This window comes from Nocardiopsis codii, from assembly GCF_036327455.1.
GTDB lineage: Bacteria > Actinomycetota > Actinomycetes > Streptosporangiales > Streptosporangiaceae > Nocardiopsis > Nocardiopsis codii.
On sequence record NZ_JAUZMY010000006.1, the window covers coordinates 1 to 56,806 of the forward strand.

The 56,806-nt window shown below is 73.4% G+C and carries 48 protein-coding genes, 1 other RNA gene and 1 pseudogene (1 of these 50 cut by a window edge); 27 read left to right on the plus strand and 23 right to left on the minus strand.

The annotated features are described in order from the left end of the window. Nucleotides 1–176, plus strand: a pseudogene (locus Q8791_RS07865) (ATP-dependent Clp protease ATP-binding subunit ClpX); the annotation flags it as partial. Nucleotides 177–296: 120 nt separating this feature from the next. After that, nucleotides 297–1,514: a PP2C family protein-serine/threonine phosphatase gene (locus tag Q8791_RS07870; protein WP_330090940.1), complete on the plus strand. Its 1,218-nt coding sequence runs from the start codon at nt 297–299 to the stop codon at nt 1,512–1,514. 102 nt (nt 1,515–1,616) lie between these two features. Here Q8791_RS07870 and Q8791_RS07875 read toward each other — a convergent pair whose 3' ends face one another. From Q8791_RS07875 to Q8791_RS07895, 5 genes are all read right to left on the minus strand, one after another. Next, complete coding sequence (locus Q8791_RS07875) at nt 1,617–2,423, minus strand: cyclase family protein (protein ID WP_330090941.1); 807 nt, start codon at nt 2,421–2,423, stop codon at nt 1,617–1,619. Nucleotides 2,424–2,605: 182 nt separating this feature from the next. Further along, the gene (locus tag Q8791_RS07880; RefSeq protein WP_330090942.1) at nt 2,606–3,628 is read right to left on the minus strand and encodes an ABC transporter substrate-binding protein; all 1,023 of its coding nucleotides are present in this window, start codon (nt 3,626–3,628) and stop codon (nt 2,606–2,608) included. Beyond that, nucleotides 3,625–4,491, minus strand: coding sequence for an ABC transporter permease (locus tag Q8791_RS07885; RefSeq protein WP_330090943.1), 867 nt, complete (start codon nt 4,489–4,491; stop codon nt 3,625–3,627). Before Q8791_RS07885 ends, Q8791_RS07880 begins: the two co-directional genes overlap by 4 nt. Beyond that, the gene (locus Q8791_RS07890) at nt 4,475–5,257 is read right to left on the minus strand and encodes an ABC transporter ATP-binding protein (RefSeq protein ID WP_330090944.1); all 783 of its coding nucleotides are present in this window, start codon (nt 5,255–5,257) and stop codon (nt 4,475–4,477) included. The genes Q8791_RS07885 and Q8791_RS07890 overlap by 17 nt, the downstream gene beginning before the upstream one ends. 224 nt (nt 5,258–5,481) lie before the next feature. After that, a complete protein-coding gene (locus Q8791_RS07895) occupies nt 5,482–6,738 on the minus strand; it encodes an MFS transporter (RefSeq protein ID WP_330090945.1) in 1,257 nt (418 codons plus the stop codon). A 170-nt stretch (nt 6,739–6,908) separates the two neighbouring features. Here Q8791_RS07895 and Q8791_RS07900 point away from each other — a divergent pair, with 170 nt between their 5' ends. The 5 genes from Q8791_RS07900 to Q8791_RS07920 all read left to right on the plus strand — a co-directional run bounded on the left by Q8791_RS07900 (nt 6,909) and on the right by Q8791_RS07920 (nt 12,796). Then, nucleotides 6,909–8,585: a glycoside hydrolase family 13 protein gene (locus tag Q8791_RS07900; RefSeq protein ID WP_330090946.1), complete on the plus strand. Its 1,677-nt coding sequence runs from the start codon at nt 6,909–6,911 to the stop codon at nt 8,583–8,585. A 290-nt stretch (nt 8,586–8,875) separates the two neighbouring features. After that, nucleotides 8,876–9,907, plus strand: coding sequence for an iron-siderophore ABC transporter substrate-binding protein (locus Q8791_RS07905; protein WP_330091118.1), 1,032 nt, complete (start codon nt 8,876–8,878; stop codon nt 9,905–9,907). A 71-nt stretch (nt 9,908–9,978) separates the two neighbouring features. Continuing rightward, nucleotides 9,979–10,944, plus strand: a complete 966-nt coding sequence (locus Q8791_RS07910; RefSeq protein ID WP_330091119.1) for a FecCD family ABC transporter permease — start codon at nt 9,979–9,981, stop codon at nt 10,942–10,944. Further along, entirely contained in the window at nt 10,941–12,017 is a 1,077-nt protein-coding gene (locus Q8791_RS07915; protein ID WP_330090947.1) for a FecCD family ABC transporter permease, read from the plus strand. Before Q8791_RS07910 ends, Q8791_RS07915 begins: the two co-directional genes overlap by 4 nt. Beyond that, nucleotides 12,014–12,796 carry an ABC transporter ATP-binding protein gene (locus Q8791_RS07920; protein ID WP_330090948.1) on the plus strand — a complete coding sequence of 261 codons (783 nt, stop codon included), beginning with the start codon at nt 12,014–12,016 and terminating at the stop codon, nt 12,794–12,796. Before Q8791_RS07915 ends, Q8791_RS07920 begins: the two co-directional genes overlap by 4 nt. Before the next feature lie 11 nt (nt 12,797–12,807). On the opposite strand, the gene Q8791_RS07925 is transcribed toward Q8791_RS07920, so the two are convergent. Together Q8791_RS07925 and Q8791_RS07930 are read right to left on the minus strand one after the other, a co-directional pair. Next, on the minus strand, nt 12,808–13,338 hold the full coding sequence (locus Q8791_RS07925; protein WP_330090949.1) for a GbsR/MarR family transcriptional regulator: 531 nt from the start codon (nt 13,336–13,338) through the stop codon (nt 12,808–12,810). A gap of 53 nt (nt 13,339–13,391) precedes the next feature. Next, on the minus strand, nt 13,392–13,988 hold the full coding sequence (locus tag Q8791_RS07930; RefSeq protein WP_330090950.1) for a TetR/AcrR family transcriptional regulator: 597 nt from the start codon (nt 13,986–13,988) through the stop codon (nt 13,392–13,394). Between the two features lie 79 nt (nt 13,989–14,067). On the opposite strand from Q8791_RS07930, the gene Q8791_RS07935 reads away from it, so the two are divergent. The 3 genes from Q8791_RS07935 to Q8791_RS07945 all read left to right on the plus strand — a co-directional run bounded on the left by Q8791_RS07935 (nt 14,068) and on the right by Q8791_RS07945 (nt 16,172). Continuing rightward, nucleotides 14,068–14,484, plus strand: a complete 417-nt coding sequence (locus tag Q8791_RS07935) for a VOC family protein (RefSeq protein ID WP_330090951.1) — start codon at nt 14,068–14,070, stop codon at nt 14,482–14,484. A gap of 123 nt (nt 14,485–14,607) precedes the next feature. Continuing rightward, nucleotides 14,608–15,444, plus strand: coding sequence for a VOC family protein (locus Q8791_RS07940; protein ID WP_330090952.1), 837 nt, complete (start codon nt 14,608–14,610; stop codon nt 15,442–15,444). A 113-nt stretch (nt 15,445–15,557) separates the two neighbouring features. Continuing rightward, the gene (locus Q8791_RS07945) at nt 15,558–16,172 is read left to right on the plus strand and encodes a TetR/AcrR family transcriptional regulator (RefSeq protein WP_330090953.1); all 615 of its coding nucleotides are present in this window, start codon (nt 15,558–15,560) and stop codon (nt 16,170–16,172) included. 109 nt (nt 16,173–16,281) lie between these two features. Here Q8791_RS07945 and Q8791_RS07950 read toward each other — a convergent pair whose 3' ends face one another. Genes Q8791_RS07950 through Q8791_RS07965 form a run of 4 tightly spaced genes read right to left on the minus strand, consistent with a single transcriptional unit; the run spans nt 16,282 to nt 20,048 of the window. Then, nucleotides 16,282–17,493 carry an acyl-CoA dehydrogenase family protein gene (locus Q8791_RS07950; protein WP_330090954.1) on the minus strand — a complete coding sequence of 404 codons (1,212 nt, stop codon included), beginning with the start codon at nt 17,491–17,493 and terminating at the stop codon, nt 16,282–16,284. Next, on the minus strand, nt 17,493–18,515 hold the full coding sequence (locus tag Q8791_RS07955; RefSeq protein WP_330090955.1) for a phosphotransferase family protein: 1,023 nt from the start codon (nt 18,513–18,515) through the stop codon (nt 17,493–17,495). The genes Q8791_RS07950 and Q8791_RS07955 overlap by 1 nt, the downstream gene beginning before the upstream one ends. Next, on the minus strand, nt 18,512–19,291 hold the full coding sequence (locus Q8791_RS07960) for an SDR family oxidoreductase (protein WP_330090956.1): 780 nt from the start codon (nt 19,289–19,291) through the stop codon (nt 18,512–18,514). The genes Q8791_RS07955 and Q8791_RS07960 overlap by 4 nt, the downstream gene beginning before the upstream one ends. A gap of 1 nt (nt 19,292) precedes the next feature. Next, complete coding sequence (locus Q8791_RS07965; protein ID WP_330090957.1) at nt 19,293–20,048, minus strand: SDR family oxidoreductase; 756 nt, start codon at nt 20,046–20,048, stop codon at nt 19,293–19,295. A 152-nt stretch (nt 20,049–20,200) separates the two neighbouring features. Here Q8791_RS07965 and Q8791_RS07970 point away from each other — a divergent pair, with 152 nt between their 5' ends. Together Q8791_RS07970 and Q8791_RS07975 are read left to right on the plus strand one after the other, a co-directional pair. Next, nucleotides 20,201–20,494 (plus strand): GNAT family N-acetyltransferase, encoded by a 294-nt coding sequence (locus Q8791_RS07970; protein ID WP_330090958.1) that lies wholly within the window; start codon nt 20,201–20,203, stop codon nt 20,492–20,494. 20 nt (nt 20,495–20,514) lie between these two features. Next, entirely contained in the window at nt 20,515–21,417 is a 903-nt protein-coding gene (locus Q8791_RS07975) for an LLM class flavin-dependent oxidoreductase (protein ID WP_330090959.1), read from the plus strand. A 76-nt stretch (nt 21,418–21,493) separates the two neighbouring features. Here the strand turns inward: Q8791_RS07975 and Q8791_RS07980 are convergent, their stop codons facing one another. Then, nucleotides 21,494–22,450, minus strand: a complete 957-nt coding sequence (locus tag Q8791_RS07980) for a quinone oxidoreductase family protein (protein WP_330090960.1) — start codon at nt 22,448–22,450, stop codon at nt 21,494–21,496. 205 nt (nt 22,451–22,655) lie between these two features. On the opposite strand from Q8791_RS07980, the gene Q8791_RS07985 reads away from it, so the two are divergent. Then, nucleotides 22,656–24,161, plus strand: a complete 1,506-nt coding sequence (locus tag Q8791_RS07985) for a carboxylesterase/lipase family protein (RefSeq protein WP_330090961.1) — start codon at nt 22,656–22,658, stop codon at nt 24,159–24,161. A 73-nt stretch (nt 24,162–24,234) separates the two neighbouring features. Further along, entirely contained in the window at nt 24,235–24,978 is a 744-nt protein-coding gene (locus Q8791_RS07990) for a GTP pyrophosphokinase (protein WP_330090962.1), read from the plus strand. 198 nt (nt 24,979–25,176) lie between these two features. Here the strand turns inward: Q8791_RS07990 and Q8791_RS07995 are convergent, their stop codons facing one another. Both Q8791_RS07995 and Q8791_RS08000 read right to left on the minus strand, forming a co-directional pair. After that, nucleotides 25,177–26,145: an SRPBCC family protein gene (locus tag Q8791_RS07995; protein WP_330090963.1), complete on the minus strand. Its 969-nt coding sequence runs from the start codon at nt 26,143–26,145 to the stop codon at nt 25,177–25,179. Continuing rightward, a complete protein-coding gene (locus tag Q8791_RS08000) occupies nt 26,138–26,707 on the minus strand; it encodes a hypothetical protein (protein ID WP_330090964.1) in 570 nt (189 codons plus the stop codon). Before Q8791_RS08000 ends, Q8791_RS07995 begins: the two co-directional genes overlap by 8 nt. Nucleotides 26,708–27,007: 300 nt before the next feature. Here Q8791_RS08000 and Q8791_RS08005 point away from each other — a divergent pair, with 300 nt between their 5' ends. Next, entirely contained in the window at nt 27,008–28,159 is a 1,152-nt protein-coding gene (locus Q8791_RS08005; protein WP_330090965.1) for an IS4 family transposase, read from the plus strand. 318 nt (nt 28,160–28,477) lie between these two features. Here the strand turns inward: Q8791_RS08005 and Q8791_RS08010 are convergent, their stop codons facing one another. Further along, nucleotides 28,478–30,886, minus strand: a complete 2,409-nt coding sequence (locus tag Q8791_RS08010) for a Tex family protein (RefSeq protein ID WP_330090966.1) — start codon at nt 30,884–30,886, stop codon at nt 28,478–28,480. Between the two features lie 441 nt (nt 30,887–31,327). After that, nucleotides 31,328–31,678: a hypothetical protein gene (locus Q8791_RS08015; RefSeq protein WP_330090967.1), complete on the minus strand. Its 351-nt coding sequence runs from the start codon at nt 31,676–31,678 to the stop codon at nt 31,328–31,330. A 220-nt stretch (nt 31,679–31,898) separates the two neighbouring features. On the opposite strand from Q8791_RS08015, the gene Q8791_RS08020 reads away from it, so the two are divergent. After that, complete coding sequence (locus Q8791_RS08020) at nt 31,899–33,206, plus strand: MFS transporter (protein WP_330090968.1); 1,308 nt, start codon at nt 31,899–31,901, stop codon at nt 33,204–33,206. A gap of 111 nt (nt 33,207–33,317) precedes the next feature. Beyond that, a complete protein-coding gene (locus Q8791_RS08025) occupies nt 33,318–34,022 on the plus strand; it encodes a helix-turn-helix domain-containing protein (RefSeq protein ID WP_330090969.1) in 705 nt (234 codons plus the stop codon). 206 nt (nt 34,023–34,228) lie between these two features. On the opposite strand, the gene Q8791_RS08030 is transcribed toward Q8791_RS08025, so the two are convergent. Together Q8791_RS08030 and Q8791_RS08035 are read right to left on the minus strand one after the other, a co-directional pair. Further along, on the minus strand, nt 34,229–35,095 hold the full coding sequence (locus tag Q8791_RS08030) for a deoxyribonuclease IV (protein WP_330090970.1): 867 nt from the start codon (nt 35,093–35,095) through the stop codon (nt 34,229–34,231). 117 nt (nt 35,096–35,212) lie between these two features. Then, a complete protein-coding gene (locus Q8791_RS08035; RefSeq protein ID WP_407941972.1) occupies nt 35,213–36,742 on the minus strand; it encodes an FAD-binding oxidoreductase in 1,530 nt (509 codons plus the stop codon). 88 nt (nt 36,743–36,830) lie between these two features. On the opposite strand from Q8791_RS08035, the gene Q8791_RS08040 reads away from it, so the two are divergent. The 7 genes from Q8791_RS08040 to Q8791_RS08070 all read left to right on the plus strand — a co-directional run bounded on the left by Q8791_RS08040 (nt 36,831) and on the right by Q8791_RS08070 (nt 42,424). Beyond that, nucleotides 36,831–37,829 carry a helix-turn-helix transcriptional regulator gene (locus Q8791_RS08040; RefSeq protein ID WP_330090972.1) on the plus strand — a complete coding sequence of 333 codons (999 nt, stop codon included), beginning with the start codon at nt 36,831–36,833 and terminating at the stop codon, nt 37,827–37,829. Between the two features lie 10 nt (nt 37,830–37,839). Beyond that, nucleotides 37,840–38,703, plus strand: coding sequence for a Nif3-like dinuclear metal center hexameric protein (locus Q8791_RS08045; RefSeq protein ID WP_330090973.1), 864 nt, complete (start codon nt 37,840–37,842; stop codon nt 38,701–38,703). Between the two features lie 111 nt (nt 38,704–38,814). Then, a complete protein-coding gene (locus Q8791_RS08050; RefSeq protein ID WP_330090974.1) occupies nt 38,815–39,576 on the plus strand; it encodes a zinc ribbon domain-containing protein in 762 nt (253 codons plus the stop codon). Continuing rightward, a complete protein-coding gene (locus Q8791_RS08055; RefSeq protein WP_330090975.1) occupies nt 39,573–40,211 on the plus strand; it encodes a histidine phosphatase family protein in 639 nt (212 codons plus the stop codon). The genes Q8791_RS08050 and Q8791_RS08055 overlap by 4 nt, the downstream gene beginning before the upstream one ends. Before the next feature lie 57 nt (nt 40,212–40,268). Then, an RNA gene (gene rnpB / locus Q8791_RS08060) (RNase P RNA component class A) lies at nt 40,269–40,656 on the plus strand. A gap of 555 nt (nt 40,657–41,211) precedes the next feature. Next, nucleotides 41,212–41,952 (plus strand): S1 family peptidase, encoded by a 741-nt coding sequence (locus tag Q8791_RS08065; protein WP_330090976.1) that lies wholly within the window; start codon nt 41,212–41,214, stop codon nt 41,950–41,952. Between the two features lie 325 nt (nt 41,953–42,277). Further along, nucleotides 42,278–42,424 carry a hypothetical protein gene (locus tag Q8791_RS08070; RefSeq protein ID WP_330090977.1) on the plus strand — a complete coding sequence of 49 codons (147 nt, stop codon included), beginning with the start codon at nt 42,278–42,280 and terminating at the stop codon, nt 42,422–42,424. On the opposite strand, the gene Q8791_RS08075 is transcribed toward Q8791_RS08070, so the two are convergent. From Q8791_RS08075 to Q8791_RS08085, 3 genes are all read right to left on the minus strand, one after another. Continuing rightward, nucleotides 42,376–44,745, minus strand: a complete 2,370-nt coding sequence (locus Q8791_RS08075; RefSeq protein WP_330090978.1) for a bifunctional SulP family inorganic anion transporter/carbonic anhydrase — start codon at nt 44,743–44,745, stop codon at nt 42,376–42,378. The genes Q8791_RS08070 and Q8791_RS08075 overlap by 49 nt on opposite strands. A gap of 347 nt (nt 44,746–45,092) precedes the next feature. After that, a complete protein-coding gene (locus Q8791_RS08080; RefSeq protein WP_330090979.1) occupies nt 45,093–47,414 on the minus strand; it encodes a hypothetical protein in 2,322 nt (773 codons plus the stop codon). 354 nt (nt 47,415–47,768) lie between these two features. Next, nucleotides 47,769–48,398 carry a YbhB/YbcL family Raf kinase inhibitor-like protein gene (locus Q8791_RS08085; RefSeq protein ID WP_330090980.1) on the minus strand — a complete coding sequence of 210 codons (630 nt, stop codon included), beginning with the start codon at nt 48,396–48,398 and terminating at the stop codon, nt 47,769–47,771. Between the two features lie 279 nt (nt 48,399–48,677). Here Q8791_RS08085 and Q8791_RS08090 point away from each other — a divergent pair, with 279 nt between their 5' ends. Further along, nucleotides 48,678–51,959 carry a BTAD domain-containing putative transcriptional regulator gene (locus Q8791_RS08090; RefSeq protein ID WP_330090981.1) on the plus strand — a complete coding sequence of 1,094 codons (3,282 nt, stop codon included), beginning with the start codon at nt 48,678–48,680 and terminating at the stop codon, nt 51,957–51,959. 81 nt (nt 51,960–52,040) lie between these two features. Here Q8791_RS08090 and Q8791_RS08095 read toward each other — a convergent pair whose 3' ends face one another. Next, complete coding sequence (locus Q8791_RS08095) at nt 52,041–52,874, minus strand: ABC transporter permease (RefSeq protein ID WP_330090982.1); 834 nt, start codon at nt 52,872–52,874, stop codon at nt 52,041–52,043. Then, complete coding sequence (locus tag Q8791_RS08100) at nt 52,871–53,848, minus strand: ATP-binding cassette domain-containing protein (protein ID WP_330090983.1); 978 nt, start codon at nt 53,846–53,848, stop codon at nt 52,871–52,873. The genes Q8791_RS08095 and Q8791_RS08100 overlap by 4 nt, the downstream gene beginning before the upstream one ends. A 145-nt stretch (nt 53,849–53,993) precedes the next feature. Between Q8791_RS08100 and Q8791_RS08105 the strand changes: the two genes are divergently transcribed. Together Q8791_RS08105 and Q8791_RS08110 are read left to right on the plus strand one after the other, a co-directional pair. Further along, nucleotides 53,994–54,581, plus strand: coding sequence for a PH domain-containing protein (locus Q8791_RS08105; protein WP_330091120.1), 588 nt, complete (start codon nt 53,994–53,996; stop codon nt 54,579–54,581). Nucleotides 54,582–54,967: 386 nt separating this feature from the next. After that, a protein-coding gene (locus tag Q8791_RS08110; RefSeq protein ID WP_407941973.1) for a PH domain-containing protein crosses the window boundary here: on the plus strand, nt 54,968–56,806 show its 5' portion. It continues 48 nt past the right edge of the window; 1,839 of the gene's 1,887 nt are visible here — the first part of the coding sequence; its start codon is at nt 54,968–54,970; its stop codon lies beyond the right edge, outside the window.

Genomic DNA, 56,806 nt, shown 5'->3' on the forward strand with positions numbered 1-56,806 from the left:
GGTTGCGGGCGATCATCGAGGAGGTGTTGTTGTCGGTGATGTACGAGGTGCCGTCCCGTGAGGATGTGGGGCAGGTGATCATCAGTCGGGAGACGGTGATCGACAACGTGAACCCCACGATCGTGCCGCGCATCCGGACCGGGAAGAACCGGCAGCGCCGCGACCGCTCGGCCTGATCACAGCGGCTCCGCGCCCTCCCGGGCGCACGGGGCGAGGACGGGTCCGTCTCGGGACACGCCGTCCGACACCGCCCGGTGCGCGTCTCCCGGTGTGAGACTGTCCGGGGAGGTGGGCGCATGGGAGGCGGAGCCCCGATCAGTGACAGCGAGCTCCTGTTCGAGGAGCTGGTCAGGTCCGTGCACGGCTGCGGGCCGATGGAGGTCCTGGAGTCCGCCGACCGCTACAGCCGGGCGATCGGGCTCGCGGGGATCACCGTCCACCTGGTCGACCTCCAACAGCACCTCCTCGTCCCCCTCACCGGCGGACCCTCGCTCGACATCGACTCCACCGAGGCCGGGGAGGCCTACCGCTCCGACACGCTGCGGCTGGACGAGGGGAGCGGCGGCGAGCTGAGCCTCTGGCTGCCCCTGCGGGACGGCGCCGACCGCATGGGCGTGCTGCACGTCAGGGCGCCCTCGCTGGACGAGCCGACCCTGCGCCGCTGCCAGACGCTCGCCTCCCTGCTGGCGCTGATCGTCACCTCCAAACGCGCCTACAGCGACACCTACGTCCGCCACACCCGCACCCGTCCGGTGCAGCTGCGCACCGAGATGCTGCGCGCCTTCCTGCCACCCCGCACCCTCGGCACCACGCGGGGGGTGTCCACCGCGGTCCTCGAACCCGCCTACGAACTCGGCGGCGACGCCTTCGACCACTCGATCACCAAGGACACCCTGCACGCCGTCATCCTCGACGCGATGGGCCACGACCTGGCCTCCGGCCTGACGGCGTCGGTGGCCATGGCCGGGGCCCGAGGAGCCAGGCGCAACGGGGCCGACCTCGCCGAGCTGACCGCGAGCGTGGAGAAGGCCCTGGTCACGTGGCTGCCGGAACGGTTCTGCACGGGTGTCTTCGCCACCCTGGAGCTCGCCACCGGCGTGTTCTCCTGGGCCAACTGCGCCCATCCCACGCCCCTGCTCATCCGGGACCGCCGCCTGGTGGCCGGAGCCCTGGAACGCGAGCCGGAGGTGCCCCTCGGCCTCGGCGGGGTCCTGGCGGACACCGGGGCGCGCACCGTGCACCGCGTCCAGCTCGAGCCCGGCGACCAGGTGCTGCTCTACACCGACGGGGTGACCGAGGCGCACGACAGCCACGGGCAGATGTTCGGCCTCGAACAGTTCGCGGACTTCGTCATCCGCGCGGCCTCCGCCGACGAACCCGCCCCCGAGACCCTGCGGCGCCTCATCCACGCCATCCACGCCCACCAGCGGGGCAGTTTCAACGACGACGCCACCATCATGCTGCTGGAGTGGCACCCCGAGGGCACCGGGGTGCCGCGGCCCCGGGGCGGCTGAGGGGTCGGCGCGGAGCCGCGCCGACACGTGCCCGCGTGTGTCAGGGGCGGCGCCCGCGGCGGGCGCGGAGCTCCGTCCCAGGGGCGGCGCCCACCGCCGCCGTCACCACAGGGCCAGCACCCGGCTCGGGCCGCCGGAGGCGTCCAGCCCCGGCATGACCCCGACACTGAGCAGCGCGCCGCTCGGTGGGAGCCGGTCCAGGCCGGTCAGCGACTCCAGCCCCCAGCGGTCGGCGCGCCCCACCACCTCGTGCGCGGCGAAGTCCGTCGAGCACCCCGGGTCGGTGCTCAGGGTGTCGACACCCACCCCGGCGATCCTCCTCCGGGAGACCAGGAACTCGCACACCTCAGGACCGAAGCCGGGGAAGTGCCACGAACCGTCGGCCGCCACCCCGCGCACCGCCTCGTCCCCCCGCTCCCACCGGGTGCTCCACCCCGAGTTCATCAGGACCGCCGCCCCGGCGGGGATCTCTCCGTGCACCCGCTCGAACGCCAGGACGTCGTCGACCGTCACGGTCGTGTCCGGGTCCTCGGCCGCACGGGCCCTGACGTCGATGACCGCGGCGGGTGCGACCAGCTCCTCCGGCCGGATGTCGGGGACCAGACGGCCGCCGCCGATCACGTGCCCGGGCGCGTCCAGGTGCGTGCCCGTGTGCTCGCCGAACGTCCACTGCTGGAGGTAGAGACCGAACTCGCCCTCGGGAGGGGCCTCGGAGACCGTCTCCCTGAGCGGCTTCACGTCGTCCCACCCGGGCATCGTCGGCGAGATCACGTGGCTCAGGTCGGCCACCGTGCGAAAGCCCCGGGGCCACGGGCGGGGGGCGGGAGGCCCGGTCGGCGGACCGGCCGGCGCAGGGCCGGTGAGGCCGTTCCGGGCGCGGACGGTCTCACCGGTTCCGTGGAGGCACATGGGGTCCCTTTCGTTGCGCGTCCCCTGCCGTATGCCCGGCCCCGGGGGCTGAACAACCTACCTCCGAACCCCTGTGGACAGGCCCCCGGCGCACCGCGGACGTGCGCACGCCCGGCGCGGGCACGTCCCCGCACCCGGTCGGCGTGGCCGCGGGCCGGGGGAGGCCCGCCCGGGGCGCCGGGTCAACTGCCGTCCTCGCCCGCGACGGTGTCGAACACCAGGTCGCTCCAGCTCTCCGGGGCGGAGCCGATGGCGCCGATCTCGGCCATGAACGCGCCGATCCTCTCCAACCCCTGCGGCGCGGTCGTGTACTCGATGCCGTCCCGGCCCAGGTGCTCCAGGTACTCCTCCGCGGAGACCGCCCCGTCCTCGGCCTCGGACAGGATGCGGGCCGCCTCCTCGGGGTCGTCGGTGATCAGCCCGTTGGCGCGCTCCACGCAGGCGTGCAGGGCCTCGATGACGTCGGGGTTCTCCTCCGCGTAGTCCTCCAGCGCGGTGACCACGTTGAAGCCGTGCGGGGCGCCGAACACCTCGTAGCTGTCCAGCAGGACGCGCGCGCCCTCGGCCTCGGCCTGGTACTGGAACGGCGGCGCGGTGACCGCCGCCGCGATCTGCCCGCTCAGCAGGGCCTGGAGCGCGTCGGGGTGGGGCATGGCCACCAGGTTGTCGGTGAACCGGCCGGGGTCGTCGAACTCCTCCCGGGCGGCGTGCGCCAGCACGATCGACTGGATCGACCCGGGCTGGGGCGAGGAGATGCGGTCGGCGTCGGTGATGTCGGCCAGGCTCCGGATGCGGTCGTCCAGGGTGACCATCCGGAGCGGCATGTTGTTCAGCCCGGTGACGACCTTCCAGGGAACGCCGCTGTCGCGCGCCTGGAGGAAGGGGGCCAGTCCTCCGGTCCCCGCCTGGAGGCTGCCGGCGAGCATGCCGTCCCGGCTGGCCGAGCCCCCGCTGAGCACCTGCCACTCGACGGTGTGGTCCGGCAGCGCCTCCGCCAGCCACCCCCTCGCCTCGACGACGGTCAGCGACGCGTAGCTGAGCCCGTATCCGGTGGCGATCGCCACCGAGCCGGAACCGGCTCCGGAGCTCCCGGAGCCGCCGGAGCAGCCGGCGGCGCCCACGACCGCGGCGCCCGCGAGCAGGCCGAGCCCGCCGCGGAACAGGTCGCGGCGTCCGGGGGTGCGCGGTGTACGGATGGCGGTCACAGGGCGGCTCCCTCTTTCATGCCCCAGCGGACGACGGTCCGCCGCTCCAGCAGTGTGAACAGCAGGTCCAGTGCGATCCCGATCAGCGCGATGGTGACCAGGCCCGCGAAGACGTCCGGGATGTCCAGGTAGAAGCGGGCCTCGTTGATGAAGAATCCGAGGCCCCCCTGGGCGCCGGCGACACCGAAGACCAGTTCGGCCGCGATGATGGTGCGCCAGCCGAACGCCCAACCGGTTCGGACCCCCGCCACGGTGTGCGGCAGCGCCGCGGGCAGGTGCACGTCCCGGATCAGCCGCCACGAGCGCAGGCCGAGGCTGCGGCCGACCATGAGAGTGGTGGCCGGGACGGTGCGGAAGCCCATCCCGATGTTCACCGCCATCGGCCACAGCACCGCGTTGGCCACCACGAACACCAGGGCGGTCTCGTTGAGGCCGAACCACAGCATGGCCAGGGGCAGGATCGCCACCGACGGCAGAGGGTTGACCATGGCGGTGAGCAGCGTCAGCAGGTCGTCGCCGAACCGTGTGGCGACCGCGAGGGCGGTGAGCACGACGGCCAGCGCCGTGCCGATGAGCATGCCCAGGCCCAGGATCCGCAGGGTGGTGAGCGTGGGGCCGACCAGGGCGCCGGCGCCCCACCCCTCGGCGAACGCGGCGGCGACGTCCCAGGGCCCCGCGAAGACGAGCGGGCTGACGTCGGCGACGACCACGTAGAGCTGCCACAACCCGATCAGCGACACCAGCAGGACGCCCCGCCGCAGGCCGACGGGCAGCCTCGACCAGGGGCCGTCCGCGTACCGGCGACCGGAGCCCGTCCCGTCGGGGGCCTGTACGGACGCGGTGGTCTCAGTCGATGACGGCATGGCCGACCTCCTCCTTGTCGTCGGTGAGCAGGGCGCGCAGGCGGCGGCGCGCGGCCGTGAACTCCTCGGTGTCCGGGCGGTCCAGGCCGGCGACGTCGAGGGTCTCCACGACGGTCGAGGGGCGCCCGCCCAGCACCGCGACCCGGTCGCCCAGCAGGACGGCCTCGTCGATGCTGTGGGTGACGAACAGGATGCTCACGCGGGTGCGGCGGGCCAGTCCGGCCAGTTCCCTCTGGAGGCGGCCGCGGGTCTGGGCGTCCAGGGATCCGAACGGCTCGTCCATCAGCAGCATGCGGGGCTCCAGGGCGAACGCCCGCGCGATGGCGACCCTCTGTTTCATGCCGCCCGACAGTTGGTGCGGGTGGCGGTCCAGGGCGTGCCCCAGGCCCATCAGCTCCAGTTGCGCGGTGGCGCGCACGCGCGCCTCGTCGCGCGGGGTGCCGGTCGCCCGCAGCGCGTAGGCGACGTTGCCGAGGACGGTCCGCCAGGGGAAGAGCTGGTCCAGTTCCTGGAAGACCACGGCCCGGTCGGGGCCGGGGCCCCGCACCTCGGCGCCGTCGAAGACGATCCGTCCGGCGGAGGGGGTCAGGAAACCGGCGACGGCCTTGAGGACCGTGGACTTCCCGCAGCCGGAGGGGCCGATCAGCATCACGGTCTCGCCGTCGCCGACGGTGAAGCCGGCGTCGGCGACCGCCGGTACGTGGCCGCCCGGGCCCGAGTACCCGATCGCCACCCCGTCGACGGACAGGAGCGGGTCTGCGCCCATCGGGGCTCCTTTCTCGTTGCGCGGTGTCGTGGCCGGCGAGTGCGCGGCACCATCTCCCGACTAAATCAGTAGGAAATATAGACTATTTGGGCGGATTCGGCCACCGCGTAGGCGGGCGAGAGGGCCGGGCGGACACGCGGATCCGGGCTCCGGGCCCGGGTTCCTGCAGGTCGGCGCCGGGTGGCGGTCTCCTTCGGAAGGAGGGGCCCGCCACGGCCGCCGGGTCAGGGGCGGGGTGAGACCGCGGGGAGGTCGCGGACGGGGCGCACGAGCAGCAGTGCGAGCCCCACGAGGAGGGTGGCGGCCCCGCCCGTGAGCAGGATGGGCCGGGCGCCGAAGAGCTCGGCGGCCGGTCCCGCCAGCGCCTGCCCGACGGGCATCATCGCCAGGGAGCCCGCCACCTCGTAGGAGTGGATCCGGCCCAGGACCGGGCCGGGGGTCTGGGTCTGCACGCTGGTGTTCCACATGACGCCCCAGAAGCCCATCACCGCGCCGCTGACCGCCGCCCCCGCGGCCAGCGCGGGCACGGGAAGGCCCGCCCCCACGCTCATCGAGAACGCGCCCGCGCCGAACAGGGCGAACGTGCCCGCCCTGAGCGGGAACCGCGGCCGTACCCGCATCGCGACCAGGCCGCCCAGGGCCGTGCCGCCGCCCAGGGTGGAACTGACGAGCCCGAACGCCGCGGCGCCGTGCCCGGGGATGATCTCCGCCGCGGTCAGGGGGACCTGCGGGCCCCACATGCTCACCATCAGCACCATCCACAGCAGGATCACCGACCACATCCAGGTGCGGCTGCGGAACTCCCGCCATCCCTCCGCGAGGTCGGCGACGTAGCCGGGACCCTCGCCCCGCCGCCTGGCCGTCCCGGGCAGCCGGACGAGCCCCAGTAGGACGGCTCCGACGGCGTAGGTCCCCGCGTGCGCGGCGAGGACGCCGGCGGCGGAGAACACCCCCACGAGCAGCCCCGCCACGGCCGGCCCCAGCAGCATGGCGAGGGCCTCGGCGGTGCGGATGACGGCGTTGGCCCCGTGCACGTCCCGGGACACCCGCGGCACCACCGACGCGACGCCCGGCTGGAACGCTCCGGCGGCGATCCCGTTCACCGCGCCGATGGCGCAGATCTGCCACAGCACCACGTGCCCGGTCAGGAACAGGACCGCCACCGTTCCCTGGGTGAGGACGCGCACCAGGTCGGCCAGGACCATCAGCCGGCGTGCGCCCCACCGGTCCGACAGCACCCCGCCGAAGATCACGAAGCCCACGAAGCACGCCGAGAAGGACGCCATCGCGAGGCCGATCCCACCCGCCCCGTGGCCGTGGGCGATCAGTCCGGCGGACAGGGCGACGGGCAGCATCCCGTCGCCGAGCTTGGCGACGACGCGGGCCGAGAAGAACAGGGAGAAGTCCCGCGACCACAGGCGCCGGTCCCCGCCCGCCCGCCACACGCGTCCGACCCGTTCCGGCAGTGCGCCGCGCCCCATGGCCCCCGCTTCCCGCCCGCGACCCGCTCGCTCCGACGGTCCGCCACACTACCGGTCCAGACCAGTTGCCGGGAAGCGTGGCGTCGTCGGGCGACGAGGGCCGGAACCTGTCACACCTCGCTCCGCTCCAGTAACTTGGCTCACACGCGGCCGCGGAGGAGAGGACCCCTATGCCCCTGGAGCAGAGCGCCGACTGGTGGAAGTCCAGCGTCGTCTACCAGATCTATCCGAGCAGCTTCAACGACAGCGACGGCGACGGGATCGGCGACCTGCCCGGTGTCATCGACAGGCTCGACTACCTGAAACTGCTCGGCGTCGACGTCGTGTGGCTCTCGCCCGTCTACCCCTCGCCGTGGGACGACAACGGGTACGACATCAGCGACTACCGCGACATCCACCCCCGGTTCGGCACGCTGGAGGACTGGGACCGGCTGCGCGACGGACTGCACGAGCGCGGGATGCGCCTGGTGATGGACCTGGTCGTCAACCACACCAGCGACGAGCACCCGTGGTTCACGGCCTCCCGCGCCGGCGATCCCGACAAGCGCGACTTCTACCTCTGGAGGCCGGGACGCGACGGAGGGCCGCCCAACAACTGGGGGTCGGCGTTCTCCGGGCCCGCCTGGACCCGGGACGAGGCCACCGGAGAGTACTACCTGCACCTGTTCACCCGCCGCCAGCCCGACCTGAACTGGGAGAACCCCCGGGTGCGCGAGGCCGTCCACGGCGTGGCGCGCTGGTGGCTGGACCGGGGTGCCGACGGGTTCCGCATGGACGTCATCAACTTCGTCTCCAAGACCCGGCGGATGCCCGACGGCCCCCTCGTGGGCGACCACGGGTCCTTCGCCGAGTACGCCGTGAACGGCCCCCGCCTGCACGAGTTCCTGCACGAGATGCACCGGGAGGTCTTCGCGGGCCGGGACGTGCTCACCGTCGGCGAGATGCCCGGGGTGGGAGTGGAACAGGCGCGCGTGCACACCGACCCCGCCAACCGCGAGCTCGACATGGTGTTCCAGTTCGAGCACGTGGACCTGGACCACGGGCCCGGCGGGAAGTTCGACCCGCGCCCCCTGGACCTGCGCGATCTCAAGCGCTCGCTCAACCGCTGGCAGGAGGGGCTGGGCGGGGTCGGCTGGAACAGCCTGTACTGGAACAACCACGACCAGCCCCGGGCGGTGTCGCGCTTCGGGGACGAGCGGTTCCGGGTGGAGTCGGCGACGGCGCTGGCCACGACCCTGCACATGATGAAGGGGACGCCGTACGTCTACCAGGGCGAGGAGTTGGGGATGACCAACGCCCACCTCACCGACATCGCGGACTACCGGGACGTGGAGACCCTCAACCACCACCGCGTCACGGTGGGGGCAGGGAAGGCGGACCCGGACACCGCCATGGCTGGTATCGCCCGGATGAGCCGGGACAACGCGCGCACGCCCATGCAGTGGGACGCCTCGCCCAACGCCGGGTTCACCACCGGGACGCCGTGGATCGGGGTCAACCCCAACCACGTCGAGATCAACGCGGAGGCGGCCGTCGCCGACCAGGGCTCGGTGTTCCACTACTACCGGCGCCTGATCGCGCTGCGCAAGGAGCACCCGGTCATCGTGCACGGCCGGTTCGAGCCCCTGGCCGAGGACGACCCCGCCGTGTACGCCTACGCCCGGATCCTGGACGACAGGGTGCTGACGGTGCTGGTGAACTGGAGCGCCGAGACGGTGCCGCTGGACCTGGACCCCAAGGTCGCCGGACGCGACCCCGAACGGCTGATCGGCAACTACCCGGAGGAGGCCGGGCCGTTCGCGCCGCTGCGCCCCTGGGAGGCCAGGGTCCACCTGGGGACGGCCTGACCGACCGGCCTTCCGGCCCCGGGCCGCCACCGCGGTGCGCCGGGGCCGGAAGGCCGCACGCGGTGCCGGTACCGCGACCGGCCCGGCGCGTTCCGTGACCTGGGGCGGAGCCCGCCCCCGGGGTTCAGAATTTTTGAAATCCGCCTGAAGTGAGGTTAGACTAACCTTCGTTCTGTCGGGGTTCTCCCGTTTTGTCCTCCGTGCTTCCCCTCGGGGTCGATAGCCCCTGCGCGGAACAGGCCCGCCGGGTACGACGCGGCCACCCTCATGACGAAGAAAGCAGTGTGAGCATGGCCTCCACCTTCCACCGCGCCAGCGGCATCGGACTCACCGCCCTCCTCGCCCTCGGCCTCACTGCCTGCGGCGGCACCGAGGAGAACACCGACGAGAGCGGCGGCGGCACGGCGGACGGCACGTTCCCGGCCAGCATCGAGAGCGCCCTCGGCACCGCGGAGATCCCCGAGCAGCCCGAGCGCGTCGTCACCCTCGGCCAGGGCTCCGCCGAGACCGCCATCGCCTTGGGCGTCGTGCCGGTCGGCGTCGAGAGCTACGAGTGGGGCAGCGACGACTCCGGGTACCTCCCCTGGATCCACGAGGCCGTCACCGAGTCCGGCGAGGAGCTGCCCGCGCAGTTCACCGGAGCCGACGACATCGACTTCGAGGCGATCATCGAGCTGGCCCCCGACGTCATCCTCGCCCCCTGGTCCGGCGTCACCCAGGAGCAGTACGACATCCTGAGCGACATCGCGCCCACGGTCGCCTACCCCGAGCTGCCCTGGAGCACCGACTGGGACCAGCAGATCGAGATCATCGGCGAGGCGCTCGGACAGCCGGAGGAGGCCCAGGGCCTCGTCGAGGACATCGAGGGGCAGTTCACCGAGGCCGCGGCGGCCAACGAGCAGTTCGCCGACCTCAGCTTCTCGTACGTCTACACCGACGGCCCCGGCACGCTCGGCGTCTTCCTCCCCGACGAGCAGCGCGTCGCGATGGTGCGCGGCCTGGGCCTGACCGTCGACCCCGTCGTCGAGACCTTCCCCGAGACCGAGGGCACCGACTCCGCCATCATCGGCCTGGAGAACGCCGACCAGCTGGCCGACAGCGACCTGATCTTCACGTTCTACACCGACGACGAGACGCGCGCCGAGATCGAGGCGCAGGACCTCTACGGGGCCATCCCCGCCATCGAGCGCGGGGCCGTGGTCGCCGCCGAGGACACCTCCTTCGTCACCGCGTCCTCGATCATCAACCCGCTCACCGTCCCCTGGGTCATCGAGCGCTACGTGCCCATGATCGAAGAGGCCGCGGCCAACACCGACAGCTGACCCCCACTGGCAAGGCGAACGTGAAGACACTCACGGCGCCGTCCCGCACGGGCCCCGCCCGCGCCGTGCTCATGCTCGGCGCGGGCGTCGCGGCCCTGGCCGGGGCGGTCCTCCTCAGCCTCGTCATGGGCAGCAAGCCCACCTCGCCAGTCGAGGTGTGGCAGGTGCTGACGGGCGGGGCCGACTCCTTCACCACCACCGTGGTGGAGAGCCGCTATCCGCGCACCCTGCTCGGCATCGTCGCCGGGGCGGCACTCGCCCTGGCGGGCACCCTCATGCAGGGCATCACGCGCAACCCCCTCGCGGACCCCGGGCTGCTGGGTGTCAACGCGGGCGCCGCCGCCGCGGTGGTCACCGCCACCGCGCTGTTCGGACCCACCTCCGTCACGGGCACGGTCTGGTGGGCGCTGCCGGGCGCGCTCGTCGCCGGACTGGCCGCGTACACCGTGGGGAGCAGGGGCGGGGACGGCGGCCTGGTCCGCCTCGTCCTGGCCGGGGCGGTGGTCTCCGCCGTGCTCACCGCCTACGTCCAGGCGGTGGCGCTGAGCATGCCCGACACCTTCGACAGCTACCGCTACTGGGTGGTCGGCTCCCTGGGCGGGCGCGGCTACGACGTCCTCCTGTCCGTGCTGCCCGTCATCGGCGTCGGCGTCCTGCTGGCGTTCCTCGTCGCCGGGGGCCTCAACGCCCTGGCGCTGGGGGAGGAGGCGGCGATCGCCACCGGCGCGAACACCCTGTGGATCCGCTCCGCGGGGCTGGTCGCGGGCACCGTGCTCGCCGCCGGAGCCACGGCGGCGGCCGGCCCCATCGCCTTCGTGGGCCTGGCCGTGCCCCACGTGGTGCGGGCCCTGGTCGGTGTGGACTTCCGCGTCCAGGTACCGTTCGCCCTGCTGGTCGGACCCACCCTGCTGCTGGTCGCCGACGTCGTCGGCCGCACGATCGTCCGGCCCACCGAGCTGATGGTCGGCGTGGTCACGGCGTTCGTCGGCGCGCCCGTCCTGCTGTACGCGGTACGGAAGATGCGGAGCGCCTCATGACCCGGTCCGCCACCCGGACGCGTCGGCCGCTGCCGCCGCGCCGCGCCGCCCCGCCCGTGCTCCGGCTCGGACCGGTCGCGCTGCCCGTCCACCCGCGCTCCGTCCTGTGGGCGGTGCTTCTCCTGGTGCTCCTGGCCGCCGCCGCGGCAGCCACCCTCGCCCTGGGGCGGCTCGGCATCCCCCTCACCCGCCTTCCCGCCGTGGTGGCGGGAGCGGGCGAGGCCACCGAGACGTTCGTCCTCGAACGCCTGCGCGGCCCCCGGCTGACCGTCGCCGTCGGCACCGGAGCAGCCCTGGGCCTGGCGGGAGCGCTCTTCCAGTCCGTCACCCGCAACCCGCTGGGCAGCCCCGACGTCATCGGCCTCGGAGCGGGGGCCGGGGCGGGAGCCGCCTTCGCCGCCCTCGTTCTGCCCGGTGTCGTCCCGGTACCGGTGGGCGCCCTCGCGGGCTCCGCCCTGGCCATGGCCGTCGTGGCCTCGGCGACCGGGACCGGGCTTCGCCATCCGGGGCGCCTCATCGTCGCCGGGATCGGTGTGGCCGCGATGGCGCAGGCGTTCACCCAGTTCGTGGTGTCCGTGATGGCCCGGGACCAGGCCGGCGTCCTGTCCGCCTACGTCAACGGCAGCCTGGGCGCCCGGGCCTGGGAGCACGCCGGAACCATCTGGTTGGTCCTGCTCCTGGCGCTGCCCTTCGTGGTGGTGCTGGCGGGGCCCGTCACCGTCAACGAGATGGGCGACGAGATGGCCGACTCCCTCGGTGCGAGCGCAGCCCGGACCCGGATCGGCGCCGTCGTCCTGTCGGTGGTGCTCTCCGCCGCGGCGGTGAGCGTCGCCGGCCCGATCGCGTTCGTGTCCCTGACCGCCCCGCAGATCGCCCGCAGGCTCAGCGGGGCCCCCGGCCCCAACCTGGTGCTGTCCGCGATGGTCGGCGCACTCCTGCTGGTGGCGGCCGACCTGGCCGTGCAGCAGTCGCCGGTCGGCGACGGGCTGCCGGTCGGGATCTTCACCATGGGGCTCGGGGGCGTCTACCTGGGCTACCTGCTGGTTCGTGAATGGCGAAAGGGTGTGCTGTGAGTCTGGTGCTGTCCGCTGAGGGCCTCACCCTGGGGTACGGGGCCGACCCGGTCGTGCGCGACCTGGACCTCGGCGTGGCCGAGGGTGAGTTCACCGTCATCGTCGGACCCAACGGGTGCGGCAAGTCGACCCTGCTCAAGGCGTTGGGCCGGGTGAACAAGCCGATGTCGGGCCGTGTGCTCCTCAACGGGAACGACATCCGGGGCCAGCGCGCCAAGGCGGTCGCCCGCCAGATGGCGCTCCTGCCGCAGAGCCCGGTCGCGCCGGAGGGCATCACCGTGCGCGCCCTGGCCGCGCGCGGGCGCTTCCCCCACCACACGCTGGTGCGCCAGTGGAGCCCGGACGACGAGACCGCGATCTCCCGGGCCCTGGAGCTCACCGGGCTGGCCGACCTGGCCGACACCCAGGTCGGGTCGCTCTCCGGGGGGCAGCGGCAGCGCGCGTGGGTGGCGATGGTCCTGGCCCAGGACACCGGCGTCCTGCTGCTGGACGAGCCCACCACGTTCCTGGACATCGCGCACCAGTACGACCTGCTGGAGCTGTTCGCCGACCTGCACCGCCAGGGGCGCACGATCGTCGCCGTCCTGCACGACCTGGCCCAGGCGGCCCGGTTCGCGAGCCGTCTGGTCCTCATGAACAGGGGGAGCGTGGTCGCGGACGGCGCACCCGGGCAGGTCGTGACCGCGGCCCTGGTGGAGGAGGTGTTCGGGCTGCCGTGCGACGTGGTGCCCGATCCGCGCACCCGGACACCACTGGTCATCCCGCACGAGCGCTCCTGAGGCGGTGCCCCTCAGGCGGGGCGTCCGTCCGACGGCTCCCGGTCCCGCTGGGCCTTGTACTCCTCCCAGTGGGACAGGAGGGTGTCGTGGTAGTCGTCCAGCCAGCTCATGTAGTCGTGCATGTTGCGCAGGCGGTTGCGCGCGGGAGGGCTCAGGGAGGGGAGCCGGTCCAGCGCGGACGCGGCGAGCTCCTTCTGCCGTCGCAGGTAGGCGCGCTCGTTGCGCAGGAACCCGCCCCACACGTCCTCGTCCATGGTGACCAGCCGTGAGCGGCGGTGGGGGTCCCCGACCAGCTCGACGAAGCCCATCTCCCGCAGGCGGCGCACCGACTGGGACACCGATCCCCGGCTGACCCGGGCGCCGTCGGCGATCTCCTCGGCGCTCACCGCGTCGCGGTCGGCGACGAGCAGGTAGCCCACGATGCGCCCCTCGGCCTTGGGGCGGCCCTGCGACTGCCAGTACTCGGAGAACCGGCGGACGAAGTCGTCGCGGAACTCCTCGTCCCCGTCCGTGTCCGCCGCCGTCCCGGTGCTCTCCGCCATGGGAGCCACGATAGCGCCCGGAGGTGGCCCGGAATCCCCGGTCGCCGTCGGGATCACCTGGTGCGCAGTGACTCCAGCATCCCCGAGAGCGCGGCCCAGACGTCCTCCAGGCCGTCGGGGTCCTCGCTCGCGGCCAGCCACAGGGCGGCCTCGTTCATGGCCCCGGACAGCAGGTGGGCCAGGGGCGTCACCGGCTGGGGGTGCAGGACCCCCGCCTCGACGAGATCGGTGAGCGCCTCATGGAGGTGGTGCGCGGACCCGGCCTCGTCCAGGGACCGCCAGGCGCTCCAGCCGAGCACGGCGGGCCCGTCCACCAGCATGATCCGCCGCACGTCCGGCGCGGTACCGGCGGCGAGGAAGGCCCGGCACCCGGCGGTCAGCCGGTCCCACGGGTCCCCGTGTGCGTCGGCCGCCCCCGCCACGGTGTCGGCGACCTCCCCCTGGACCTCCTCCAGGACGGCGCGGAAGAGGTCGGGCTTGCCCTCGAAGTGGTGGTAGAGGGCCCCCTTGGTGACTTCGGCGGCCTCCACGATCCCGCTCAGGCCGACGCCGCCGTACCCGTGCTCGGCGAACAGCCTGCGGCCCTCGCGCAGGAGGGCCCTCCTGGTGCGCTCGCGCTGTCCGGCCCTGCGCCCGGTCTCCGCGGACATGTGCCTCCCACCTGTTTGACATACCGACGGTACGTGAATAGCCTACCCCACATACCATCGGTATGTGAAAAGGGGAGTCATGGAGATCAGCGGTTTCTACCCGGTCATCGGCACCACCCGGATCCAGGAGTCACGGGACTTCTACGTGGACCTGTTCGGCTTCGAGGAGACCTTCGCGGCCGACTGGTACGTCAGCCTGCGCCGACCCGGCCCGCCCGACCGGGAACTGGCGCTGCTCGACCACCGCCACCCCACCCTCCCCGAGGGCTACCGCAGACCCGTCCAGGGACTGCTGCTCAATGTCGAGGTGGCGGACGTGGACGCCGAGTGGGAGCGCCTCGTCGTGCGCGGCGGACTGCGCCCCGAGCTGGAGATCCGCACCGAGGACTTCGGGCAGCGGCACTTCATCGTCGCCGACCCCTCCGGGGTCCTCGTCGACGTGATCACCCCCGTCCCGCCGACCGCGGAGTACGAGCGGAACTACACGCCGTCCTGACGGGGCCCGGGCCGGTCCGCGCCCGTCGGGCGCCCCCGCGGGGGCGCCGGGTCCCGCCGCGTCGCGGGGCGGGCACGGGGACGGGTCTGGTCGGCGGCCCCTCGCGGGGGTACCGTCAGGTCGGTGGCAAGGCCGACGGGACAGGGGGCGTACACCGTGGAGATGACGCTGGACCAGGCCTCGCGCCTGGCGTGGTCCGCCCACGCCGGGCAGGTCGACAGAGCGGGGCGCCCCTACAGCGAGCACGTGTTCGCGGTCCGCGATCTGCTCGCCCCCCACGGACCGCACGCCCAGATGGCGGGGGTGCTGCACGACGTCCTGGAGGACACCCCGATCACCGCCGACGACCTGCGCGGGCGGGGCTGTCCGGAGGCGGTCGTCCGGGCGGTGGAGTCGGTGAGCCGCAGACCGGGGGAGTCCTACGGGGACATGGTGCGCAGGGCCGCGGCCGACCCCCTGGGGAGGCTGGTGAAGCTCGCCGACAACCGCCACAACTCCGACGAGGGCCGCCTGGCGGCGCTGCCCGCCGAGCAGGCGGAACGCCTGCGCGCCAAGTACGCCCGCGCACGCGAGTTCCTGGAGGGGGGATCGTCCGCGGTGCCGCCGCTGGGCGCCGGTGCGGCAGCCCCGGGACCGGCACGGCAGGCGGGGCCGGTGGCCACGCCCAGGGCCACCCTCGTGGTGATCTACAGCGACCGCGCGGAGGAGTGCCGTGCGTTCTACGCCGCGCTCGGCCTGGGCTTCGTCCGTGAGCAGCACGGCCGGGGCGCCGTGCACCACGCGGCCGTCCTGGCCGAGGGCGCGGTGTTCGAGATCTACCCGGCGACGGCCGAGCGCTCCACGGGCGCGGTCCGCCTGGGGTTCACCGTCGAAGCCCGCCTCGCCATGCCGCCGTTGGAGCCCGGCCGCCACACCCTCACCGACCCCGACGGCCGTACCGTGGACGTGGTCGCGGTCTGAGCCCCCCGCTGCCGGACATGCGGTTCCTCGGTGTGTGCGACGGGTACCAGCCGGTCGGTATGCTGTCCCGATCGGCGTCCTCGGGACGGCGGGGGCACGAGGTGAGGCAGGACATGGTGAGAGCACAGCAGGCGGTCGACCCGGGTACGGGGGGCAGGTCCGTCCCCGAACGGCTGCTCGGGGCGGCGACCAGGCTGTTCGCCGACCGCGGCTACGAGGGGACGTCCGTCCAGGAGGTCGTCGTCGCCGCGGGCGTCACCAAGGGCGCGATGTACCACTACTTCGGGTCCAAGGACGACCTGCTCTACGAGATCTACGCCCGGGTCCTGCGCATGCAGACCGAGCACCTGGTCCGGATCGCCGAGCGCGAGGCGCCGGTGGTCGAACGCGTCCACGCGGCCGCCGCCGACGTCATCGTCACCAGCGTCGCCAACCTGGACGACACCGTCATCTTCTTCCGCTCCATGCACCAGCTCAGCGAGGAGAAGCAGCGGGCGGTGCGCGCCGAACGGCGCGGATACCACGAGATCTTCCGCGACATGGTGGCCCAGGGGCAGAGCGAGGGCGTCTTCCGCGCCGACGTCTCGGCGGACCTGGTGGTCAACTACTTCTTCGGCTCGGTCCACCACCTGAGCACCTGGTACCGCCCGGGAGGTCCGCTGACCGGCGAGGACGTCGGCCGCCACTTCGCCGACCTGCTCGTGGCGGGTCTGCGCACCGGGGCCTGAGACGCGGGGAGGGGCCGGGGAGCATCCCCCGGCCCCTCCTGCCGGGCCTGTCCGGTCCCGGACCTGCGCTCCGTCCCCGCCCCTGCGGGGCCCGGAGGGGAGACCGGCTCTAGCGGTACTTGCGCAGTTCGGCCCGGCCCAGGGAGCGCAGGTGCACCTCGTCGGGGCCGTCGGCCAGCCGCAGGGACCGCACGCCCGCCATCCACCCGGCCAGCGGCAGGTCCTGGCTGACCCCGGCGGCGCCGTGCGCCTGGATCGCCTTGTCCATGATCCACTCGACCGTGCGCGGGGTGGCGATCTTGATCGCCTGGATCTCCGTGTGGGCGCCGCGGTTGCCGACGGTGTCCATCAGGTACGCGGTCTTGAGCACCAGCAGCCGCAGCTGCTCGATGGCCACGCGCGCCTCGGCGATCCACTCCCGGACCACGCCCTGCTCGGCCAGGGGGCTCCCGAACGCCACCCGGTCCAGCACGCGCCGGCAGGTCAGCTCCAGGGCCCGCTCGGCCATGCCGATGAGCCGCATGCAGTGGTGGATGCGCCCGGGGCCCAGCCGGGCCTGGGCGATGGCGAACCCCTCTCCCTCGCCGCCGACGAGGTTCTCGGCGGGCACCCGGACGTCCTCGAACAGCACCTCCGCGTGGCCGCCGTGGTCGCTGTCGTCGAAGCCGTACACCGACATGCCGCGCCGGACCGTCAGCCCGGGGGTGCCGCGCGGCACCAGCACCATGCTCTGCTGGCGGTGCCGGTCCGCGTCGGGATCGGTCTTGCCCATCACGATGAAGACGGCGCACTCGGGGTTGAGCGCCCCGGTGATGAACCACTTGCGTCCGTTGACGACGTACTCGTCGCCCTCGCGGACGATGCTGGTGGTGATGTTGGTGGCGTCGGAGGAGGCCACGGCGGGCTCGGTCATCGCGAACGCCGAACGGATGTCCGCGGCCAGCAGGGGCTCCAGCCACCGCTTCTTCTGCTCGGGGGTGCCGAACATCGTCAGCACCTCCATGTTCCCGGTGTCGGGCGCCGCGCAGTTGAGCGCGATGGGCGCCAGCCTCGGGCTGCGGCCGGTGATCTCGGCCAGCGGCGCGTACCGGAGGTTGGTGAGCCCGCCGTGCTCCGGGTGCCCGGCCAGGAACAGGTTCCACAGCCCCCGCTCCCGGGCCTCGGCCTGGAGCTCGCGCACCACCGGGGCGGTCGACCAGCGGTCGCCGCGCGCGGCGAGCTGTTCCTCCAGCACGGCCTCGGCCGGGTGGACGTGCTCGTCCATGAAGGCCAGCAGCCTCTGGCGAAGCTCCTCGGTCTCCTCGTCGTAGGCGAAGTCCATCAGTCCTCCTTGAGCATGGTGTGGGCGCGCTCCACCAGAGGGGCGACCACGTCGCCGATCCGGTCGAAGCCCGTGCCGACGGTCAGTCCCCTGCCGTGACGGAAGTGGATGCCCTCGGCGATGACGGCGAGCTTGAAGCAGCCCAGGGCCACGTACCAGCCGAGCCGGGACACGTCGCGGCCGGTCGTGGCGGCGTACATCGCCACCAGCTCCTCCGGCGGGGGGAACCCCTCCGCGGACGTCGCGGGGACCCCGCCGCTCCCCACGGGCTGCTGCTGGTAGACGAGCAGCAGGCCCAGGTCCACGAGCGGGTCGCCGAGCGTGGCCATCTCCCAGTCCAGCACCGCGTTGATGCGGCCGTCCGGTGCGGCCAGCACGTTGTCCAGCCTGTAGTCGCCGTGCACGATCGCGGGCGCGGACTGCTCGGGCAGGGTCGCGGCGAGCCTCCCGTGCAGCTCGTCGATCCCCGGGATGTCCCGGCTGCGCGAGGCGTCCAGCTGTTTGCGCCACCGGCGCACCTGGCGCTCCAGGAAGCCCTCCGGGCGGCCGAAGCCGCCCAGCCCGACCTCCTCGGGCACCACCGCGTGCAGTTCGCCGAGGGTGGCGATCAGCTCCTCGGCCACCCTGCGGGCGGTGCCCGGGCCCAGGGGGGCGATCTCGTCCCGGGTCCGGAAGGGCGTGCCCTCCACGTACTCCATGACGTAGAACGGCGCCCCCAGCACCTCGGGGTCCTCGCACAGGACGTGGGTGCGGGGGACCGGGACGGCGGTGTCCCGGAGCCCGGTCATCACCCGGTACTCGCGGGACATGTCGTGCGCGGTCGCCAGGACGTGTCCGAGCGGGGGGCGGCGCACGATCCAGTCGCCGGTCCCGTCGGAGACCGCGTACGTCAGGTTGGACTTGCCTCCCGCGACCACCCTCCCGCGCAGCGGGCCGGAGAGCAGGCCGGGCAGGCTGCCGTCCAGGTGTGCGCGCAGCCGGTCCAGGTCGAGCCCGGGGAGCCCGGGGTTCGCGTCGCTCATGCGTCGTCCCCCTCGAAGACCTTGGCCTGGAGGCGGCGCATCCCCGTCAGCCAGCGGTCGGTGTCCTCGGCCCTGGCCGCGTAGTAGTCGGCGACCTGGGGGTGCGGAAGGATCAGGAACCGCCCGTCGGCCAGACCGGCCATCACCGCGTCCGCGACCTCCTCCGGGGTGATCGCGTCGGCCGCCAGGATGGCCCTGCCGGTGTCCCCGGAGGACTCCAGCAGGTTCGTGCGCACGCCGAGCGGGCAGATGCACTGGACGGTGATCCCGCGGTCCCCGTAGGTGGCGGACAGCCACTCGCTGAAGGACAGGGCGGCGTGCTTGGTCACCGAGTACGGTGCGCTGCCCAGCATCGTGAGCAGTCCGGCCGCGGACACGGTGGACAGGAAGCGGCCGCTTCCCCGCTCCAGCCAACCGGGCACCAGCTCCCGTGCGGCGCGCACGTGCGCCATCACGTTGACCTGCCAGGCCAGGTCCCAGTCCTGCTCGGCGGCCTCCGGGCCGCCGCCCACCCCCACCCCGGCGTTGGCCGCGTACAGGTCGATGGCGCCCAGATGGGCGCCGGCCTCGGCGATGAGCGCGGTGACTCCCGCCTCGCTCGCGGCGTCGCCCGGAACCGCGACCCCGCCGATCTCGGCGGCCACGGCCTCGGCGGCCCCCGCGTCGAGGTCGTTGACGACCACGCGTGCACCGGCCCCGGCCAGCCGACGGGCGATCGCCGCGCCGATGCCGTTGCCCGCGCCGGTGACGACCGCCCCGGTGTCGGTCAGATCCATGTCAGACGCCTCCGGTCAGGGTGACGCCGCCGTCGAGGACGAGCGTGCGGCCCGTGATCCACGCGGCGTCCTCGGAGAGCAGGAACGCGACCGCGCCCGCGACGTCCTCGGGGACGCCCAGGCGGCCGAGCGGGTACCCGGCGGCGACCTCCTCCTCACGGCCCTCGTACAGGGCGGAGGCGAACCTGGTCTTGACCACGGCCGGGGCGACCCCGTTCACGCGGATGTCCGGCCCCAGTTCGACGGCGAGCTCCTCGGTGATGTGGATGAGCATCGCCTTGGTGGCGCCGTAGAAGCCGATGCCCGGGGCCGGTTTGAGCCCGGCGACGGAGGAGATGTTGACGATCGCCCCTCCGTGCTCGGACATCCAGGCCCTGTAGGCCCGCTGCACCCACGAGATCGCGGACAGGGCGTTGACCTCGACGATCTTGCGGGCGGCGTCCAGGTCCAGGTCCACCATCCGCCCGTACACAGGGTTGATGCCGGTGTTGTTGACGAACAGGTCGACGCTGCCGAAGGCCTCCAGCGTCGCGGCGATCGCCTCGTCCTGGTGCCGGGGGTCGTCCGCACGCCCGGGTACGCCGATGGCGTGTCCGGGGCCGCCCAGCGCCTCGACGGCCTCCTGGAGGGGGGCGGGCCTGCGGGCGGTGACGCACACCCGCGCGCCCTCGTCGACGAGCCGTCGGGCGACGGCCAGGCCGATGCCGCGGCTCGCGCCGGTGACGATGGCGGTCCGGCCGCTGAACCGGGAAGTCATCACGTTCTCCTTAAACCGACTGGTCGGTATGCAACGGAGACTCTACGTCCCCCGAGGTGCGTGCCGCAAGAGGCGCGGCCGTCGCCGAAGCGGGACAATGGCGGCGCGGGCCACGACCCCCCCGCCTCCGACCGACAGGATGAGGACTCCCCATGACAACCGACGTCGTCGACCGACGGGACCAGCGCCGCTACGAGATCACCGCCGACGGTGAGGTGGCCGGGTACGCCGACTACATCCTCACCGCGGACATGATCACCTTCACCCACACGGAGATCGACCCCGCCTTCGAGGGGCGGGGCCTGGCCGGTCACCTGACCCGCGCCGCGCTGGACGACGTGCGCTCGCGCGGCCTGGCCGTGCTGCCCCTGTGCCCGTTCGTCAAGGGCTGGATCCAGCGCCACCGCGACTACGCGGACCTCGTCTACCGTTCCCCGTCCGCGTAGGCCGATCGAGGAGACGACCGTTGAGCACCGACTACGGACGCGAGGTGGGCTTCGGGGTCTTCCCCTCCCCGGACTCCGACGCCGACTCCCTGCGCGACCTGTGGGCCCTGCTGGCCGCCGCCGACCGCGGCGGCCTGGACTTCGCCGGGTTCCAGGACCACCCCTACCAGCGCCGCCACCTGGACACCTGGACGCTGATGGCCACGGCCCTGGCCCGCACCGAGAGGCTGCGGGTCTTTCCCGACGTGGCCAACCTGCCCCTGCGCTCCCCGGCGATCATCGCCAAGTCCGCCGCCAGCCTGGACGTGCTCTCCGGCGGGCGCTTCGAGCTCGGGCTGGGGGCGGGTGCGTTCTGGGAGGCGGTGGTCGCGATGGGCGGTGAGCAGCGCACGCCGCGCGAGGCCGCCGACGCGCTCGTCGAGGCGGTCGAGGTGATCCGTCTGCTGTGGTCGGACGCGCGGTCCGTCCGCTTCGAGGGGCGGCACTACAGGCTCTCCGGGGTCAGGCCCGGGCCGCCCCCGGTCCACGACATGGGGATCTGGCTGGGGGTGCTCGGCCCGCGCATGCTGGGCGCCGTGGGCCGGGTCGCCGACGGGTGGGTCCCCTCCAGCGCCTACGCGCCGCCGTCCGGGCTCCGTGACATGCACGCGCGGATCGACGCGGGCGCCGCCGGGGTCGGGCGCGACCCCGCGTCGATCCGGCGGGTGTACAACGTGTGGGGCGCCATCACCGACGGGGAGTCCAGGGGCTTCCTGGAGGGCCCCGTGGAGCAGTGGGTGGAGCAGCTGACGGAGCTGGTGCTGGTGTACGGGATGGACACCTTCGTGTTCGGCCCCGCGGCGGACCCGGTCGCGCAGGTCGAGCGGTTCGCGGCCGAGGTGGCCCCGCGGGTCCGCGACGCCGTCCGGGCCGAACGCGCCTGACCGACGAGTCGGACCTTGAGGAATCTACGTCGTAAAGGTCGTGGTCCGTCTCCGTGCCACCGACGGCGCCAGGTGCTCAGGCGCGGGGGTCGAGGGTGAGTTTGCCGATCGTTCCCCTCGACCGCAGCGCCTCGTGCGCGCGGTACGCGTCCGCGAGCGGGTAGGTCCCGCCGAGCACCGGCTTGAGGTGTCCGGCGGCCACCAGGGAGAAGAGCTCCGCCATCGCCGTGCCCATCACCTCGCCCGGCAGGAGCCGCGCGTGCGGCAGCCACATGCCGCCCACCGTGGTGGAGAACCGCATCAGGTTGGCGGGCTGGACCGGGCTGGGCAGCTCGCGCGAGGCCATCCCGTAGAACGCCAGGCGGCCGAACGGTGCGAGGGCCCGCACGCTCTCGTCGGTCACCCGGCCGCCGACCATGTCCAGCACGACGTCCACCCGGCGGCCGCCGTTGGCCTCGATCAGGGCCTCGGTCATGTCGGGAGCCGCGGAGTCCACGACGGCGTCCGCGCCGAGTTCACGTGCCAGGTCGCGCTTCCTCCCGCTGCCGGCGACCGCGATGACGCGCCCCGCGCCGAACCGCTTGGCGAGCTGGACGGCGAGCGTGCCCACGCCCCCGCCGGCCGCGTGCACGACGACCGACTCGCCGGGGTCCATCCGCGCGGTCTTGGTGAGCAGCACCCAGGCGGTCGCCCCCTGGACGACCAGGGCGAGGGCGTCGTCGTCGGTCACCTCGTCGGGGATCTCGAAGCGCAGGCCGGGGGCGGCGGTGGCCCGCTCGGCGTAGCCGCCGCTGGTCGTCAGGGCGACGACGCGGTGTCCGTCCGGGGTGAGCCCCGCGATCTCCATGCCGGGAACCAGGGGGAGGGTCGCGGGCGACAGGTAGCTGTTCTCCGCCTGGTGCGTGTCGGCGTAGTTGACGCCCGAGCGGGTGACGTCCACGAGCACCTCGCCGGGGTTCGGGACGGGGTCGGGCAGTTCGGTGGCCCTGAGGACCTCGGGTCCGCCGAACTCGGTGATCTGGATGGCGCGCATGGGGTCCCTTCGTTCGAGTGTTCATACCGACCGGGTGGTATGTTACCGGTCGCCGTCCTCCCGGGGCGGGCGGCCCGCCGGGTGTCGTGGGACGCGGGGTCCGGGAGGGCGTGCGCTCCGGTGGAGGAGGGCTCGTCCCGGGGTCTTGCGCACCCTTACCTAACGTTGTTAGGTGGGGGTGTCGTGAACCGAGGAGAGGACGCACGTGGACGCCGAACACACAGCGAAGACGACGGCCGGGCGGATCCGGGGCACCACGTCCCAGCGTTCCGAGAGCGGCGGTGTCACCGTCCACCGCGGCATCCCCTACGCCGCGGCTCCGTTCGGCGACCTCCGCTTCTCGGCCCCCGCGCCCGCCCCCTCCTGGGACGGCGTCCGCGACTGCACCGCCTTCGGCCCGCCGCCCCCGCAGGGCGCCCAGCTCCTCGGCGCCGCGCCCTGGAACGCGCAGACGTCCCTGGACTGCCTCTCGCTCAGCGTGTGGTCCGCCGCGCGCGAGGGCGACCGCGCGCCCGTCCTCGTGTGGATCCACGGCGGCGCGTACATCGTCGGAGCCTCCTCCGAGGCCGTCTACGACGGCACCAGGCTGGCGGAGAGCGGGCTCGTGGTCGTCGGCGTCAACTACCGGGTCGGCTTCGAGGGCTTCGGACACGTGCCGGGCCGCCCCGACAACCGGGGGCTGCTCGACCAGGCGGCGGCACTGCGCTGGGTGCGGGACAACATCGCGGCCTTCGGCGGCGACCCGGACAACGTCACGGTCGCGGGGGAGTCGGCCGGCGCCGGATCCGTGGTGTGCCTGATGGCGTCCCCCGTGGCCCAGGGGCTCTTCCGCCGGGCGATCGCGCACAGCGTCCCCGGGGACATGGTCACCGTGGACACCGCCCGGTCCGTCTCCGAACGCGTGGCCGCGGCCGCGGGGGTCCCCCTGGCCGCCGACGCCCTCGCCGCACTGCCGCCGGAGGCGGTGCTGGAGGCCGTCGACGCGGTCCTGTCCTCAGCCCCGACCCGGCCCTCCACGGGCGTACGCACGAAGGCGTTCACCTGCTTCGCCCCCGTCGTCGGAGGCCCCGAGCTGCCCCGGCCCCCGCTGGAGGCCGTCGCGAGAGGTTCGGCCTCCGGGGTGGACCTGCTCACGGGGCACAACACCCACGAGTACCGGCTGTTCACCGAGCTGGGCCAGCCCGTCGAGATCGACGACGAGGCGGCCCTCGCCGTGACCGCGGCCGGACTCGGACTCGCGGAGGGTGCGGTCGCCGCCTACCGCTCCGCCCACCCCGGCGCCTCCCTGCGCCAGTTGTACGCCGCCATCCAGGGCGATGCGCTGTTCAGCGAGTACACGGTGCGCTTCGCCCGGGCGCACGCCTCCGGCGGGGGACGCTCCCACCTCTTCCGGTTGGCCTTCGAGAGCCCCGCCATGGACGGCCGCCTGGGGGCGTGTCACGCCCTGGACCTGCCGTTCGCGTTCGGCAACCTCGACACGGACTTGGCCCTGTTCCTCCTCGACGGCAAACCCACCGGGGCGCACGCGGCCCTGTCCGCGCGCATGGTGGCGGCCTGGCGCGACTTCGCCGCCATGGGGGATCCCGGGTGGCCCGCCGTGACCGCCGGCGCCACCCCGGTCAAGGTGTGGGACGTCGAGGACGCGCTGCACGCCGCCGACACGCCGCCCGTGCGGGCGCTGTGGGCGGAGGTCTCCCTCACACCCAGGTAGCGGGCCCGGTCGGCCCCCGTGCCGCCCGTGGTCCGGGCGCTAGCATGAGGCAACGGGGAGACGGGGGTGGCCGATGGGGGACGACGACGCGTCCAAGGCGTTGTCGGAGGCACGCGACGACGTCGCCCGCTTCCTGATGTCGTACAAGTTCGCCATCGACACCACGATGGCGAAGGTGAACATCCTCAACGAGGAGTTCCGCTACGTCCACGACCACAACCCGATCGAGCACGTCAGCTCGCGGCTGAAGTCGCCCACCAGCATCATGGAGAAGGCGCGCCGCAGGAACTGCTCGCTCGACCTGGGGGACATCCGGGCCACCATCCTGGACATCGCCGGGATCCGTATCACCTGCAGCTTCGTGTCGGACGTGTACACGATCCGGGACATGCTGTCCGGGCACGAGGACATCCGGGTGACGGAGGTCAAGGACTACGTCGGGACGCCGAAACCGAACGGGTACCGGAGCCTGCACCTGCTGGTCGAGACGCCGGTGCGGATGTCCGACCGCACCGAGCAGGTCCCCGTGGAGATCCAGATCCGCACGATCGCCATGGACTTCTGGGCCAGCCTGGAACACAAGATCTACTACAAGTACGCCAAGGACGTGCCCCGGGACCTGCTCGACGAGCTGCGCGAGGCGGCGGAGACCGCCAACCGGCTCGACGTCACCATGGAGCGCCTGCACAACGAGGTGCGCGAACTCGGGGGCCCGACCGAGGACCGCCTGCCCGGCCCGGAGGAACTGCGGTCCCTGCCGGTGGCCGAGGACCTGCTGCGAGCCCTGACGCACCGGGTGCGGGGCGCCGACGGCTGAGCGCCGGCCTCACCCGGCCCGGGGCAGGGGCGCCGCTCCCTCCGGCCCCCGCGGAGGCCCGTCCGCCTCCTGCCCCTGCCGGCCGGGCCGGCGCAGCGCGCCGGCCGCCGCCTCCCCGGCTGCCGTTGCCGCCCCGCGACGGCGGTCACCGCCCCCCGCGGCGTCGGCCTCCCCGGGCGGGAACACGCACGGGGACCGTCACCGCTCGTCCTCCTCCTCGCCCTCGTCCTCCTCGTTGTACTCCTCCGGCTCCTCGTCTCCCTCGTCGTTCTCCGCTTCTTCCCCGTCCTCCTCGTACTCCTCCGGCTCGTCCTCGTCCCGCTCCTCCTCGGCCACCGCGTCCTCGTGGGACACGACGACCTCGCTGTCGCGGATCTCGCCCCGCCAGCCCTCCAGCTCCTCGCCCTCTTCCTGGGCCAGCATCATCAGCCGGCGCCGGTACAGCTTGAGGTCGAGCCGCAGCCGCCGGCCCTGGGCCCGCCAGAGGTTGGCGGTCTTCTCGAAGAAGCCCTGCGGGTAGTACTCCGTGACCAAAAGGACCCGGGTGAGGTTCTCACCGAGGGGATGGAACGTGACCGCCCCCTTGGTGGTGCCCATGGAGCCCTCCGACGTCCAGGCGATCCGGTAGTCCTGGATCTGTTCGGTGATGGTGCCCTTCCAGCTCCTGTTCGACCAGAGGATCTTCGCCCGCCACTTGGTGGTGATCTCGTCCTCCTCCTCGACGCTCTGCACCCCCTTGGTGAAGTCGCCGAAGTCGGGGAACCTGGTCCACTGGTCGTAGGCGACCCTGAGGGGAACGCCGACGTCGATGTCCTCGACGATCGTGGTGGCCTTGCCACCCGGGCTGGAGCCCCCTCCGCCTCCTCCGCCGCCGAGAGCCTTGCTCGCCTTGTCCTTCAGGCCCTTGGCCCCGGACGAGAGGGCGCCCTTGAGGATGCCCTCGCCCTTGAGCGCCCCCTGGGCGCCCCCGGCGATCGCGTCGTCCACGGGGCCGTCGCCGCTCAGGCGCTCCACCGCGTTGCCGATGCCGCTCGTGGCTCCGCTCACCGCGTTGCGCGCCTTCGTCGAGAGGTAGTCCTGTGCGGCGTCCATGAGCCGGGAGGTGCCGTCGTTGCGGTCCGCGACCTCACGCAGTTTGGCGAGGGGACCGCTGTTCTGGTCACTCACTCTTCTCACCCCGCTTGTTCCCGGAGGCGCGCTTGCGCTTGGCGGTGGTGCGTGCGCGGCCGGAGCCCCGTCGGGGCGGCTCCTCCTCCTCGGGCTCCTCCTCCTCGGGCTCCGCCTCCTCCTCGGGCTCCTCGAGCTCTTCGGTCTCTTCCTCGTCGGGCTCCTCGGCCTCGTCCGCTTCGGCGACCTCGTCGGACTCCTCCGGCTCTCCCTCCTCGGGCTCCTCGGAGTCCTCGGGTGCGAGGTCGGCGGCGCGGGCGCGGAGCTGCTCGGTCCGGTCGGTGAGGTTCTCGGCCAGGTCCCCGGCCCACTTCGTCAGGAGCGTGGTGACCGCCGACTTGGCAGCGGTGAGCAGCTGGTCCTTGGACTGCTCGGTCAGCTCACCCACGATCGGGAGTTCGGCCACCTCCTTGCGGAGGCCGCCGAACACCTTCTGGGGGGAGAGCTTCAACTTCTTCGCGCCGAGGTAGCCGGCCACCATCAGCGCGAGCTTGAATTTCCGGCGTCTGCCCAGGATGTAACCGATGATGGCGGCCACAATGATTTTCGCTGTGTTGCCCATAGGGTTCCCCCTCCTGCTGTTCGACAGGGCGGTGCCGATCCGAATCCGCCCTTCGCTCGAGGAGCTCGTCCTCGGCCGTGTCGAATACCCCCTTCGAGATCTCGCCGGAGTCGAACCTCTCGTGGATGTTCCGCCTGGCGTCGCAGGCCGACCTCGCGGGACTCTGCCCTGGCCACGGGGTCGCTCCCGTCCTCCGGACGGAGAACGGGAATTGCCCGTCTACCAGTCGTACTCGCTCCGGAGGTGTCGCCACAGTGGGCAATAGCCGTGACTTAAGGCCCGTCGTGGGATGATCGTCGGGTGACGGAGCCAGATTCGGTGTCCAGTGACCGGCTGACAGACCATGTGGCGATCGGCCTGCTGGTGACGGCCTTTCCCGAGGCGGCCGTTCACGAGGTCCTGGACGCGACCGGTCGCAGGCACGTGCGGGATCGCGCCCTGCCCGCGCATCTGATGGTCTATCTGACGATGGCGATGTGGCTGGAGTTCGGCAAGGGCTACGAGAGGGTGCTGCGCTTCCTGCTGTCCGGGCTGCGCTGGGCACGGGGCGGTTGGCCGGACGACACCATCCCGACCGGCGGCGCCGTCTCCCGGGCCCGTGAGCGTCTGGGCCCCGAACCGCTCCGCCTGCTGTTCGAGCGCACCGCGAAGCCGACCGCGGCCGACGAGCGACCCGAGGTGTTCTGGCGGGGCCTGCGCAAGGTCGCCGTGGACGGCGCCGTCTTCGACCTGCCCTCCAGCGAGGGCAACACGGCCGCCTTCGCCGCCCCCGGCGGCGTCCCGCCCCGGGCGCGACTGGTGGCCCTGGCCGAGTGCGGCAGCCTCACCCTGCTCGGCGCCGCCTTCGACTCCGTCGACGTCGGCGAACCCGCCCTGGTCGCCCGGTTGTTGGACAGGCTCGGACCGGGCATGGTCGTCCTGGCCGACCGGGGCCTCGCCTCCTACGAGCTCTACACCGCCGCCGCGGGCACCGGCGCCCAGCTCGTCTGGCGGGTACCGGGCACCTTCGCCCTGCCGGTGCTCGGGCGCCTGGAGGACGGCAGCTACCTGTCCCAGCTGCGCGGCAAGGGCCGCGGGGAGCACGTCACGGTACGGGTGGTCGAGTACAGCGTCACCGGCGACGACGGCGCCAGCGAGCTCCGCGCCCTGGTGACGACCCTGCACGACCCCCGGGCCGCGCCCGCGCTGGAACTGGCCCGCCTCCACGCGGACCGCTGGCGGGTGGAGACCCTCTTCCGCCTGGTGCGGGTGGACCTGCGTGTGCCCGGCGGGGTGCTGCGCTCCCGCTCGGCGCAGGGCGCACGCCAGGAGTTGTGGGCCCTGCTGTGCCTGTACCAGGCCCTGCGTCCGTTGATCGCCCACACGGCGGTGATCGCCGGGGCGGACCGGGTCGGCTTCCCACCTGCGGCGCACGCCGTCGGGGACTCCGCCCGGACGGCTCCCTCCCCCTGAGTGCCCGGCCGAGGCCCTGCGGTTCCTCGCATAGGACCGCCCCGTGGCACCCCGGCCGGGGACCGACGCCCCGGTCCGCGTTGCCGGACCCGCAGAGCGAGCGACCCCGGGGCACCCCGTGCCACCGCTCTCCGTCGCCTGGAGCGGAGAGCACTTAAGTCACGGCCATCGACCCGGGTCGGGTGGAGCAAAGAGTCAGAAGACGGCGGTAAATTATCCGATCCCCGACGAGGGAGGGCCCGGGTGCGCGGCGACACGGCCCACAGGGAGGGGAGGGACCGCGCGGTCCCTCCCCCCGGCAGGCTCAGCCCGGTCCGGCTACTTGCCCAGGCCGGCGCGGCGCAGCGCGTCGGCCATCGCACCCTGGGGCGCGGGGGCACTGCGGTTGTTCTGGCCGCGCCCGCCGCCGTTGGAGCCGCCCCGTCGGCCGCCGCCCTCGGCCGCCTTCGGGTTGCCGTTGCCGCCGCCCCCGCGACGGCGGTCGCCGCCACCGCGGTTGCCCCGCTCCTCGCGGTTCCCGCGGCCTCCGGCGGCAGGAGCCTCGTCGTCCAGGCGCATGGTCAGCGAGATGCGCTTGCGCGGGATGTCGACGTCCTGCACCTTCACCTTCACGATGTCACCCGGCTTGACGACCTCGCGCGGGTCCTCGACGAACTTGTTCGAGAGCGCCGACACGTGGACCAGCCCGTCCTGGTGGACACCGACGTCCACGAACGCGCCGAACGCGGCCACGTTGGTGACCACGCCTTCCAGAATCATGCCCTGCTCCAGGTCCGCCAGCTTCTCCACGCCCTCCTTGAAGGTGGCGGTGGTGAAGGCCGGGCGCGGGTCGCGACCCGGCTTCTCCAGCTCGGCGAGGATGTCGGTGACCGTCGGCAGGCCGAACGTGTCGTCCACGAACTCCTCGGGTCGCACCTTGGCCAGCACGTCCTTGTCGCCGATCAGCGTCGGCAGGTCCGTCCCGACGCGGTCCAGGATGCGCCGCACCACCGGGTAGGCCTCCGGGTGCACGGCGGAGGTGTCCAGCGGGTCGTCGCCGCCGGGCACGCGCAGGAAGCCCGCGCACTGCTCGAAGGCCTTGGGGCCCAGCCTCGGCACGGAGCGCAGGGCGTCCCGGCTCCGGAACGGGCCGTTGGCGTCGCGGTGGGAGACGATGTTGCGCGCCAGCGTCGAGGTCACGCCCGACACCCGGGTCAGCAACGGCACGGACGCGGTGTTGACGTCCACGCCCACGCCGTTGACGCAGTCCTCGACCACGGCGTCCAGGGAGCGCGACAGCTTGGCCTCGGCCAGGTCGTGCTGGTACTGGCCCACACCGATCGACTTGGGGTCGATCTTGACCAGCTCCGCCAGCGGGTCCTGGAGGCGGCGGGCGATGGAGGCGGCGCCGCGCAGCGACACGTCCAGGTCCGGCAGCTCCTCGGAGGCGTAGGCGGAGGCGGAGTAGACCGACGCGCCGGCCTCCGACACCATCACCTTGGTGAGCTTCAGCTCCGGGTGCAGCCGGAGCAGGTCGGCGGCGAGCTTGTCGGTCTCGCGCGAGGCGGTGCCGTTGCCGATGGCCACGAGTTCGACGTCGTGGGCGGCGCACAGCGCGGCCAGGCTGGCGATCGAGGCGTCCCAGTTGTGGCGCGGGGCGTGCGGGAAGACGGTGTCGGTGGCCACCACCTTGCCGGTGGCGTCGGTGACCGCGACCTTCACACCCGTGCGCAGGCCGGGGTCCAGGCCCAGTGTGGACCGGCTTCCCGCCGGGGCGGCGAGGAGGAGGTCGCGGAGGTTGGCGGCGAACACGTTGACGCCGTCGTCCTCGGCCTGCTGCCACAGCCGCATCCGCACGTCGATGTCCAGGCGCACCAGGATGCGGGTGCGCCACGCCCAGCGGACGGTGTCCTGGAGCCACCGGTCGGCGGGGCGGCCGCGGTCCACGATCTCGAAGTGGTGGGCGATGGCGTTCTCGTAGGTGCTCCGGGGGGTGGTGCCGTCGGCGTTGGCGGCCGGGGCGTCCTCAGGCTCCAGGGTGAGGGTGAGGACCTCCTCCTTCTCGCCCCGGTACATGGCGAGGACGCGGTGGGAGGGCAGCTTGGTGAGGGGTTCGGAGAAGTCGAAGTAGTCGGAGAACTTGGCCCCGGCCTCCTCCTTGCCCTCGCGCACGGCCGACCCCAGGCGGCCCTTCTCCCACAGCCGTTCGCGCAGGACCCCGGTGAGGTCGGCGTCCTCGGCGAAGCGCTCGACCAGGATGGCGCGGGCGCCGTCCAGCGCGGCCTTGACGTCGGCCACCCCCCGGTCCGCGTCGACGAAGGCGGCGGCGACCTCCTGGGGGTCCTGGCCGGGGTCGTCGAACAGCCCCTCGGCCAGAGGTTCGAGGCCCGCCTCGCGTGCGATCTGCGCCTTGGTCCGGCGCTTGGGCTTGTAGGGGAGGTAGATGTCCTCCAGACGGGCCTTGGAGTCGGCCGCGTTGATGCGGGCCTCCAGCTCGTCGTCCAGTTTGCCCTGGCTGCGGATCGACTCCAGGATCGCGGTCCGGCGTTCGGCCAGCTCCCGCAGGTAGCGCAGGCGTTCCTCAAGGGCGCGCAGCTGGGCGTCGTCCAGCGCGCCGGTGACCTCCTTGCGGTAACGCGCGATGAAGGGCACGGTCGATCCGCCGTCGAGGAGTCCGACGGTGGCGGTGACCTGGTGCGCGCCCACGCCGAGTTCCTCGGCGATGCGCTGGTCGATCGTGGGTGTCACAGGGGTCGTCACTGTATTAACGTCCACTCTCTGGCTGTTCGGTGCGGGGACATTCTCGTGCCGGGGGAGGACATTGTCATCCGGGCGCGTCCCCGTGTCCCAGGTTCCCGCACTGTGGCGGTGGTCGTGCCCCGTTGTGCGGGAACGGCCGGGGCGGGTTCGCGTGAGGGGGCCGGCCGGTGCCCGGCCCCGGCGCAGAGGTGCGGGGGCGGGTCGGGTGGCGCCGCGGTTCCTGTGCCGGGCGGCGGGGGAGGGGCGGTTCCGCCGAGAGCCCGGTGCGGAGCCGCCGCGGGGGGCCGGTGTCTTTGCGGTCGGGGCCGCGTGAACTCACGGACGGTGACACCGCGTCCGCCGGGCGCGGGGGCGCGGATCCGGGAGGAAGGGGCCGGTCGCCGGCGGCCCCCTCGCGCGGCCCCGTCGCGGGGAGGGGCCGCACACGGGTCAGCCGTCGGTCCCGTTGAGGTAGTCGGGGGCGTAGTACTCGTCGAGGGGGAGCGGGCCGCGGTAGCCCTGGCACATGCACTGGCGGTAGGTGGAGCTGGCCTGCCCCGTCCAGCGGCCGGGGATGACCACCTGGGTCTGGCACCTCTTGGTCTCCTGGTCGTGGAAGACCAGGTGGTGGTTGCATCCGCAGAGGGGCTGCGGGTTCTGGGGGCTGCTCAGGACGCGCGCCTGTTCCCGCCTGCGCTGCTGTTCGAGCGTGCTCCTCGACTGCCGTTGGGTCATCAGGCGGCCGAAGAGGAAACCGCCGAGCGCGATCGTCGCTCCGATGACCATGGAGACCGGTTCCATCCGGTGACATCCCCTCTCCTCGACCCGCCCGTGTCCGGGCACGCCTCCATTGTCGCCCATGCCGCCCGCGCGGACGAGGAGCGGTGGGGGTCGGTTCGTCGGGACACCGGGGTGGCGCGGACGCGTGCGCTCCGTAGTTACAAAGAATCCTTTGCATGATTCTCTTTGCAAAGAGATCTTTGTCTTACGGTGGAGGCTCCCCGAAGCACAGGAGCCCGACATGGTCACGAGACCCCCCGCGTCCGACCCGGTGCGGACCGCACCCCTCGGCGGGGCCTTCCGCCGCCTCTGGGCCGCCGGCACCCTCACCAACCTCGGCGACGGCATGCTCGCCACCGCCCTGCCCCTGGTCGCCGCGACCCTCACCCAGGACCCGCTGGCCGTCGCGGGTCTGGTGGCCGCCCGCTTCCTCCCCTGGCTGCTGGTCGCGCCCCTCGCCGGAGTCCTGCTGGACCGTGTGGACCGGTTGCGGGCCATGGCCGTCTCCAACGGGATCGCCGCCGCCACGGTCGCGCTGCTCGCGCTGGCGATCGCCTCGGGCAACGCCACCATGGGGCTCCTGTACGGAGCGCTGTTCCTGGTGATCTGCTGTGAGACGGTCACTGACCCGGCCACCCGGATCACGGTGACCCGGGTCGTTCCCGGGCGGCTCCTCGACCGGGCCAACAGCCGCCTGGAGGGTTCGCGGCTGATCGCCCAGGACTGCGTGGCCAAACCGGTGGCCGGGGTGCTCTTCGCGGTGGCCGCCGTGCTGCCGGTGGCGGGCGTCGCCCTCTCCTACGCCCTGTGCGGGATCCTCGCGGCCACCGTGGTCGTCCTGCTGCGCCGGGCCCCCGTCCCGGAGGCGGCGACGGAGGCCGCGGAGGACGCGGGCGACGGGCAGGGCGTCCTGCGCTCGCTCCGGGAGGGGATCGCGTTCCTCCTCGGGAACCCCGTCCTGCGCCGTCTGGTCCTCACCAACGCCGGGATGATGATCGGCATGCAGACCGGCTCCGCCGTCATGGTGCTCTACGTGCAGGGCGAGCTGGGGGTGGGCCCGGCCCTCTACGGGGTCTTCATGGCCACCGTCGCCGTCGGAGGCGTCGTCGGATCGGTGTTCGCCTCCCGACTCGTGGGCGCGGTCGGCCGCCGGTTCGTCATGGCGGGCGGATACGCCGGGATGGGCGTGTGTTCGGCCCTGATGGGTCTGTTCCCGCAGGTCTGGATCGCCGGGGCGGCCTGGGGGTTGCTCGGGTTCTGCATGACGACCTCGAACATCGCCGGTTCCCTGCTCTTCCAGACCGCGGTCCCCGACCGTCTGCGGGGGCGTGTCTCGGCGGCCTTCCGCACCATCGGCTGGGGCCTGGCTCCGCTCGGCGCACTCCTGGGCGGGTTCCTCGGCCGGATCGACCTGACCCTGCCCTTCCTGGTCGGCGGTCTGCTCGTGGTGGTCACGACCGTCGTCTTCCGGAAGGCGATCGCGGAGTGCGCCCGCCTGTCCGACGAGGCCCTCGCCAGGCTCGGAGCCGACGCGGTGGGGAACCGCTGACCCGGCGGCCACGGTGCTCCTCCCTCGCGACGGCGACCGGCCGTGGACGTGCCACCGAGGAACCTTTGCAGAGACCTATTTGCAAAAGTGTCTTTGCCGTACGGTGAGGACATGACGGAAAGCGACAGGGACGAGAACCCCACGACCCCCTCCGGGCCCCCGCCGGCGATGCTGATCGACGCCCGGGCCCTGCGCGGCCTGGCCCACCCGCTGCGAGGCCGCCTCCTCGACGAGCTCACGCTCAACGGCCCGGCCACCGCCACCATCCTCGGCAAGCGCCTGGGGGAGAGCAGCGGATCGACCAGCTACCACCTGCGCCAGCTCTCGCGGTTCGGGTTCATCGAGGCAGCCCCCGGCCGCTCCGGCGGTCGCGAGCGGTGGTGGCGGCCCCGCCCCGGGGGATGGAGCATGCGCGGCCACGAGTTCCTCGGGGACCCCGAGACCCGGCCCGTCGTCGAGACCGTCCTCGGCCGCTACTACCAGCAGCGGGAGGCGCGGTTCAGGGGCTGGACCGCGAGGGTCTGGGACCCCGTGCAGTCGGCCGAGGTGCGGCGCTGGAAGGACGCGGCCTCCGACATGGTCTCCCGCGCACGGATGACCCCGGAGGAGAGCCGCGAGTTCGGCCGCGCCCTCACCGAGTTCGTCGGCGTGTACATGGCGCGGTACCAGGGGCGCACCCCCGAGAGCCACCCGGACACCGAGAACGTCGAGCTGCAGACGACGCTGTTCCCCAACCTCCCCGCAGCCGGGACCGGGACGCCGTCCGGGGGCGCTCCGCCCCGGGACCCCGCGGAGGGCGCCACCGGGGACGACTGACCCCCGCCCGGCCCTCCGCGCACACCGCGCACCTGGAGGCACCCCCTGGACACGCTGCCCGAACCCCCGCCCCCCGACGGCGCCGGACCCGCTCCGGGCGGCACGCCTCCCCCACCCGCTCCGGGCGGGACGTCCCCCGCATCCGCCCCCGCGTCCCCCGCGGAGGAGGCCGCACCCGTCGCCCCGGGCGGGGGAGGGAGGGCGGGTCAGTCCCGGTCCCGCAGCCCCTTCAGGGTGGCGACGTCGGTGGCGTGCGGACCGGCGGGGCCCGGCGTCTCCAGGATGATCGGGACGCCCGCGCTCACCGGGTGCCGGAACAGCTCCCCGAACGGCTCCGCGCCGATGAACCCGGCGCCGATGTTCTCGTGCCGGTCCTTGTTGCTCCCGCAGGGGGCCTTCGAGTCGTTTCCGTGCACCACCTTCAACCGCTCGGCGCCGACCACCTCGCCGAAGCGGTCCAGGGCCGTGCGCATGCCCTCCGCCGTCGAGATGTCGTGCCCGGCCGCGAACAGGTGGGCCGTGTCCAGGCACACGCCCACGTGCGGGTGCCACTCGAGCGCCTCGAAGTAGGCCACCAGGTCGTCGACGGTGGCGCACAGCACCTGCCCCTGGCCCGCCATCGGCTCCAGCAGGACAGGGGGGACGTCCTCGCCGACCCTCTCCAGCAGCGGCATCAGCCGCTCGCGGGTGCGGGCCAGGCCCGCCTCGCGCCCGCCGGACACCGCCGAGCCGGTGTGCACCACCACGCCCAGGGCGCCGATCTGCGCGGAGCGGCGCAGCGCGTGCTCCAGGGAGACCACCGACTTCTCGGCGGTGCCGTCGTCGGGGGTTCCCAGGTTGATCAGGTACGGGGAGTGCACGAACACCGGCAGGTCGGTGCGCTCGCGCATCCGGGCGTCCTGCCGGGGGTCGCCGCTGTTGGTCGCCCACCCCCGCGGGTTGGACACGAACACCTGGATCGTCTCGGCGCCGATCTCCTCGGCGTAGGCCAGCCCCTTGTCGGCCATGCCGCCGGCCACCGGGACATGGGCTCCGACCGGGGACACGGGGCGCCGCTGCTCACTGTTACTCATCGCCGGACAAGCCTACGGGGCGTCGGGGGCGGACCGCCCGCGCGGACGCGCACTCCGGGCGTCGTGCGGCCCGGTCCCCCCGCGCGCGCACGGTTCCCGCGTCCGACGCCCCGCCCGTTACCCGCGCGGCGGGATCGGGCGGTTGGAGTGGAATACCTCGCCGGGGTCGAACTCCGCCTTCACCCGGGTCAGCCTCTCGAAGTCCGCGGGGTCGAACACCTCGCGCACCCCGGCCGCGTCCAGCGGCCCGAAGCCCAGGGTGAACGAGCGCCCCACCGCCCTGTCGGAGACCAGCCGCGCCGCCTCCTCCCGCAGACGGGACCGGTCCCCGGTGTCCCGGACGTCGGCGAACGTGATCACCGTCAGGGCGTAGGCGGCGTTCCGGTGCCCGACCGCGTTCGCGGTCCCGGGCTTCCGCCCCAGGGCGCCGCCCAGGTGCCGCAGCCCGACCACGCACATGAACGGGGCCTCCTCCGCCAGGCGCGTCAGGCCCGCCAGCGCCTCCGCGTCCAGCCCGTCCACCAGGACACTGCGCCCCCGGAACCCGGCCGGGTCGTCGTGCTCGTCGAAGACCGCGCCCGACTCGGTGTACGGGAGTTCCCCCAGGGTGTCGGCCAGGACCGGTCCGGCGGAGCGCAGGGGCTCCACCAGCGCCGGCCCCTTCGCCGGCGGGCCTGACCAGGCCACCGCCACCTGGACGACCAGGCGCCCGCGCATCACCTCCGGGACGCCCGGGAAGTCCGGGTAGACCAGCATCGACACCCCCGACGTCAGCTCCTCCGGGGTCGTCTCCGCCCACCGCCGCCAGGCCTCCAGGACGCCCGGCTCCGCGCTCGCGTCGAAGTACAGGCTGCCCCCGTAGAGCCGCGCGACCGGGAAGAGGCCGATCTCCATACCGGTGACCACGCCGAACGCGCCGCCACCGCCGCGCACGGCCCAGAACAGCTCGGGTTCGGCGTCCTCCGTCACCTCGCGCAGCCGACCGTCGGCCGTCACCAGATCGAATCGCAGCACGTGGTCGGCGGCGAACCCGTACCGGCGGGCGAGAAGCCCCACACCTCCGCCCATCGTGTACGACACCGCGCCCACGCCCGGTGCGCTGCCCGACAGCGGGGCCAGTCCGTGCGGTGCGGCGGCGTCGATGACGTCCTGCCAGGTGGAACCCGCGCCGACCCAGGCCGTGCCCCGGTCGGCGTCGACCCGCACGTCGCCCAGGCGGCCGGTGGTGACCAGGATGCCCGCGGGCGCCGCGTCCCCGCCCCCGGCACCGCCCTCCCGCCGCTCGCGACCGCCTTCCGCGGAGTCGGCCGTCGCCCCGCCGCCACCCACACCGGAGCCGAGCCCGTGTCCGGTCAGCTGGGCCGCGACCCGTAGGCCGCGCTCGCCGGCCCAGGCCACCGCGGCCCGCACGTCGTCCGCGTCCGCCGCCTCCACCACGGCGGCGGGGAGGTGGCGGTCCAACAGCTGCGTCCCCGTGCGGGCCGCCTCGTACCCCTCCGTTCCGGGGGCGTACACCCGCCCGGTCACGCGGGCTGCCAGCGCCTCCGCCGCGCCGGCGGAGGCCGCGCCCGCCGGGCGGTCAGGGCCGCCCCCGTTCCCGGCCGCGGCCGGGGTCCCGTCGGCCGTCGCGTTCACCGTCTCCGACATCTCCGCACTCCTCTTCGTCTCGTCCACAGGACCACCGTAGGAACCCATGCGGTCACAACATGACCGCGATGTCTGCGAACCTGGAGCCATGAGCGAATCGGTGCGCAAGGGGATGCCCCAACGGCTGCTGCGCCTGCTGTCCCTGCTGCAGGCCAGACGCGAGTGGAGCGGCGCCGAACTCACCGAACGCCTCGGCGTCAGCGCCCGCACCCTGCGCCGCGACGTCGAACGCCTCCGCGACCTCGACTACCAGGTGGAGGGCACACCCGGTGTCGCGGGCGGTTACCGCCTCGCCTCCGGGCACGACCTCCCGCCCCTGCTCCTGGACGACGACGAGGCCGTCGCGATCGCCCTCGGCCTGGTCACCGTCACCGGCGTCCAGGAGAGCGCACTGCGGGCCCTGGCCAAGCTCGAACGCGTCCTGCCCGCCCGCCTGCGACCGCGCCTGGCGGCGGTTCGGGACACCACGTCGTCGGTCGCCCACCCCGCGGCCCCCGTCGGAGCCGACCCCGCCGTGCTCGGCATGCTCGCGGCCCACCGCCGCGACCGGGTGGTCACCGACTTCGACTACCGGGACCGGGCGGGAACCCTCCGGGCGCGCCGGGTCGAACCCCACCACCTGGTCTCCCACGGCGGGTACTGGTACCTCATCGCGCACGACACCGACCGCGACGACTGGCGTACCTTCCGGACCGACCGCATCAGCGGGCCCCGGGCCACCCACGGGAGGTTCACCCCCCGGGAACTGCCCGCGCCGGACCCCGCCACCCACCTCGTGAGGACGTTCGCCTCGGCGACCTACCTGCACACCACGCGGATCACCGTCCGGTTGTCCGCGGAGGAGCTCCGCTCACGCCTGTACGGTCCCTTCCCCGGCTGGATCGAACCCCTCGGCCCGGACACGTGCCTGGTCAGGATCAGTACCGACTCCGTCGACCTGGCCTGCCAGTACACGCTGGCCGTGCTGGCCCCGGGCGCCGGGTTCGACCTCGACGCACCGCCCCGGGTCGCCGACCGGCTGCGCGCCCTCGGCGTCCGGCTCGGCAGCGGCGGCGACCGCTTCGCCGGGGACCCCGGAGGGCGCTAGTCTCAAGGCCGTGAGCTCCTCGACCCCGCACCCCAGCCTCTCCGACGTGACCGCCGCCTTCGAGGAGGTCTATCCGCCCCACTGGGCGGCCTCCTGGGACGCGGTCGGACTGGTGGCCGGCGACCCGGCACAGGAGGTCGCGAAGGTCCTGTTCGCCGTCGACCCGGTCGACGCGGTCGTCGACGAGGCCCTCACGTGGGGCGCCGACCTGATCATCACCCACCACCCGCTGATGCTGCGCGGCGTCACGAGCGTGGCCGCCGACACCCCCAAGGGGCGGATCGTCCACCGGTTGATCCGCTCGGGCACCGCCCTGTACACGGCGCACACCAACGCCGACACCGCCGCGCCCGGGGTCTCCGACGCGCTCGCCCGCGCGGTGGGGGTCACCGGACCGCTGCGCCCCCTGGACCCCGACACCACCGACCCGGAGGGCCGCCGCGGCATCGGCCGCATCGGCGTACTCGACCGCCCGGCCGTCCTGCGCGACTTCGCCGCCCAGGTGGCCGGCGCGCTGCCCGCGACCGCCGCCGGGATCCGCGTCGCGGGGGACCTGGACCGCATCGTGACCACCGTCGCCGTGTCGGGGGGAGCGGGGGACTCCCTGCTCGGCGCCGCCCGCGCAGCCGGGGTCGACGTGTTCGTCACCTCCGACCTGCGCCACCACCCCGCCTCGGAGTTCGTGGAGAACCCGGGCGGGCCCGCCCTCGTCGACACCGCCCACTTCGCCAGCGAGTGGCCCTGGCTCGCGGACGGGGCGGCCCACCTCGTGGACGCACTCGGGCGCGCGGGGCGCTCCGAGGGCACTAACGTGGAGACACGCGTCTCGACGACGGTGACGGACGCCTGGTCACAGGCCTTGCCACACGTCTGAGAGCACACCGCCCCGCAGGGGGCGGCCCCGACACCAATTGCACAGAGCCGCACAGAGTAGGGCGCGGGCGGCGTTCTTGCCTTCCCCAGCCATCCCAGGAGACGTGTACAAGTGAAAGCCGAACCCGCCGCACAGGCCAGACTGCTCAACCTCCAGGACCTGGACTCAGAGCTCCAGGTCCTGGCCCACAGGGCCCGCACCCTGCCGGAGACCGCCGAGGCGGCCCGGCTCAAGGAACGCGCCGACCAGCTCGAGACCGACCTGATCGCCGCACAGACGAAGGTCTCCGACGTCGAGCGCCAGCAGCGCAAGGCCGAGAGCGACGTGGACCAGGTGCGCGTCCGCGCCGACAGGGATGCCAAGCGCCTGGAGTCGGGCCAGATCACCAGCGGCAAGGAGCTGCAGAACCTCCAGTCCGAGATCGCCTCGCTGGGCCGCCGCCAGGCCGAGCTGGAGGAGGTCGTCCTGGAGGTGATGGAGCGCGCGGAGGCACTCGACGCCACGGTGACCCGTCTGGCGGCCGAGCGCGAGGAGGCCATCGCCAAGCACACCGAGGTGCTCGCCCGCCGCGACACCGCGGCAGCCGAGATCCAGTGGGACCGCACCCGCGTCACCCAGGACCGCGAGCGTGTGGCCGGGGAGATCCCCGCCGACCTGCTTGCGCTCTACGACAAGCTGCGCGGCCAGTACGACGGTGTGGGCGCGGCGCCGCTGCGCTACGGCCGGTGCGGGGGCTGCAAGCTCTCCCTGAGCACCGTCGAGCTCAACGAGATCCGCTCCCACGCCGCCGACGAGGTCGTGCGCTGTGAGGACTGCCGCCGCATCCTGGTGCGCACCGAGGAGTCCGGGCTGGGCGGCCAGGCCGAGCAGTGAGCACCGGCTGGGGCGCCCCCGACACCGCTCCGACCCGGCTCGTCCTGCTCCGCCACGGGCAGACGCCCCTGTCGGTGGAGCGGCGTTTCGCGGGTCGGGGCGACATCCCCCTCACGGAGGAGGGCCACGCCCAGGCCAGGGCGGCCGCACGCCGCCTGGCCGCGTGGCCGATCGACGCGGTGGTGTCGTCTCCGCTGCTGCGTGCCACCGACACGGCGGCCCGCGCGGCGGAGGCCCTTGGGCTCCCGGTCGAGGTGGACGGGGGGTTCGTGGAGACCGACTTCGGCGCCTGGGAGGGGCTGACGTTCGCGGAGGCCCGCGAGCGCGAGCCCGGGGCCGTGGACCGCTGGCTGGCCGACCCCGAGGTGGGTCCGCCGGGCGGGGAGAGCTTCGCGGAGGTCGCCCGCCGGGTCGGCGCGGCCCGGGGCGCGCTCGTCGAACGCCACCGGGGGCGTACCGTCCTGCTGGTCACGCACGTGACCCCCATCAAGCTGACGGTGCAGCAGGCCATGCTCGCCCCGCTGGCCGCGCTGTACCGGATGCACCTGGACACCGCCTGCCTGACCGAGGTGGACGTCTACTCCGACGGGCCGATGGTGGTGCGTTCCCTCAACGACACCGCCCACCTGGACTGAACCGGTGTCCGGGGCGGGCCGGGGGACGCCCGGAACGGCGTAGAATGCGGGGCGAGGGGAGTCGGCCAGACGGTCGCGGACCGCGCCAGGTGCGCGGGTTCGAGGAAAGTCCGGACTCCACAGGGCAGGGTGGTCGGTAACACCGACCCGGGGTGACCCGCGGGACAGTGCCACAGAAAACAGACCGCCACCGCTCGCGGTGGTAAGGGTGAAACGGTGGTGTAAGAGACCACCAGCGGCCGGAGCGATCCGGACGGCTTGGTAAACCCCACCCGGAGCAAGGTCAAAAAGGGAGCCTCCGGGCTCCCGCGCGGATGTTCGAGGGCGGCCCGCCCGAGTCCGCGGGTAGACCGCACCGAGGTCGCCGGCAACGGCGGCCCCAGATGGATGACCGTCCGGTCCCCTCGGGGACCGACAGAATCCGGCTTACCGGCCGACTCCCCCTCTCTCTTGGCGTCTGACCTGCGCATGCCCGGATATCCGCTCGCAGGTCCTCCTCCACCGACACCTCTGTTCATCTGCGGATGTCCTGCCCTGTCCGGGCTCGACCCGGGACGGATCCGGGACGAGCCGAAGGGCCCGCGGCCTGCTCCTGAAGAGGACGGTCGGTGGCGAACGAGCCCAGGGAGCCGACCCCGCTCGGCCGGGTCTCCCGGCCGGGCGTTGCACGTGGCCGGGAGTTCGACTCGTCGGCCACCGCGTCCAGGTCCTCGCGGGAGTGGACCGACAGTCGGTGCCCTTGGGGAAAGCCCTCCTTCGTCGGTCCTCCAGGGCTCGGCGGGGGCGACTTTCGTCTGGGCGGGTTGGCTCTCGCGGTCGATGTCCCGACGGGGCCGGCCCCTCTAGGTTCGTGTGTGACGGCAGGCAACGGCGTGCTCACACGCACAACCGAGAGGACGGGTCGGACATGGTCGGCATCCGCGGGAACCGGAACGGGCGAAGCCGGGGGCGAGTGGCGGCGGTCGCGGGGGCGGTGGGAGCCGCGTCGCTCCTCGGCCCGATGGCGTTGACCGCTCCCGCGTCCGCTGTCATCGGCGGGGTGGACGCCACCGAGGAGTACCCGTTCGCGACCGCCCTGTTCGACGACCAGGGCGTGCACTACTGCGGGGGTTCGCTGATCGATGAGCAGTGGGTGCTCACCGCCGCCCACTGCTCCGACTTCGACCTGCTCCCGACGGAGAGCATCTCCGTGCGGGTGGGCAGCGACAACCGGGAGGAGGGCGGCAGCGAACGCGAGGTCGTCGAGGTGGTCCAGCACCCGGACTACGAGGCGCGGGACGTCAGCGACGACCCCGACTACCCCCACTCGTTTCTCCTGGTGCGCAAGGACATCTCGCTGCTGAAGCTGGACTCCCCGGTCGAGCAGACCCCCGTCCGCATCGCCGAGGACCGGCCGGAACCGGGTGCGCGGGTGCGCGCCCTGGGCTGGGGCGTGGTCGACGAGCTCGGCCAGGAGCCCAAGCCGGAGATCCTGCAGCAGCTCGACACCGAGATCGTGCCCGACGACCGCTGCGCGGAGCTCGACGGCGACCTGTGCTCCGAACACCCCACCGATGAGGCGCAGGTCTGCTCGACCGACTCCGGCAGCCCCCTGATCCGCGGCAGGGAGGGCGACTGGGAGCTGGTCGGCTTGACCAGCCGCGACGGAGACTACGACGAGAGCGTGGCCTGCGTGGGCCCGTGGGTCTTCACCGAGGCGGCGCAGCACGGCGACTGGGCCGCCGGCACGGTGGGGACGTAGCCCGGCCTTCGGCCCCGGCGTCTCCCGTCGAACAGCCGTGCGTCGGACCGTGCCGGGTCCGTGTGGCTCACCGCCCGATTCCGCACCGCCCGATTCCGCACCGGCCGAGTACGCGGCGCCCGGCGCGTGTGGGGGCGGTGGGGCGCGGGAAGTCCTATGGGTACAGGCATACAGCCTGCCGGTCATGGCCCAACGACCGCGTGCACCGATAGATTGGCCCTTGCGCTCCATACCCCGGGCCGAGTGCCGGAGCGCGTGCGCCCGTGGGCCGACGACCGGGGTCGGCGGCCCGACGGGCATCCGCGTTCACGGGAATGGGTGACTCTTGTTCGACTCCACCGTCTTCTGGGTGGTCCTCTTCGGACTACCGGTCCTGGCCATCGTGGCGATCGTCATGCTCGCCTCCTACCAGGCCTCGGGTGTTCAGCAGGACGAGCGCGACGACGCACCCGGAGACGAGTCCAGCAGCTGAGCCGTGTCCGCGTCCGACCTCGGGTGCGGAACGGGATCGCTGACGTCCTGGACGCCCTGCACGGGGGAGAACTCCCCCGTCACGGCGTCCAGCAGGTGCACCCTCGCCGTCTCCAGGTCGTAGTACATCCCCGACAGCTCCAGGTCGCCCGACTCCACCCGTTCGCGCACCACCGGGTAGCCCATGAGGTTGCCCAGCTGCTCCTCCACGTTGGCCTGGGCGAGCCGTCGCAGGGCCTCCGCGGCGGGCAGGCCTGCCAGGGCCCCCGTCTCCTCACCCGCACGCACCAGGCTCTGCTGCCCGTTCGCCAGCCAACTGCACATGTGCGAGGTCTCCGCGTCCCCCGGCTCCAGATGGGCCTTCTCCAGCAGTGCCTTCATGGCGCCGCAGTGCGAGTGGCCGCACACCACGATCGACGGCACCCGCAGCACGTTCACGGCGTACTCGACCGCCGCGCCCACCGACACGTCCCCGGGGGTCCCCCGAGGCGGCACCAGGTTGCCGACGTTGCGGACGGTGAACAGGTCGCCGGGGCCGCTCGCCGTGATGAGGTTCGGTACCACCCGTGAGTCTGCGCAGGTGATGAACAGCGAGGTCGGGTGCTGCCCGTGCGACAGCCGGCCCATGAGCGACCGCATCCGGTCGGCGGTGCTGGAGTGGTACTCGCGTGCGCCGGCCGTGAGCAGGCCCACCGCGTTCACCTCCCTGGGGGTCTCCTCGGACTCCCCGCGCATGCCCCACGGCGCCCACCAGCGCGCCAGGCCGCCTGGCCCGGTCTTGGCCGCGGGCGCGGAACGGGTGGAGCTGCGTTCGTACCACTTCTCGTGGACCTCGTCGATGTCGACGGCGCCCCCGGTGCGCTCGTGGTCCACGCGCCAGGCGTGGATGGCCTCGAACGCAGCGTGGTCCATGAAGTCCACGTGCAGGTCCAGGTCGACCGCGGCGCCCTCGGGGATGGTGCGCAGCACGTGCGCGAGCCTGGGCACCCCGAGAAAGGTGAGCGAGCCGTGCACGGTGACGTGGACGCGGTCGTCGCGCTCCTCGGTGGTCACTGTCAGCTTGGTGAGCCTGCGCAGGGACACGATCATGGCCAGCGCGAAACCGAGGAAGACCCCCTCCAGGAGCCCCAGGAACACCACGCCGAACAGGGTCACCAGGTACACGCTGGCCTCGTGGTGGCGTCGCAGGTCGCGCAGGTGGGCGACCGAGACCATCTGCACGCCGATGAACACCAGCAGCGCTGCCAGCGCGGCCATCGGGATCAGCTCGACCACGTGCGCGAAGAGGGCGACGAACAACAGGATCCATACGCCGTGCAGGATGGTCGACCGGGGCGTGTGCCCCCCGGCCCGGACGTTGGCGGTGCTGCGCACGATCACGCCCGCCACGGGCAGCCCGCCCAGGGCGCCGCTCACGGTGTTGGCCGCGCCCTGGCCGAAGAGCTCCCGGTTGAGCATGATCCGGCGCCCGTTGTGCAGGCGGTCCACGGCGATCCCGGCGAGGAGCGACTCGACGCTGGCGACCAGGGCGACCGTGGCCACGGCCACCGCGATGCCGTGCCACTGCCCGGTCTCGGGCAGCATCGGCCCGTTCCAGGCGTCGGCGAGGGAGTCGGGGAGCACGACGGTCTCCACGTTCCAACCGCCCGCGGTCGCGATGACGGTCGCGGTGCCGACCGCGACCAGCGCGGCGGGGACCATGGCCGGGCGCAACCGTCCGATGGACGGCAGCTTGTTCCAGGTGAACATGATCGCGATGGTGATGACGCCGACGGCGACGGCGGCGGAGTGGTTGTGCGCGATCTGGTCGGGAAGGTCCGCGAGGTTGGCCAGCGCCGAGCTCTGCGGCGCCCCGCCCAGGACCACGTGCAGCTGGGCGAGGGCGATGGTGACGCCGACGCCGGCCAGCATGCCGTGTACGACGGCGGGGGAGACGGCCAGGGCCGCGCGGGCGATGCGGACCGCCCCCAGCGCGAGCTGGACCAGTCCGGCGAGCAGGGTGATCAGGCACGTCACCCGCCACCCGTAGGTCGCGATGAGGTCGGCGACGATGATGGTCAGTCCGGCGGCGGGGCCGCTGACCTGCACCATGGAGCCGCCGACGAGCCCGGCGACGATGCCGCCGACGACGGCGGCGATGATGCCGGCGATGAGGGGGGCGCCGGAGGCGACGGCGATCCCCAGTGACAGTGGGACGGCGACCAGGAAGACCACGAGCGAGGCGCCGACGTCGGCGGCGACCCCCCTGCGGTCCTTGTGGCTGCCCGGTGGCGCCGCGGCGGGCGGTGCGTCGGGCTGTACTCCCTGGGCGTCGTTGCGCATGGTTGCTCCATTCGGGTTGGACCAGGCAAGTGATGCGTAGGCGCACGAGGACGACGGTGTCCGTTTGGGGGGTGTGCGGGTGAACGCGCGTACATGGCGAAACCCCGAAGGGTCGCGTCTCAATCACCAACTGTAGTCAACTTTTGTGGCGCAGTGTGACGTGCTGTTGTGAAGCCGGTGACCATCTTCCCGACTTCACATGGCGTCGGGATAAACCCGGGCGGAGAAAAACACCGAGGTGGCGGGAGTTTCCCGCCACCTCGGTGGTGTGAAGCGGTGGAGCGCGGGCGGAGGCCGGGCAACGAGTGCCGGTCACCGCGTGTCAGAGTCGTGCGGTCGGTGTCAGGTCAGTGGAAGCGGCCGTCCTCGTAGCCGCCCTCGTACCGCTCCTGTCCGTACCCGCGCTGGTCGTAGGGCTGCTCCGGGGGGTACGGGCCCGGAGCCTGCGGGCCCGGGGCCTGCGGACCGTTCGGCCGCCCCTCGTCGCCCTGCTGCTGCCACCCCTCCAGGGGCGGGTAGCCCCCGTAGTCGGGCTGCTGCGACTGCCGTGGCGGGTAGGAGCCGCCCAGCATGTCGTCGTACGCGCTGCCGGGGCCGTTGGGGTCCGACGGGCGCCCGAACTGGTCGCTCCGGCCCGGGTAGCCCCCGTAACCGGACGGGATGTCGCCGCGCACCTGGTCGGCCGGGTAGCCCCCCGTGGGCGGCGCGGGCGGGTACCCCTGTGGGCCGCCCGGGAACGGCTGGCCGTCCTGGCCGCCCTGATAGGACGGGCCGCCGGGGCCGCCGGGGCCGCCGGGGCCGCCCGGGTACCCGGGCCGGCCGACCGGTCCGCCGTTGAACGGGGACGGGGTCCCGGGCACGGGCGCCTCGCGGTCGGGACCTCCCGGCAGACCTGGCGCCGCCGGCCCGCCGTAGGAGCCGTGGCCGCCCGGGAGCCCGGGTCCGCTTCCGAGCCCGCCGGGAACGGTGGGCGCGCTCGGGGAACCGAACGTGCCGCCGCCCTCACCCCACAGGGGTGTGTTGCCGTCGGGGTAGGAGGGGGACTGGTGGGTCCCGGTGTCGTACGAGGATCGCGTGTGGGTGCCGGTGTCGTAGTCGGAGCGGTTGAAGGAGTCGGTGTCGTAGGTGGGGCGGGTGTGGTTGCCCGTGTCGAACTCCGGTCGTCCGGTGCCCGCGTAGTCTCCCCGGGCGTGGGTCCCGGTGTCGTAGGAGGGCCGCGTGTGGGTGCCGGTGTCGTAGTCGGAGCGGTTGAAGGAGTCGGTGTCGTAGGTGGGGCGGGTGTGGTTGCCCGTGTCGAACTCCGGTCGTCCGGTGCCCGCGTAGTCTCCCCGGGCGTGGGTCCCGGTGTCGTAGGAGGGCCGCGTGTGGGTGCCGGTGTCGTAGTCGGGGGGCTGGTGCGTTCCCGTGTCCCAACCGCCCTCGGACCGGGGTGCGGACGGGTAGCCGCCGCCCAGCGGGTCCGCGGGGCCGCCGCCGAGCGGGGGCGTGCCGCCGGTGGCGGGCGTGCCGCCCTGGACGCCGCCGTACCCGAAGTCGGAGCGCTGGTGCGCGCCGGTGTCCATGCTGGACCATATCGGCGAACCCGCGTCCGAACCCTGTGACGGGGTCGTGGACCGGAAACTCGGGGCGAGCGGGTCGCTCGCGGCCGGGCGTTCCGCGCCGCCCTGGCCCGGGTAGTCCGACCGGCCCAGCGGGTCGCTGTCGTAGGGAGAACGGCCGCCGAGCGGGGAACCCGTCCCCGCCGGTCCGGAGCCGCCGAGCGGGTCGTGCGTGTCGGAGGACGCGGCCAGGGGGTCGGTCCGGGGCTGGGTGTAGGAGGAGCCGGGCGACCAGGAGCCGGAACCGAGCGGGTCGTCGTCACGGGGCGCGGAGGCCGCGGGCGCGGCGTGCTGCGCGGGCTGTACCGGCGGCAGGCCCTGCGTGGGCGCGATCCCCTGCGTCGGGGGCAGCGCCGCGCGCTCCGGGCGCGGCGGCAGCGCGCGCTCGTCCAGGCCGAGGGGGTCCGTGGCGGCCGCGGGGGGCTGTCCGTGCCGGCCGGGGCGTCCCGTCCGGTCGTCCGCCGGGGGGAGGTTGTCCTGCCCCTGCCCCAGGCTCGCCAGCATCGCCAGGTCCGCGCTGGGGCCGGACCCCGTCGCCGCGGGCAGGACCGTGGTCGCACCGGGCGGTCCCGACTGCTCCTCGAAGTCCTCGTACCCGTCGTCGTAGTCGTCGTCCTCGTACTCGTACGCGGTGACGTTGGCGCCTGCGTCCTCGCGGTCGTCGCGGTCCCCGCGGCGGCCCCGGGGCTCGGAGGAGCGCTGGGCCGGGCCGTCCTCGCTCAGGCTGGACCAGAAGTCGTTGTCGGACAGGCCGTCCGCGTCGTCATCGTCGCCCCAGTCGTCCTCGCGCTTGCGCCGGCCCTTGGAGCGCCGTTCGGACCGGCCGCCACCGTCCTGGTGCGAGCGGCGCGAACGCCCGCGCGGCGCGGGCTCCTCCTCGTCGCGGTCGAGGTCCCTGTCCTGTGCGCGGTCGGGGGCGCGACCGGTGTCCTCGGTGTCGTCGTACTCGTATTCGTCGTCGTAGTCGTCCTCGCGGGAGCCGACGCTCAGCGCGCGCATGCCCAGCAGGAGCAGGACGAGCACGGCGAGCACGACGATGACGGCGATGATGATGATGACGGTGACGGTCATGGTGTACGCACTACCTTGGGGAGGTCGGCCGCGCCCGGATCGCACCGGGGACCGGAGTGTCGGGAACCGGCCGGGGATGTCCGGCGGCCGCCTGGTGCCGTGATGGCCCGGTCTGTCCGACCTGCGTGGTGCGAGGGGTGCAGGTGGTCCGGTGCGGTTTCAGGTCGGTGCGCCGCGCGGCGAGTGGACGGGAATCGGTCATCTGAAATGGGGCGAGGGGCACTGCCCCACTGTATGCGCTGTCGCGCCCCGTGTGCAGAGGGCGATGGATGCTTCCTGGCGAATCCCCGGGGCCCCGCCGGCGCGGAGCCACCCGGCTTTCGGAGCGTCAGAACACGGCCGTTATGACCTATTTCACTCGCTGGTGGTGACCAGCGACCCGCGGGCGACCGCCTGGTCGGCGATCGCGTCCAGGGCCGCGTCCAGCGACGCGCCCTCCGGCAGGTCCAGCGGGTTCTCCAGCGCGTACACCGTGAACCGGTACTCGTACGACGACTCGGGCTCCGGGCACGGCGCTCCGTACTCGGCGACGCCGCTGGAGTTCTGCGCCTGCTTGGCGTCGGCCGGAACGATGTTCTGCCGCAGCTCCACCAGCTGCGGGTCCAGGTCGTAGACCACCCAGAACACCTGGGCGACCTGGGGGTCGTCCACCACCAGCGCGATCGAGCCCGCCTCGTCGGGCAGCCCCGACCAGCTCAGCGGAGGCGAGTACGCCTCCTGCTCGCCCTGCTCCTCGCCGTCCTCGCCCTCGGGGGCGGCGCCCTCGCAGGTGTAGGCGGCCGGAAGCGGCTGTCCCTCCTGCATGAGCGGGCTGGTGACGTTGATGTCGTCGGGCATGTCACCGTTCTGCCCCGGGGCGAGGATGCCGCAACCCGTGGTCAGGACCAGTGCGGCCCCCGCCGTCACCGCGCCCGCGAGCGCTACGGGGGACGTGCGGGCCGTGCGCGCACCGGTGGACCGGGGGGAGGGGAGGGCCGGGAACAATGGGAACTCCTGCTGGACTTTCGGGCCGTGGAGGCGGGACTCGCTGTGAACCGGCACGGCGTCGGGAGGTCACCCGGCGCCGGACTCGGGGAGGGAACGCGCGGGAGCCGCGACAGGGCACCGGCTACACGTTCCTGAGCGAACCCTACTGTGGTCAGGCGGGAGTTCGGGCGACCGTCCCGGTCCGACGCCCCCGTACCCGCCCGTCGGGACCGGGGCGCGGGTGCGCCGGCGCGATATCCCCGCGCACTCTCCGGGCGGATCGGCGATCATGGGTCGGTGCGGTTCTCCATCCTGGGGCCCCTCCTGGTGCACGACGCGACCGGACGGCCCGTCACCATCGGCGGCGCGCGGCTGCGCGTCCTCCTCTCGCTCCTGCTGCTCAGCCCCGGACAGCGTGTGTCCGTCGAACGGCTCACCGACGGCATCTGGGCGGGAAACCCCCCGGCGGCGGCCGGGAACGCCCTCCAGGCACTGGTCTCCCGCCTGCGCCGCGCCCTGGGCGCGGGCGCCGTCATCGACGGCGACGGCACGGGCTACCGGCTGGCCGTCGACCCCGCACAGGTCGACGCGGACCGGTTCGAGGCCCTGGCCGGGCAGGGCAGGGGCCAGCTGGTCTCGGGGAGGGCCGCCGACGCCGACCGGGCCCTGGGCGAGGCGCTCGCCCTGTGGCGGGGCCCGGCCCTGTCCGACCTGACCGCCCACGGCATCGCCGAGGACATCGCGCTCGCCCTGTCCGAGACCCACCGGTCCGCCACCGAGGACCACCTCGCCGCCCGCGCCGACCTGGGCCACCACGCCGAGATCCTGCCCCGGGTCGAGGCGCTCGCCAGGAGGGAACCGGGCCGTGAACGCCCCGTCGAGCTGCTGATGCGGGTCCTCGCCGCGACGGGGCGCACCGCGGACGCCCTCGCCGCCTACGACCGCTTCCGGGCCGGCCTCGCGGACGGCCTGGGCCTGGACCCCTCGCCCCAGTTGCGCGACACCCACCTGCGGCTGCTGCGCGGCGAGTTCGACGCGCGGTCCCCGGCGCCCGCCGACCGGCCGCAGCTCCACCTGCCTGTGGCACTGACCAGTTTCGTGCCGCGCGACACGGAGGTGGGCACCGCCGTCGGCCTGCTCACCCGGGAGCGCCTGGTCACCCTGACCGGGCCGGGCGGGGCGGGAAAGACCCGCCTGTCGATCGAGGCGGCCGCCGCCCTGGCCGCACGCGCGCCGCAGTCGCTCGCCCGCGGCTGCTGGTTCGTCGAACTCGCCTCAAGGACGGGCGCCGACGTCCTGGAGGCCCTGGTCGGGGCCCTGGACCTGCGCCCGCACGCCATGATCCGGACGCGGTCCCCCTCCGTGCCGATGCCCCCGCTGGAGCGGGTGGTCTCCCACATCGGCGACCACCCCGCGCTCATCGTCCTCGACAACTGCGAACACGTCGTCGAGGACGTCGCCGGGGCCGTGGAGTTCCTGCTCGCGCGGTGCCCGCGCCTGCGTGTCCTGGCGACCTCACGGGAGCCGCTCGGTGTCCCCGGCGAACAGCTCATGCCCGTGCCGCCCCTGGCGCTGCCCCCCGAGGGCGCCGACGCGGGGAAGGCCGTCGCCTACTCCTCGGTCGCCCTGTTCGCCGAACGGGCCGGCGCGGTGCGTCCCGGGTTCTCCGTGACGCCGGACAACGTCGCCCATGTCGTCCGCGTCGTCCGGGAGCTGGACGGCATCCCCCTGGCGCTCGAACTGGCCGCGGCCCGGCTGCGCTCCATGACCACGGCGCAGCTCTCCGAACGGCTGGCCGACCGGTTCCGGCTCCTCACCGGGGGCAGCCGGGGGGCACTGCCGCGCCACCGCACGCTGAGAGCCGTCGTCGACTGGAGCTGGGAACTCCTCGACGAACCCGAGCGCAGGCTTCTGCGGCGCCTGTCGGTCTTCACGGCGGGCGCGACCCTGGAGGCGATCGAGAGGGTCTGCGCCGACCCCTCGCCGGACTCCTCCGCGGAGGGCAGCGTGGACGGCCGGGACGTGTGGACCGTCCTCTTCTCCCTGGTGGACAAGTCCCTCGTGACCGCCGAGAACCCGGCCAGGGACGACGCTCCGCCCCGCTACCGCCAGCTGGAGACCGTCCGCGCCTACGCGGCGGAGCGACTCGCACTCGGCGGCGAGGAGGTGCGCGTCCGCGACGCTCACGCCCTCCACATCCGGGACCTGTGGCGCATGGCGGACCCGCTCCTGCGCGGCCCCCGCCAGGCCGAACTGCTCGCGCGGCTGGCCCCCGAGTCGGCGGACCACGGCGCCGCCGTGCGGTGGGCGGTGGAGCGCCGCGACGCCGGGCTCGCCCTGGACCTGGTCGAGTACACCCAGTGGTACTGGACCCTGAGTGGATCCTGGCGCCAGCTCGGACGGTGGTCGGCGGCCGTTCTGGACATGCTCGGCGACCGGATCCCCGAGGGCCGTGCCCTCGCCTACGCCAGCTGCCTGTTCCACCGGGCCGGGGAGGGCGCGGCCGACAACGACGTGGCCCTGGGGCGCGTCCGGGAGGTCGAGGAGATCGTCGCCGCGGCGGGCGAGCGGATCGAGCGGCACCCCGTGCTCGTGTACTGCCTGCTGTACAGGGCGATGCTCCTGGGGCGGGCCGGGGACGCCCACGAGCGCCTTCTCGCGGCTCTGGACCAGCCCGATCCGTGGATGCGGGCCATGGTGCGCGTCCTCCTGTCCCTGCTCGACGCCGTCACCGGCCACACCGGGGAGTCGTTGGGCAGGGCGGAGGCCGCGCTGGAGGAGTTCCGCGCGTGCGGCGACGCCTGGGGCGGCTGCCAGGCGCTCGCCCAGGTCGTGGACGTCCACCGCTTCGAGGACCTCGAACGCTGCTGTGAGCTGCTGACCGAGGGGATACGGCAGGCGGAGGAGTCGGGGCTGACCGGGATGGCGGCGGTGTTCCGGGTCCGCCGGGCCCAGGCCCTGACCGACCTCGGGGACCTGGAGGCGGCCCGCCTGGACCTGACGGCGCTGTTCGACTTCGAGGGGCCGGTCCAGGACGAGCACATGGTGCTGCTGTGGCTGGCCGAGGCCCAGTGGCTCCGGGAGGCCGGGGAGCTGGAGCGTGCCCGCGCGGTCGTCGAGCGGCTGCGGGAGGAGCTGACCTGCCTGGGCGGGTTCTCGCCGGTGTACATCGAGGGAGGACTGGGGGTGATGTCCGCGATCCTCCACTGGCGGTCGGGTGAGCCGGAGGCGGCCTGGCGCGACATCGGCCGTGCGTGGTGGCTCGCCTCCCAGGGGCTGGGCCCCGTCTGCGCGGAGATCCTGGACGTCTTCGCGATGATGCTGGTCCGGGAGTCGCCGTGCCGGGCGGCCCGCGTGCTCGGCTACTCCGAGGCGCTGCGCGGCATTCCCGACAACACGACCCCGTACGTGGTGCGGGCACGGGAGCAGGCGAGGCGGGAACTGGGCGGGGCGGAGTACGAGCGCCTGGTCGCCGAGGCGCGGGGCACGGTCAAGGACGAGGTGCTGGCACGGGTGGGGGAGTGGCTGGCCCCCCTGGCGCCCGACGAGAGGTCCGGCGGCCGGGGCGACGACGGGTGACCGGCCGCGGGGGGGACCCCTGCACGCCCGCGCCGCCCCGGGGGCCGGGGCGGCGCGGTATCCGGAGGGGGCCGACGCCGCTCAGGTGCGGCGGCGGTACGCCCACACGGCGAGCGGGAAGAAGACCGCGGTGAAGATCGCGGACCACACCACCGTCCACAGGACCGGGCCCGTGGCGTCGCCGGTGCCGAGCATGAGGGCGCGCATGGCGTCCACGACGTGGGTGACCGGGTTGTTCGCGGCGACCACCTGCAACCAGCTGGGCATGTCCTCGGGGTTGACGAACGCCGAGCTGCTGAAGGTGAGCGGGAACATGAGGATCATCCCGAACGCCTGCACGGCCATCGGCGTGCGCACGATCATGCCGACGAACGCCGACATCCAGCACAGCGCGAAGGCGAACAGCAGCACCAGGGCCGCCGCCACGACCACGCCGCCCGCGCCGCCCTCCGGGCGGAACCCGATGAGGATGCCGACCAGGAGCACCATCACGACGGTGATCGTGTACCGGACCAGGTCGCCGAGGATCGCGCCGGTGAGCGGGGCGGAGCGGGCGATGGGCAGCGACCGGAACCGGTCGAAGATGCCCTTCTCCACGTCCTGGCTCAGCGAGAAACCCGTGCCCAGCGTGGCGAAGATGACCGACTGGGCGATGATGCCGGGCATCAGGAAGTCGCGGTAGGCCTGCCAGTCGCCCATCATCGCCTGTCCGAAGACGAAGACGAACAGCGTCACGAACATGACCGGTTGCAGCATCAGCCCGAAGACCTCTTCGGGGTTGGCCTTGATCTTCAGGACGCTGCGCCAGGCCAGCTGGAGACCGTTCTGGATCGTGCCCAGCGGTGTGATCCGCGCGGGGGTCGCCGGCGTGCCACCGGGTTCCGCCGGCCGCGTCCGGGTCGTTACGGCGCTCATGCCCTGGCCCCCTCGTCCACGGTCTCGTCCGTGGTCTTCTCCTCGTCCGCGGTGTGACCGGTCAGGGCGAGGAAGACCTCGTCCAGGCTCGGCTTGCGCAGCGACAGCTCGGCGACCGCCACGCCCTGCTCGTCCAGGCGGCGCACCACCTCGGGCAGCACGCCCGAGCTGGTGACCGGGACACTGGCGAGCAGCCCGTCGGAGACGACGGGCGTGCTGGTGACGGCCTCGATGATCCTCGCCGCCAGGGACAGCTGGCCGGTGTCCACCGTGCGCACTTCGAGCACCTGGTTGCCGGCCTGGTCCTTGAGCTCCTCCGGGGTGCCCCGGCTGATCATGCGACCGTGGTCGAGGACCATGAGGTCGTCGGCCAGCTGGTCGGCCTCCTCCAGGTACTGGGTGGTGAGCAGGACGGTCACACCGTCGTCCACCAGCCCGCGCACCACGTCCCACAGGCCGTTGCGGCTGTGCGGGTCCAGGCCGGTCGTGGGCTCGTCCAGGTACAGCAGTGCCGGGCGGCCGACCAGGCTCGCGGCCAGGTCGAGCCGTCGGCGCATACCGCCCGAGTAGGTCTTGGCGGGGCGGTCGGCGGCGTCGGTGAGCTCGAAGCGCTCGAGCAGTTCCGCGGCGCGGACCCGGGCCTGCGCCCGGTTGAAGCCCAGCAGGCGCGCGATGAGGATCACGTTCTGGGTGCCGGTCAGGTCGGCGTCCACCGCCGCGTACTGGCCGGTGAGACCGATCAGCCGCCGCACCTCGTGCGGCTGGCGGACCACGTCGTAGCCGCCGACCTCGGCGTGCCCGCCGTCGGGTCTGAGCAGGGTCGCCAGAATGCGCACCATCGTGGTCTTGCCCGACCCGTTGGGGCCCAGAACGCCCAGCACGGCCCCCGTCCTGGCAGTCAGGTCCACGCCGTCCAGGGCGCGTTTGCCCTTGAACTGCTTGACCAGACCCTCCGCGCGGATGGCGTCAGTCATCGTTCCTCCGTTTCAACGTCTGTTCACCAGTGTGGCGAGCTGGGCTGACAGAACGCTGACAGAGCCCCCGCGCCCGGCCGCGGCCCGTCCGGAGACCCTGTGGAGAAGGAGCTCCGAGTACGGAGGGCCTAAACTCGTGCAGGTGATGAACACCCCGCCGTACGACCCCATTCCCGACCCGGACCGGCCCCGGGCGGCCCCCGAACCAGGTGAGGGGGAGACCGCGCGGCTGCGGCCCCCGCAGAGCCGGGTGAGCAGCAGGGCGATCGGCGTGTGGACCCTGAGGATCCTGTTCGGGTCGGTGTTCACCCTGGTCCTGCTGAGCGCGGTCGCGTGGGGCGCGTCGTCGCTCGGCTGGGCCTGGATCCCCGGCTGGGCCGTGGACAACGCGTGGCTGCTGCCCGTCCTCTACGGGGTGTACGCGTTGCTCAAGGTGGCGATCGTGCCGTCCTGGCGGTACAGGGTGCACCGCTGGGAGGTGGCCGGGGACATCATCTACACCCGGGTGGGCTGGATCAGCCGCAGCTGGCAGCTGGTGCCGGTCAACAGGTTGCAGACGGTCGACCACACGCAGGGGTGGCTGGAGCGCGTGTTCGGCGTGGCCACGCTGGAGGTGCAGACCGCCTCCTACGCGGGGTCGTCCACGATCGAGGGCCTGGACGCCGGGCAGGCCCGCCGCCTGAGCGAGGACCTGGCCGTGCGCGCGGGCGCGCTGAGGGACGACGCGACCTGATGGGCACCGGGCACGGAGAGGACGAGCGCGAGGCACGGTACGGGCGCCGGGCCCCGGTGGACGGGTCCGCCGGGGGCTCCGACGCACGGCCCGCGCGGGGCGGCGGGGCACGGGACCGGGACGAGGCGGACGGGACGGACCGCGACCGGCAGGCGCCGGAGCCCGACACGGCCGCGCGACCACCGTCGGACCGGGCCGACACGACCGGTGGCTGGGTGGCGCCGGGGAGCACCTCCGCTTCCCGCCCCCCGGAGCACACGGCCGGGAGCGCCGTCCCCGCCGACCCCCCTCCCGGACAGCGCGGGTTCGCGCCCGCGGAGGGAGCGGAGCGGCAGGAACGGCCGACGGACTGGTCGGGCGGGTGGCCCCCGACCGGGCCCGGCGCCGTGCCGCCCCACGCACAGGGGGCGCCCCACACCGGACATCCCCGCGGGGAGGCGTCCCGCCCGGCGCCGCCCCAGGCGGTTCCGCCCCACGCGCCCGCTCCGCACGGGGAGCCCGCCCGGGGGGCGGGGCCGTACGCGGTCGGCCCCCGCCCGGGGCCTCCCGCGGGGGAACCCTGGGCGCCCCACGGAGCCCCGTCCCACACACCCCCTTCGCCCCCCGCGCCGGGGCACGGGGGCGCACCCGGCACGGCGGCACCCCGCGACTGGTGGGGGCCTCCGGCGGAGGGAGGCCCGAACCCGGCGGGGAACGCGGCGGCCGACCCCTGGGGGCCGCCCGGAGCGGAGTCCCTCCTCGCGCCGGAGCGGGTCCGCAGGATCAGCCCCCGGAGCATGGTCGTGGGCCCCATCAACCAGCTCAAGGGCCTGCTGGTGCCGATCGCGGCGGGTCTGGTCCTGGGCGGGTTCAACGCGTGGGTGCTGGGCGCCACGGGCGCGACCGTCGTGGCGTTGCTCGTCGGAGGGTTCGTCACCTGGAGGACAACCCGGTACGAGGTCGGTGAGGACCGGCTGGAGATCCGCAGGGGGCTGATCAGGCGCTCCCAGCGCACGATCCCCCTCGAACGCGTCCGCGGCGTCGATGTCACCAGCACGCTTCTGCACCGCCTCCTCGGCGTCGCCGTGGTGCGCATCGAGGCGGCGGCGGGCTCGGCGGCGGCGACCGAGGACGGCAAGCTCGACGCCGTGGCGGCGGACGAGGCCGAACGACTGCGCCGTGTGCTGCTGCACCGCAAGGCCGTCCTCACCGGACAGGAGACCGGGTACCGGGGCGCACCCGGCGAGGGGACGGGCCAGGCGGGGCCCGCGGAGCCGGTGCAGGGACAGGCGCCGGTTCCGGACGACGACACCGTCACCTACTTCGCCATGCCGCGCTCGTGGTACCTGTACGGGGCGCTCAGCCTGGGCTACCTGCTCACCCCGTTCGCCGTCCTGGCCACGCTCTTCGGCACGGTTCAGCAGACGTTGGGGGATCTCGCCAACGACTTCGTCGTGGACTGGCTGACCACCTCCGACCGGGGCTTCCTCCTGGTGGCCGCACTGGTCTTCGCGGGTGTGCTGGTGCTGTTGATGCCGGTGTTCGCCGTGGTCTCCTACGCCCTCACGCACTGGGGGTTCTCGCTCCGCGGACGCGACGGCTCCCTGGTCGCCGAGCGCGGCCTGTTCACCCGGCGCAGCGTCACACTGGAGAGGCGCCGTATCCGCGGCTACGAACTCCTGGACAACCCCCTCGAACGCACGCGCGGCGCGGTGCGGTTGCGCGCCATCGTCACCGGCCTGGGAGACACGGCCAACCGTGCGGTGCTGTTGCCGATAGGGCCCCGCCCCGTGGTCGAGGACGTCGTCGACCGGGCACTGGCCCTCTTCGGGGGCACCCTCGAGCGCCATCCGAGAGCCGCCCTGTTCCGGCGCCTGACACGGTCCGTCCTTCCGTTCGCCCTCCTCGCGGCGGTCGCCGCCGCTCTGGGAGCGGAGTGGCTCGCCGTGGTCGGCGCCGTGCTCGCCGTGCTCGGAATCCCCCTGGGCGTCGACCGCTACCGATCCCTCGGCCACGGCTACGACGGTGAGCGGGTGAGCGTCCGCTCGGGTTCGCTCAGCCGGGGCCAGGCGACGGTGGAGCGCTCGGCGGTGATCGGCTGGACCTGGACGCAGACCCTCTTCCAGCGGGGGTCCTCCCTGGCCGACCTCCAGATCACGGTGGGGGCGGGCGCCGGCGGCTACACCGCCCAGGACGCCTCACTGGACAAGTCGGTGGCCTTCGCCGCCCGGGTCACCCCGGAGATG

Coding starts and splice junctions, on each gene's coding strand:
- Q8791_RS07990 (WP_330090962.1), top strand. CDS start 24,235: ATGGGGGACGACGACGCGTCCAAGGCGTTGTCGGAGGCACGCGACGAC.
- Q8791_RS07915 (WP_330090947.1), top strand. CDS start 10,941: ATGACCCGGTCCGCCACCCGGACGCGTCGGCCGCTGCCGCCGCGCCGC.
- Q8791_RS07905 (WP_330091118.1), top strand. CDS start 8,876: ATGGCCTCCACCTTCCACCGCGCCAGCGGCATCGGACTCACCGCCCTC.
- Q8791_RS08040 (WP_330090972.1), top strand. CDS start 36,831: ATGAGCGAATCGGTGCGCAAGGGGATGCCCCAACGGCTGCTGCGCCTG.
- Q8791_RS07935 (WP_330090951.1), top strand. CDS start 14,068: ATGGAGATCAGCGGTTTCTACCCGGTCATCGGCACCACCCGGATCCAG.
- Q8791_RS08035 (WP_407941972.1), bottom strand. CDS start 36,742: ATGTCGGAGACGGTGAACGCGACGGCCGACGGGACCCCGGCCGCGGCC.
- Q8791_RS07980 (WP_330090960.1), bottom strand. CDS start 22,450: ATGCGCGCCATCCAGATCACCGAGTTCGGCGGACCCGAGGTCCTCAGG.
- Q8791_RS07950 (WP_330090954.1), bottom strand. CDS start 17,493: ATGGACTTCGCCTACGACGAGGAGACCGAGGAGCTTCGCCAGAGGCTG.
- Q8791_RS07970 (WP_330090958.1), top strand. CDS start 20,201: ATGACAACCGACGTCGTCGACCGACGGGACCAGCGCCGCTACGAGATC.
- Q8791_RS08065 (WP_330090976.1), top strand. CDS start 41,212: ATGGCGTTGACCGCTCCCGCGTCCGCTGTCATCGGCGGGGTGGACGCC.
- Q8791_RS08000 (WP_330090964.1), bottom strand. CDS start 26,707: ATGGGCAACACAGCGAAAATCATTGTGGCCGCCATCATCGGTTACATC.
- Q8791_RS07885 (WP_330090943.1), bottom strand. CDS start 4,491: ATGCCGTCATCGACTGAGACCACCGCGTCCGTACAGGCCCCCGACGGG.
- Q8791_RS07890 (WP_330090944.1), bottom strand. CDS start 5,257: ATGGGCGCAGACCCGCTCCTGTCCGTCGACGGGGTGGCGATCGGGTAC.
- Q8791_RS07875 (WP_330090941.1), bottom strand. CDS start 2,423: ATGTGCCTCCACGGAACCGGTGAGACCGTCCGCGCCCGGAACGGCCTC.
- Q8791_RS07930 (WP_330090950.1), bottom strand. CDS start 13,988: ATGTCCGCGGAGACCGGGCGCAGGGCCGGACAGCGCGAGCGCACCAGG.
- Q8791_RS08105 (WP_330091120.1), top strand. CDS start 53,994: ATGAACACCCCGCCGTACGACCCCATTCCCGACCCGGACCGGCCCCGG.
- Q8791_RS08030 (WP_330090970.1), bottom strand. CDS start 35,095: ATGAGTAACAGTGAGCAGCGGCGCCCCGTGTCCCCGGTCGGAGCCCAT.
- Q8791_RS08015 (WP_330090967.1), bottom strand. CDS start 31,678: ATGGAACCGGTCTCCATGGTCATCGGAGCGACGATCGCGCTCGGCGGT.
- Q8791_RS07925 (WP_330090949.1), bottom strand. CDS start 13,338: ATGGCGGAGAGCACCGGGACGGCGGCGGACACGGACGGGGACGAGGAG.
- Q8791_RS07870 (WP_330090940.1), top strand. CDS start 297: ATGGGAGGCGGAGCCCCGATCAGTGACAGCGAGCTCCTGTTCGAGGAG.
- Q8791_RS08075 (WP_330090978.1), bottom strand. CDS start 44,745: ATGCGCAACGACGCCCAGGGAGTACAGCCCGACGCACCGCCCGCCGCG.
- Q8791_RS08020 (WP_330090968.1), top strand. CDS start 31,899: ATGGTCACGAGACCCCCCGCGTCCGACCCGGTGCGGACCGCACCCCTC.
- Q8791_RS07955 (WP_330090955.1), bottom strand. CDS start 18,515: ATGAGCGACGCGAACCCCGGGCTCCCCGGGCTCGACCTGGACCGGCTG.
- Q8791_RS07965 (WP_330090957.1), bottom strand. CDS start 20,048: ATGACTTCCCGGTTCAGCGGCCGGACCGCCATCGTCACCGGCGCGAGC.
- Q8791_RS07900 (WP_330090946.1), top strand. CDS start 6,909: ATGCCCCTGGAGCAGAGCGCCGACTGGTGGAAGTCCAGCGTCGTCTAC.
- Q8791_RS07945 (WP_330090953.1), top strand. CDS start 15,558: ATGGTGAGAGCACAGCAGGCGGTCGACCCGGGTACGGGGGGCAGGTCC.
- Q8791_RS08080 (WP_330090979.1), bottom strand. CDS start 47,414: ATGACCGTCACCGTCATCATCATCATCGCCGTCATCGTCGTGCTCGCC.
- Q8791_RS07895 (WP_330090945.1), bottom strand. CDS start 6,738: ATGGGGCGCGGCGCACTGCCGGAACGGGTCGGACGCGTGTGGCGGGCG.
- Q8791_RS08095 (WP_330090982.1), bottom strand. CDS start 52,874: ATGAGCGCCGTAACGACCCGGACGCGGCCGGCGGAACCCGGTGGCACG.
- Q8791_RS07960 (WP_330090956.1), bottom strand. CDS start 19,291: ATGGATCTGACCGACACCGGGGCGGTCGTCACCGGCGCGGGCAACGGC.
- Q8791_RS08025 (WP_330090969.1), top strand. CDS start 33,318: ATGACGGAAAGCGACAGGGACGAGAACCCCACGACCCCCTCCGGGCCC.
- Q8791_RS07910 (WP_330091119.1), top strand. CDS start 9,979: ATGCTCGGCGCGGGCGTCGCGGCCCTGGCCGGGGCGGTCCTCCTCAGC.
- Q8791_RS08100 (WP_330090983.1), bottom strand. CDS start 53,848: ATGACTGACGCCATCCGCGCGGAGGGTCTGGTCAAGCAGTTCAAGGGC.